The following is a 54271-nucleotide window of genomic DNA, read 5'->3' as shown; positions in this document are numbered from 1 at the left end:
GGCCAGCAGGTCACCGATCTGGCTTTCGTACTGGTTGTTCGCCACGGTGCCGATCCAGACGACGTCAACGGCGGCAAAGATCACGGCAGCGACGGCGTAGGACAGCAGCCATCTCTTGACCTGGACGTTCATGCTTGGCTCCTCGGGTCGGCGTAAAGGGTATCGACGATATGGCGGGTGCGTTCGGTGAAGGCGCCGCGTTTGAGCTTCATCGTGGGGGTCACGATGCCGTTGGCCTCGCTGAGATCAGTGAGCAGCAGCACAAAACGGCGCACCTGCTCGGACCGCGCGATCTTGGCGTTGGCGGCGCTGACGGCCTTGCCGATCGCTGTGAGAAGCCGCGCGTCGTCGATCTGGACGGCTCCGCCGTCGTCCGGGATGCGCAGGCCGGCCAGATCGGCGATGCCCTCGCGCTCTGCCCAGGCCGCGACGGATTCGGGGTCCAGCAGCACCAGCCCGCCCAGGAAGGGTTTGCCTTCTCCCACCATGACGGCATGCGCTACGAGGGGGTCGCCCTCGACGTAGCCTTCCCAGATGGCGGGGGACACGGTCTTGCCGCCGGCGGTGACAATGACGTCCTTGATCCGGCCCTTGAGGGTGAGCCGTCCCTGCTCATCGAGCTCGCCGAGGTCGCCGGTGCGGAAGAACCCGTCCACGAACGCGTCAGCGTTGTCGGCCGGTCTGCGGTAACCGGCAAAGACCCCAACGCCGCGGGCGAACACCTCGCCCCGCTCCGAGAGGCGCAGGGTTGTTCCCGGCATCGGGACGCCCACCGACCCGGCCCGGATCGACCCGGGCATATTCCCGGTCAGCGGGGCGGTCGTTTCGGTGAGGCCGTAGCCCTCGATGACCGGCAGGCCCAGACCGCGGAAGAAGAGGGAGAGCTCGGCGTCGAGCGCGGCCGCGCCGGACAGCAGGTAGTCGAGACGGCCGCCCATCAGCGTCCGGAGCCGGGCGTAGAAGAGGCGGTCGAACAGGGCGTGCCTCACCCGCAGGCCCGGCGCCGCTTTGGCCGCCGGGTCGGCGTCGCGGGTTTCGGCGAACCGGCCCCACGCAACGGCGGTGCTCTGCGCGGACGCCCAGACCGGGCCGAGGCGCTTCTTCGCCGCGGCGGCTGCGGCGGACGCCTGGATCTTCTGCAGCACGCGGGGGACCACCACGAGGAAGGTGGGCTTGAGCGCCCCGAGGGCGGGCACCACGTCCCGGGGGTCGGACAGGTGGGCGATGCGCATGCCGCTGGCCAGGCAGATCAGCTGCAGTCCGCGGGCCAGCACATGGGCCATCGGCAGGAAGATGATGGTGTTGCCGTCCTCGCGGACCACGCCGGTGTAGGCGGCGGCCACGTTGAGCACCTGGCCCACGAAGTTGCCGTGGGTGATGAGGGCGCCTTTGGGCGCGGCGGTGGTGCCGGAGGTGTAGACGATGGTTGCCACCGCGTCGAGGTCGGCGAGCAGGCGCCGCTCCTCGACGTCGCTGTCGGAGACCCCCGCGCCGCGGAGCACGAGGTCGGCCAGGTCAGCTCCCGGACCGGCATCCATGGTCCAGACCCCCAGGGCGCGGATCCCGGCCTGCTCGAAGCCGTGCTCCAGCAAGTGGGCATGCTCAGCGGTGCCGGCAATCGCCAGACGCACCTCAGCGTCGGCGAGGATGGCAGTCACCTGGGGTGCGGCCGACGTCTCGTAGATCGGCACGACGACGGCGCCGGCGAACCACGCGGCCATGTCCGCCAGCGCCCACTCGTACCGGGTGGGGGACATGATGGCGAGTGCTTCGCCGGGCTGGAGGCCGGCGGCGATGAAGCCCTTGGCCAGGGCCCTGACCTCGTCGACGAACTGCCCGGTGGTCACCTGCCGCCAGGGATCCTTGATCGCGGCATTCCCGGACCGGACCTCGAAGGCGATGTGTTCCGGAGAGGTCCGGTACCGGCGCATGAGCAGCCCGGTCGCGTTTCTGTAGCCGGACGCGTCAGCCAGTTGCGGGGTGGAAAATTCTTTCATCGGGGGTTCTTCTCCGAAAGTGTGTGCAGGTGGTCCCGCATGAGGTGCTGGGCGACGTCGAGGAAGTCCGCGACGACGGTCTGGTGTGCCACGGGCAGGGACTGGAGGTGCTCATTGGTTGCGGTCATCAGGGGCCGCATCAGGTTCATAATTTCATGGCTGGCTTCCTGGGTGACGCTCACCTGGACCTGGCGGCGGTCCTCGGTGTTCCGGTGGCGCGCCATGTAGCCGCGGGCCTCCATCCGGCTCACGATCGCGGTGGCGGTGGCCGGCGTGGCTCCCAGATCCTCGGCGAGCTTGCCGACCGTGACCGGTCCCGACTGTGCGAGGGTCGCCAGGGCGCGGTAATCGGTGAGGTTAAGCCCGAGTTTCCGGGCGACTTCATGCTCGGTCTCGTTGGCGAGTGAGAACAGTCCCTGCAGGGCCAGCGCGGCCGGGTGGTACGACGACGCGGTCATGGTTTCCTCCTCCGGTTCCGAGTTCCGATAAGGTTCAATCTTGTTAGATTATCTATTATTCAATCCTATTTGATCATCTACTAGGATTACTAAAAACTGCTGATGCCTTGGATCGTGACCGCCTCAGCAGGCTCCGTGTGTGAAAGGACTTCCTGATGAAGGAATCAGACCGTAAGGCGCTCATCGCCCTCCCCGTGGTGGTGCTGCTCGGAGCGCTCGTCGCCGTCGCCGGCAGCCAGGGCGGGGCCACCCTGGCCGGGATCCCCGTCTTTGCGATGGCTGTTGGTGCCGCGTTCCTGATTCAGTGGCTGGCCTTTGTCCCGTCGTTCATGGCCCAGACCGAGAAGTTCTATGACCTGACCGGCACCCTGACCTACACCGCCATCACACTGCTGCTGGTTTTGCTCACCCCGGGAATCGACGCCCGGGCGCTGCTGCTGGCAGCCATGGTGCTTGCCTGGACGCTGCGGCTTGGTACGTTCCTGTTCCGGCGCATCAGCAAGGCCGGGAAGGACGACCGCTTTGACGAGATCAAGCCCTCCTTCATCCGGTTCCTTAACGTGTGGACCATCCAGGGACTGTGGGTGGTCTTCACCGCAGCCGCAGCGTGGGTGGCGATTACTTCGGCTACAAGGGTGGCACTGGACTGGATCGCGCTGGTCGGCTTCCTGATGTGGGCCGTCGGCTTCGGTATCGAAGTTGTGGCCGACCAGCAGAAGGCCTCTTTCAACTCCGACCCCGCCAACAAGGGAAAATTCATCTCGACCGGGCTATGGTCCAAATCCCGCCACCCGAACTACTTCGGCGAGATCCTGCTCTGGATCGGCGTGGCAATCGTCGCCCTCCCTGCGCTGGAGGGGTGGCAGCGGGTGGCCCTGATCTCACCGGTGTTTGTCACCTTGCTGTTGACCAAGGTCAGCGGCGTGCCGCTCCTCGAGAAAAAGTCCGACAGCAAGTGGGGCGGCCAAGAGGACTATGAGGCCTACAAGAAGAACACGCCCGTTCTGGTCCCTAAGATCTAGCAGCAGTTCCTGGCCCCCGGGGCCGGGTATTCCGCGACGGTCAAGAAACTACTCACCAGTACCCGTGCCTGCGGCCCCTCACGCCCGCCGGAATGGGGTGTAATAGTGGGTCACGACACACAGAGTTAACAGTTTCTACTCGCGGAAACGCCTCCAACCTTGGCAAAATGCAGGTGGATCAATTGCTTCTAGAGGAGACCCATGGGCGCGAACACTGCCGAAAACACCACCCTTCGACTGAAGGCCGTACTGGACGTTCTGGCCGAGGGGGTGTGGACGGACCAGAAGCTGAACGCCGGAGCGGTGCTGGGCGAGGCCATTGCACGCGTTCCGCTCAATGAGTTTGAACGCGAGCTGCTGAGCGGCGGAATCCCGCGCGGCCACAAGACGCTGACCACCGCCACGGCGAAGCTGGTCAAGGCGGGCTGGCTGGTCAAGGGCCGTTCCGGCTGGACCATCACCGAGGACGGCCAGCGCGCCACCGTGGCGTTCGCTGACCCTGCCGCCTTCGCCGCAGCGCTCGACGCCGGAACTCCCGTTCCCGCCGACACACCGCTGCCGTCGGCGCCCGCCGTAAAGCCGGCCGCGAAGACCGCCAAGGTCGCCCCGAAGGCCGCCAAGGTTGCCGAAAAGGTCGCCGACAAGGCTGCCAAGCTGGTCGAAGAGGCGGTTGCTCCGGTCGCCAAGGTGGTCCGCAAACGCAAGTCAGCCGACAAGGCCCCCGCCGCTGAGGCACCAGCCGCCGCAACTCCTGACGCCACTGACGCGCCGGCCGTCAGCGTCGAGACCATCGAGCAGCCGGAAGCAGTTGCCGTGGCAGGCGACTTCAACATCCTGCTGGGCGCACCGGCCAACTGGGCCCCGCAGTACGACGAATCCCAGATGGAACTGGACCTCGTGGACCAGCTCTGGAAGCTCGCGGCGGATCTCCCGGCCGGCACCTACAGCTTCAAGATCGCGCTCAACCGCTCCTGGGACGAGAACTTCGGTGCCTTCGGTGCGTTCGACGGCGCCAACCACGAGGTGCACCACTCCGGCGGCCAGCTGGTCATCCACTACGACCACCGGACCCGCGACATCGTCCTGGCGTAGCCGCCGACCCCAACCCTCCCGAGCTCGCTCCGGCGACGCCCGTTCGCCCTGTCGACGCGCACAAGACCCTTCGACACCCAAATTCGGGTGTCGAGGGGTCTTGTGCGTAGCGCGGGCGGCTTAGGGAGTCGTGGAGCGTCTGCGCCTGCGCATAGCGCGTGGCTCCTTGAGGCCGGGCGACTTCGTCAGCGGCCAGAGCCTGCACGCCAGCGGGGGACCGGCCTAGCATTGGTTTATGGAAACCGTCGAGGTTGATGGGCTGCGGATTGCCTATGAGCGGGTTGGCCAAGGACCCCCGCTGGTCCTGTTCCACGGGGCCGGGGAGGACAGCCGGATCTGGCGTCTCCAACTGGAGGGGCTCTCGAACGACTTCACGGTGATCGCCTGGGACGCTCCGGGGTGCGGCCGGTCAGGCGATCCCGTATCCGAGATGTCCGCCGGAGACCTCGGCGCCATCGCCGCAGGGTTCCTGCGCGAGGCAGTGCCGGCGAAGCCGCACCTTCAAGGCCTGTCGTGGGGATCCATGGTGGCACTGGAGCTGTACCGCGGGTATCCCGGGATTCCGGCGTCCCTGGTGCTAGCCTCCGCATACGCCGGCTGGGCAGGTTCCCTGCCTCCCGAGGAGGTGGAACGGCGGTACGCCCAGGTGCTGGCCGAGATCGATCAGCCTCCGGAGAAGTTCGTCGCTGAGTGGCTGCCGACGCTGTTCACAGACAAAGCCGATCCCGCCGTGGTTGATGAAGTCGCCAGGATCATGGCAGACGTCCGCCCTGCCGGACTGCGGCTCCTGCTCTCCGCCAGCGGCCGGTCCGACTACCGCCCGGTGCTGCCCACCATCACTATTCCCACGCTCCTGCTGTACGGCGCGGACGACCAGCGATCCCCGCTGGGCGTCGCCCGCGAGCTGCACCGCCAGATTCCGGGGTCACGACTATCCGTGATTCCCGACGTCGGGCACGTGGCTCAGATGGAAGCGCCCGACGCCTTCAACACCGAAGTACGCAACTTCCTACACGGCATTGCGGCCTGAACCCGCCAGCCGGCCGAACCGGCCAGCCAACTGAGCCGGGACAGCCGTCTGAAGCACGCCCGCCGGTCGGAACGGCCACGGCCCCTGCTGACCGCCGCTAAAACCGCGTCGGGTCCGGTCCCGGTGGGACCGGGCCGGGGTCGGGGATCGGCAGCGGTCCGGGCGTGGGGAACGGGCCGGGCGTTGGCGCGGGGCCAGGCTCCGGAATCGGCGGCGGGGGAGTGACCGGACCCGGTTCCGGCGGGAACGGATCCCCGGGCTGCGGCTCGGGCGTGGTGGGCCCGGGTTCCGGAGGAAACGGCTCAGGTTCGTGCGGCGGCGGAATGGTCATGCCAGGCTCCCTCACTCGTGTGGATCGCAGGATTTTTCAGGTTGTTCGACCGGCGGGCTACTCGGCGGGCCGGATTGCTCCGGCGCGGAAGACCTTCAGCTCCCACGGACGGAGATGCAGGCGGGGCACCGCACCGTCGGCAGGATAGTTGCCCAGGAGCAGCTCCGCGCTGCCCCACGCGACCGGAACGTCGGCGTCGTCGAGCGTCACCTCCTGGTCCTGGCCGGAGAAGTTGCCCAGCACCAGCAGCTGGGTGCCCGGGACGGAGCGGAGGAAGGCGTAAACGTGCTCGTCCCGCGGCAGGAGCATAGTGAAGTCCCCGTGCGAGACCACTGGTTCGGTGTGCCGCAGCGCGATCACCTTCCGGTAGAAGCTGTACACGGAGTCCGGGTCGTCCACCTGCGCGGCGGCGTTGATGTGGTTGGCGTTCGGGTTGACCGCGATCCAGGGCGAGCCGGTGGTGAAGCCGGCGTGCCGCGAGGCGTCCCATTGGACCGGGGTGCGTGCGTTGTCGCGGTTCAGCGGCGCCAGCGCGGCGAGAACATCGGCGTCGGTGTGGCCCAAGTGGGTGGTGGCTTCGCGGTGGTGGTTGAGGACCTCGATGTCGCGGTAATCGCTGATCGCCCCGAAGGTCATGTTGGTCATGCCGAGTTCCTCGCCCTGGTAGACATAGGGCGTGCCGCGGTGCAGGTGCAGGATCCCGGCGAGCATTTTCGCGGAGAGTTCACGGCACCGGCCGTCGTCGCCAAAGCGGGACACGGCCCGGGCTTGATCGTGGTTGCCCCAGTAGAGGCTGTTCCAGCCGCGCTCCGCCAGCCCTGTCTGCCAGTGCCCCAGGGACTTTTTGAGATCGGTGAGTTTGAGTTTCTTGGGCCGCCACTTGTTGCCGTCCTCCTGGTCCAGGGCCACGTGCTCGAACTGGAAGACCATGTCCACCTCCGCCCGCGCGGGGTCGGTGAACAGGACGGCTTCGTCCACAGTGACGCCGGGCATTTCGCCGACGGTGAGCAGCGGTCCGGTGCGCCCGGCGAAGACCTCCCGGTGCATCTCCTGCAGGAACTCGTGGATCCGCGGGCCGCCGATGTAGAACGGGGTGCCGTCGCCGTAGAGCTTGCCGGCAGCGATGGGCCCGTCCGGCAGGGCAGTGTCCTTGGAGATGAAATTGATGACGTCCATCCGGAAGCCGTCCACGCCCCGGTCCAGCCACCAGTTCATCATCTCGTAGACCGCCGCCCGGACCAGGGGGTTTTCCCAGTTCAGGTCCGGCTGCTTCCTGGAAAAGATGTGGAGGTAGTACTCCCCGGTGGCCTGGTCGAACTCCCACGCCGGGCCGGAGAACGCCGAACCCCAGTTGTTCGGCGCCGCACCCGGGCCCCCGGCGGCGTCGCCGGCATCCTCGCGCGGCGGCCGCCACCAGTACCAGTCCCGCTTGGGGTTGTCCTTCGAGGACCGTGATTCGATGAACCAGGGATGCTCGTCCGATGTGTGGTTGATCACCAGGTCCATGACCAGCTTCATGCCCCGGGCGTGCAGCCCGTCCGTCAGTTCCCGCAGTTCCTCGAGGGTGCCGAAAATCGGGTCCACATTGCGGTAGTCGCTGATGTCGTAGCCGTTGTCGTCCTGCGGGGAGGTGTAGATCGGGGACAGCCACACGACGTCGACGCCCAGCCGGTGCAGGTAGTCGAGCTTGCTGATGATGCCGCGCAGGTCCCCGATGCCGTCCCCGTTGGAATCGGCAAAGCTGCGCGGATAGATCTGATAGACGACGGCGCTCTGGAACCAATCGCGGGCAGGAGCCTCAACGGATTCTTCAGTGGGCTGTTCTACCGTCATCGGGTCTCCTCAGCTGGTCCAGCAGGCTCGGCGGTCAGCACCGGCGCTGACTCACCAACGTCTGATTATTGACCAGTTCCCGCGGGCAGGGAAGACCCCTCCGGCGCCATGTGGACGACGCCGGTCAGCGCCGGGCAGCGCCGGATAGCACCGGACGACGGCGGCCTGCCGCCCCCAGCGCGTCAGTTCTGGGCGGCGATGCTCTTGTCCCGGTCCTCGAACACTTCCTCGCCCGGGCCGGTGAACGCCTTGGAGCGCTGGATCGCCTCGATGGAGCCCGTGAACAGCTGGGAGTCGTGCGGATCGGCCGGGTGCCGGCCGGGCTCGTCCGCGGCGGAGAGCTTGCCGGGCCGCTTCGCCGCGGAAGTGCCGGAAGTGCGGGCCGGACCAGCGGCGTCGGAGGCCCCGGGCGTCCCGGCCCCCGGCGCCGCGGCACCGAGCGATTCGAGCCGGACGTGGGGGAGCGCCGTCGGGTGTTCCTGCTGCAGGAACAGCACCAGTTCCTCGCGGATGAGGCAGCGCAGGTCAAAGAGCTGGGCACTGTCGGCGGCGCTGACCAGGATCCGTACCCGGACAAAGCCGGCGGTCGCGTCGGTGATCTGCAGGATGCCCACGCGCTCGTCCCAGAGTTCGGTGGTCGCCAGGACCCGCTTGAGCTCGACGCGCATGTCTTCGACCGGGGCACGCCAGTCGAGGTCGAACTCCACGGTGCCCATGACCTCGGACTGCCGCCGGGTCCAGTTCTCGAAGGGGGTGGTGGTGAAGTACGTGGAGGGCAGGATCATCCGCCGGTCGTCCCAGATGTGGACCACCACGTAGGTCAGGGTGATCTCCTCGATCCGGCCCCATTCCTTCTGCACCACCACCACGTCGTCCACGCGGATCGCGTCCGTGAAGGCGAGCTGGATGCCGGCGAAAACGTTCACCAGGGAGGTCTGCGCGGCCAGGCCCGCCACGATCGAGATGACGCCGGCGGAGGCCAGCAGCCCGGCGCCGAGGGCCTGGATCGCGGGGAACGTCAGCATCGCGATGCCGAGCGCCACGATGGCGATGAGGGCGACGCCGATTCGCCGGGCCAGGATCACCTGCGTGCGGAGCCTGCGGGCCCGGCGGTTGTCCGCCACGTCCACCCGGTAGCGGGTAAGCACCATGGTTTCGATGATGAGCAGCACGGCGATGGCCAGCCAGGCGAGCGAGCCGATGAGTGCGATCTGCAGCGCGTGGTCCACGTTGCGGCGCCATTCGGCGTCCTCGGTGGTCAGCCCGAGGGCGATCCGGATGCCGATCAGGCAGAGCGCCAGCCGGAGCGGCAGCCGGGCTATCCGGGATGTCTCGCGGAGGGCTTCCTGCTTGCGGTTGAGCCGGAGCACCACCCGGCGCACCAGCCAGGAGGCGAGGAGGCCGCCGGCCACGGCGAGCGCGACCGCGAGTATGGGAACCAGGAAGGGCATGGCGGGATCGAGGACGTCTTGCATTACTTAAGCTCTAGCAAGCTTCCGCGGCCAACTGAAATCGGGAGGCGGTCAACGTGGGAACCATCACGGCCGGAAGTATCGTGGCCGCGGAGCCTGCACAGGGGGACACCAAGGGTCCAAAGGCCCTAGTTTCCTCGCCGAAAGCCCCCAGAATGGTCCAATCACTGAATATTCCCAGGGGGAGGGTGTCATGCGCCCAGCCGCATCGTTGGCCACAGTCATTTCCGCTGTTTGCGCGGCGGCCGTCCTCGCGGGATGCGGGACACCGTCGGCGGCCCCGTCCACCAGCCCGCCGGCCACCAGCGCCACGGCGAGCGCCCCGCCATCGGCGGCCACCTCACCTCCCGTCACGGTCCCGGCGGGATGGAAGACCTTCACGACGTCGGACGGTACGCTCGCATTCGACTACCCGGAGGCGTGGACCATCGTGGACCCGGCCGGGCCGCCTGCCGAAGGTGGTGTGTTTGTGGCCTTGGTGAGTGACTACGGCAAGACGATGGCCACCCTGCGGACCGGCATGGTCTCGGGCGCCGAGTGCCCGGAGAAGTTCCCGTTCATGGTGTACGACACCGAGCCCGTCCCGGCGCTGGCACAGGACGGAACGACCCCCAGGTTCGTGTACGAGGGGCGGACTGACCCGACATCGAAGGATCCGTCGAAGTCCCTTACTCTGGCCTACGGGATCACCTCCGAGCCGGAACCCGCCGGGGACACGGCCTGCCCCATCTCCCACTACTTCACCTGGCCGCCCAACCGCGCCATGTTCAGCGGCATCTATGACCCGTTCGACACCACCCCGGGGGCTCCCAAGAATGTGGACACCCCCGAGGTATATATGGACACCACCGAGTACAAAGACGTCAAGCAGGCCGTCACTTCACTGCGGCCGGCCGGAAAGTAGGGACGTGCGGAAGCCGGCCGGATCGCCCGGCGCCACCCTGGGCGCCACTGTTGGCGCTGCCATCGGGGTGGTCCTGTTGCTGGCGTCCTGCGGCCTGGTGCCGGAGCCGGCTCCTCCCACGAGCCAGGCCCAGAGCAGCGCCGCAACACCGTCACCCACGACGCCGGCCGGGTCGCCGTCCGAGGAGGGGACGCCGTCGTCGGGCTGGAAGACGTTTACGACGACGGACGCGGGACTGTCGTTCGACTACCCCGCGGGCTGGACGGTCAAAGACCCCGGCGGGGCGCTCGGCGGCGAGTTCGTGGACGTGCTCAACGCTGAGGGGAAGACGATGGCCGGCCTGCGGACCAACATTGTCACCGGCGCGGAATGTGTCGGGAAGACCCCGTACGAGGTCTACGATTCGGAGCCGATGGTGGCCCTCGCCGAGGGCGGGGGCGCCGACGGCGGGGTGCCCCGCTACGTCTTCGAGTCCCGGGGCGACGACCCGGATCCTGTATCCACACAATCCACCATCGCGGCGTACGGCATCACCTTGGTCCCCGAGGAGCCCGGCGAGCTGGCGTGCCCCATGTTCCACCTGTTTCTGTGGCCGCCGAGCGGCGCGTTCTTCGGCGGGACGTACAACCCGGAGAACAACACAACGCCCGGCGACCCCAAGCGGCCGTATCTGGAGAAGGCCAAGCTGTACGCGTCGACGCCGGAGTACCAGGACATCCGGAAGATGATCACGTCCCTGCGGCCGGCCGATGCGCCGACCGGCAGCGCCACGCCGTCGGGGGACTCCCGGTAGAAGCCGCCGTAGAGGGCCGCCGTCTGGGGACTCGTCAGTCGTGGACGGGTTCGCCGGTGATCTTGTGGTCGGCGTGATTGATGGTTTCCTGGATGAGCCGGATGAGGTGGCCGTCATGCAGGGAGTAGATGACGCGCCGGCCGTCCTTGCGGGTGTCCACGATGCCGCTGAGCCTGAGCTTGGCCAGATGCTGGCTGACCACCGTGCGGGGCGCCTGGGCCGCCGTCGTCAGTTCGGTGACCGACTTTGGGCCCTGGGCGAGCTGCCAGAGCAGGTGCAGGCGGGTTGGTTCGGCCAGCATCCGCAGAGTTCCGGCGGCGGTCTCCAGCAGTTCCGCTCCGGGCGCTACCGCGTGGACGAGCGAGGGTTCCTCAGGAGCGCGCGGCGGTACGTTCGGCTGGCTGCTCAACGGTGTCCTCCTCGCGGGTTCCTGCTCCCCGGGTGCGTTGTCCGGGCCAGGACAGGAAAGCTCCTGCACTGCCCAGTATCGCAAGGATTGTCAGTAACAGTGCTGCCCAGCCCAGCCCTGCGGCGGCGCCCACCCACCCGGCCAGCGGGTAGGCGACGATGTAGCAGGCGTGGGAGAGGGAGAACTGGGCCGTGAATACGTACGGCCGGGTGGCCTCGGTTGACGCGTCGCGCAGCAGCCGGGCGGACGGCGTCAGGATGGTCGAGTTCCCCGCCCCCAGCACGAACCACAGCCCCAGGAGCAGCCACCACCCGGTGCCGGGCGGGGCCAGGAACATGGCCGCGGTGGCACCGCCGAGGGCCACGGGAATCACGACGGCGCCGGTCAGCATCACTGCCCGGTCCCCGAACCGCTCCAGGACCCGGGGCGCGAACACTGCCACGAGCATGGAGCCGATACCGAAGCAGGCCAGGGCGAGTGCCAGGTCCGTGTCCGGGCGGCCGAGCACATCACGGACATAGACCACGGTGTTGACCAGCACCAGGGCCGTTGGTGCCGCGACCACCAGGTTCAGCGCCAGCAGGGACCGCAGCCGCCGGTTGCTCCAGAAAATGCGGGCACCGAGGGTGGTCCGGTGCCATACGGACATCGCGGGCCCGTCCAGTGCCTCGACGCGGGGCAGCGCCGTTATCTCCACCATGAAGGCGGAGAACAGGAACCCGGCCACCGTGCCCAGGAACACGTTGTTGTAACTCAGGACGGTCAGCAGCAGAGCGGCCGCGGCCGGGCTGACCAGCGCTTCCATGTCATACGCCAGCCGGGACAGGGACAGCGCACGGGTGTAGTCCCGCTCGTCCTTCAGCACCGTCGGGATGAGTGACTGGAACGCCGGTGTGAACGTTGCCGAGGCCGACTGCAGCAGGAAAATGACCACGTAAATCTGCCAGGCCTCCGTGATGAACGGCAGGCACAGAGCCATCGCCGCGCGCACCAGATCCGCGCCGATCAGCACCGGCTTCTTCGGCAACCTTGCCACTAGGGCATTGACCACGGGGGCGAAGCCCACGTAGGCCAGCATCTTGATCAGCAGCGCCGTGCCCAGCACAGCCCCGGCGTCGCTTCCCGCCAGGTCGAACGCGAGCAGGCCCAGCGCCACGGTCAACAGGCCGGTGCCGATCAGTGCCACAACCTGCGCGGCGAACAACCGCCGGTAGGTACCGTTTTTGAGAACTGAGAGCATGTTCCGATCATAGATGCATATGTGCACTACTCTGCACGTATGCGACTGCCCGGAAGGTTGCTGCTTCGCCGTTTAGACGGCGGGGCCTCGCCGCTTAGACGGCGGGGATATGCCGGTGCCGGCGGTGCGCCGGTTTCGGCAGGCCTGCCCGGGTGGTGCCTGTGCCGCCCCAGGCGTTGGACCGGGCTTCCTTGATCAGGCCGGTGCCGGCGCACTCGCGGACTGCCGTGATGCCCTCCGCGGCGGCCCGCTTGTCCTCGAAGGCCTTGGAGATCGCCAAGACCGTTCCGTCGGCGCCGAGGAGCCGGAAACGGACGTTCGCCTCAGCGTCCGTGAAGATTTCGAATTGTCCTGCCATCGTCTTTGTCCTCTCGGGCAATGCAGCGCGGCGGGAGGTTAAGACACGTCCATGTGCCATGCCATTTTCTCGACACGTCCCCGCAGCACTTGACCATCATTCCTACTCTGCTCTGCGGAAGGTAAGGGGCGAAGGTCCCTATGTGGAAGGTGCGACAGTCCTCTGGCGGTGGTCTCCGTGCGGGGCGTTAGATTGGGGCATGGCTGAGTTTCCGAAGGGCGATTCCGGTGAGTGGGTCCGGCTGACGGCGCGGGTGGACGGTGTGGTGCAGGCAGTCGGCTTCCGCTACTGGACCGTGCGCAAGGCCGAGGAGCTGGGGCTGACCGGCACGGTCAGGAACAATGCCGACGGCACAGTGGGCATCGCGGCGGAGGGGCCCCAGTCAGTGGTGCTGGAATTCCGGCGCTGGCTGCGCTCGCCGGACGCGCCGGGACGGGTGGACAACGTGGATGAGTCGATCTCCCGGGCCACGGGAGCCTTCAGCAATTTCCGGGTGGTGTATTAGGGGTTGAGGCAGGGCGCGCCGCCGGCCGTTGATTTCAGGGTGGGCCGTGCCGGAGCGGCTACCAAGGTATGCCATCCGGCCCGGTCAGAACGGGGCAAAGGACCCTCGGCAGGGAGCCTGTTTCTGAGTAGGGTGTCCCCATGCAGAAGATATCGCTGGATGCCCTCGCGCGGCAGCAGATTGCGGCTGCGGTGGCGGCACCCAGCGGACGTGCTGCTGACACTGCGTTTGGCGGGCATGAGAAGACGCTCCGGCAAACGGTGATGGCGTTCCGGGCGGGGACGCAGCTGAGCGAGCACCAGAATCCGGGCGAAGCCACCGTGTTCGTCCTCCGCGGCTGCGTCCGGCTGCGTGCGGGCAAGGAATCCTGGCAGGGCAAGGCCGGGGACCTGCTGATCGTGCCGGACGGGCTGCACAGCCTGGAAGCGGAAGAGGACTCGGCGATCCTGATGACCGTCGCGAAAATCAAAACCTGACGGCACAGCCGCAGCCGGGACCGGGCGACGCGATCAGCCAGCGAGGCGCTCGGCCGGGGCCGGAAAACCGCAAGGAGCAGGATATGACTGTCATTCCTTTCGAAGACGTCCCGCAGACCCGGCGGTGGTGGGCGAGGGCCGCGTATGTCGCGCTGTTCTGCGCGGCGGTGGTTCCGCTGGTGGCGGCAGGCGTAGCGGGCACTGTTGCCCTGCTTCTGACCGGTGCCGGCGGCGTTGTGGTGACGGTGGCCGGCATCTATTGGTTCCTCATCAGCCGCGGTTTTCTGCGCTGGTGTGCCTTGGCGCTGGCGGTGCTGGCCCCGCTGGTGGTCGTGTTCCTGTACGTCCAGGCGGGCCTGCTGTTGGAGGTCTTGATCTCCGTCGGGCTGGTGTTCGTGGCGGTGGTGTGTGCCCGCGCTGCCCTTCGGGAGCGCCGGGAGGGGTCGAAAATGACCGAGTACCCCGCCCCCGCATGGCAGCATCCCTTTGTGGTGATGAACCCGCGGTCCGGCGGGGGCAAGGTGGTGAAGTTTGATCTGCAGCGCAAGGCAGAGGAGCTGGGTGCCGAGGTGGCGCTCCTCGAGGGACCGGGGCAGGTGGACGTCGCGGTGCTGGCCCGGGACGCGGTGGAACGGGGCGCCGATCTGCTCGGCGTCGCCGGTGGTGACGGAACCCAGGCCCTGGTGGCCGGCATCGCGGCCGAGCACAACCTCCCCTTCCTGGTGATCAGCGCTGGCACCCGCAACCATTTCGCGCTGGACCTCGGCTTGGACCGCGAAGACCCCACGGGCTGCCTGGATGCCCTCCGCGACGGCGTGGAGTTGCACGTCGACCTCGGCAAGATCAACGGGCGCACCTTCGTCAACAATTCCTCCTTCGGGGTCTACGCCGAGGTAGTGCAAAGCCCGGAGTACCGCGACGACAAGACCGGTACCGTGCTGCAGATGCTTCCGGACCTCATCAAGGGCGCCAAGGGCGCACGGCTGCACGCCAAAATCGACGGCACCACCGTGGACGGGCCCCAGGCGGTGCTGGTGAGCAACGGCCCCTACGGCAGCCACGACCTCGCGGGCCTGGGCCGCCGCACCCGGCTCGACCGCGGCGTGCTCGGTGCCGTGGCGCTCTCCGCCTCCAGCACCCGTGAAGCCGTCGGGCTGCTGCGCCGGGCGACCAAGCGCGGCCTGATCCAGCGCACCGCGGTGGAGGTGATGGTCGACGCCGATGTGCCCGAGATCCCGGTCGGCGTGGACGGGGAGGCGCTGATGCTTGCCACCCCGGTGCGGTGCACCATCGAACCCGCCGCACTGCGGGTCATCGTTCCGCGGAAGCGTCCGGGCGTCCCGCCAGCCCAGCCCGCGTTGGACCTGATCCGGCTCCGGGAACTGGCGTGGGGGCGCCGGACGGCGGCGCACGCCGCGGCTTAGTTGTACGCACCGTCGGGGCAACACGCAGTGACGAATTCTGAGCTTGCAGGCACGCAGTGCCCTCCTCCCGCAGACTTGCGGGAACCTAGTGATTCTCTGAACAACTAAGGAAACCATGCGCACCCGATACGTTCTCCCCGTCCTCACCATCGCTACAGCGCTCGCGCTCTCCGGCTGCGTCAACAACAGCGAACCGGCCGCCACCGGCGGGGCATCCGGAACCGCGGACGCCATCGAGGTGAAAAAGAATGACTCCATTGCCTCGATGCTCCCGGAGAAAATAAAGAGCGCCGGCGTACTGAACGTCGGCATGGCGAACAACTACCCGCCCAACGAGTTCAAGGACGACAACGGTGCGCCGGCCGGTTGGTCCGTGGATCTCACCAACGCCCTGGGCCAGGTCATGGGTTTGAAGGTCAACTTCGACATTGGCACGTTCGACAACATCCTTCCGGCGGTGAAGGCAGGAAAGGATGACATGGGCATGTCCTCCTTCACAGACACCCTGGAACGCGAAAAGCAGGTCGATTTCGTCAACTACTACTCCGCCGGGATCCAGTGGGCCGCCCCCAAGGGAAAAACGGTGGACCCCAACAACGCCTGCGGACTCAAGGTCGCCGTCCAGGCAACCACCTATGAGGACACCCACGAGGTACCCGCAAAGTCGAAGGCCTGCACCGACGCCGGCAAACCCGCCATCACCATCTTCAAGTACGACGCCCAGGACCAGGCCACCAACGCTTTGGTAGTCGGCCAGGTGGACGCGATGAGCGCCGATTCGCCCGTTACCCTCTACGCGATCTCCAAGACCAAGGAGAAGTTGCAGACCGCCGGCGACGCCTTCGAAGTGGCACCCTACGGCATCCCCGTGGCCAAGGGCAGCGAATTTACGCCCGTCCTCCAGAAGGCTCTCCAGTCGTTGATCGACGACGGCACCTACAACAAGATCCTGTCAAAGTGGGGCGTGGAAGCCGGCGGAGTTAAGACGGCCGACCTCAACGTGGCAGCCAAAGGGTGATAGCAGATGAGCGAGCCGGAATCGGACCGGATGATTGAGGCGGAACCCGGGGGCAACCGGGAGTCCGGCCGGAAACCGCGTGCTGGCAGGGGACGGGACGCGGACGACGCGCCGCCAGAGGCGATCGTCGCAATCCCGCTGAGGCACCCGTGGCGGAACGTGGTGGCGGTGCTCCTCGTCCTTGGGCTGGCGGTCTTTGTGCTGGATGCGGCCCAGCGCTCCGACTATGGCTGGTCGGACGTGGGCAAGTACATCTTTGATCGCCGGATCAGCCAGGCTGCGTGGGTGACGTTATGGCTGACGATCTACGCGATGATAGGCGCGATCGTCATCGGATTGCTGCTGGCCATCATGCGGCTTTCGCCGAACCCGGTTTTGAAGAGCATCGCCTGGCTGTACATCTGGATCTTCCGGGGAACCCCGGTCTACGTGCAGCTGGTTTTCTGGGGCATTGTGTCCTTGATTTATCCCGTGTTCACGCTGGGCATTCCGTTCATGGAGCCGTGGGTCACAGTCCCGAATGAAGTGTTCACCAACCTCTTCATTACCGCCGTGATCGGGCTGGCACTCAACGAGGCTGCCTACATGTCCGAGATCGTGCGGGCCGGCCTGCTCTCAGTCGATGAGGGTCAGGAAGAGGCCTCGACGGCGCTGGCGATGTCCTGGGGACAGACGATGCGGTACGTCGTGGTTCCGCAGGCGATGAAAATCATCATTCCGCCTACGGGCAACGAGGTGATCTCGATGCTCAAGACCACCTCGCTGGTGGCCGCGATCCCGTTGAGCATTGACCTTTACGGGGTGTCCCGCGGTATTTCCGCCGTGACGTTCACTCCGGTGCCACTGCTGATCGTGGCTTCGCTCTGGTACCTGCTTTTCACCTCCGTCCTGATGGTTGGGCAGCATTTCATTGAAAAGCGGTTCTCGCGAGGAACCGGGAGGCTCAAGACGGGCAAGGAGCCGGCGACGCCGGGACCGGCGCCGACGGCGGTCCCCGGTACGCCCGCCCCACCGCTCGGCACAGACTTTGGAGGAAAAGGATGACGGACACGGCGATGGTGCTTGCGGAACGGGTTTCCAAGAACTTCGGCACCAATAAGGTGCTGCGCGGGATCAGCCTCGAGGTCGACCCCGGGGAGGTGCTCTGCATTGTGGGGCCCAGCGGTTCCGGTAAATCGACGTTCCTGCGGTGCATCAACCACCTGGAACGGGTTGATGGCGGCCGGCTTTCGGTCGACGGACAGCTGGTTGGCTACCGTCAGAAGGGGGACAAGCTCTACGAGCTGAAGCTCAAGGAAGCAGCCTTCCAGCGCCAGGAGATCGGGATGGTCTTCCAGCGGTTCAACCTCTTTCCGCACCTGACCGCCGTGGAAAACATCATCCTGGCGCCCATGCGGGTAAAGGGTCTTTCCAAGGCCAAAGCCACGGCCCGGGCCATGGAGCTGCTGGAGCGTGTGGGCCTGGGGGACAAGGGGGACGCTTATCCGGCACACCTGTCGGGCGGTCAGCAGCAGCGCGTGGCTATCGCCCGTGCTCTGGCCATGGACCCGAAGCTCATGCTCTTTGATGAGCCGACCAGTGCCCTGGACCCCGAGCTGGTGGGCGAGGTGCTCGACGTCATGAAGGAATTGGCCAAGAGCGGCATGACCATGATCGTGGTGACCCACGAGATGGGGTTCGCCCGCGAAGTGGCGGACACACTGGTGTTCATGGACGAAGGCGTGGTGGTGGAGGCCGGCCCACCCCGGCAGATCCTGAGCGATCCGCAGCACGACCGGACCAAGGCCTTTCTTTCCAAGGTTCTCTGACATGGACATCTGACCGTGCGGGGTCGGGCTGGGGCCCAACCGGGACCTGTGGCTTCGCCGCCGCCCGAGTGGAAAAATGAACCTGTGGACAGCCTCGCGGGCACCAAGGTCTGGGCTGACTACAACGCGGCCCAGGCAACCCGTCCCGTGCGCTCCCTCTGCCTGGACGCCATGGCGCTCGCCGGTCCGGGCGGCGGCCGCCAGGCCATAGATCTGGGGTGCGGCGCGGGCAAGGAAACGCTGGCCCTGCTGCGGGACGGCTGGCGCGTTCACGCCGTCGACTCCCTTCCGGACACCCGGGACCGGCTGCTGGCGATCGTCCCGGCGGACGCGGACGGCCGGCTCAGTATCGACGTGCGGACCTTCCAGGAACTCCGCGCCCTTCCGCCGGCGGACCTCGTCTTCGCCGGCTACTCGCTGCCGTTCATCCACCCGGATCATTTCGGAAGGTTCTGGGCTGCGATGCTGGGCGCCCTCGGGCCCGGCGGCGTCGTGGCCGTCAACTTGTTCGGTGACCGGGACTCCTGGGCCGGCGTCCCGGAATGGAACTTCCACACGGAAGACGCGGCACGGCGGCTCTTTGATGGCCTGCAGATCCTGAAGTTCGAGGTGTACGACGCCGACGGCCAGTCCTTCCGAGGCCCGAAGCACTGGCACATTTACGACGTCGTCGCCCGCAGGCCGTGACGTAGCAGCCGGCCCGGCGCCGCGGACTGTGTCGGTGGGTTCGATTTTGGCAGGCACTGTGGGACAGACTGTTGCCGTGAGCAACTCTCCCCGGACGGGCCTGGCCGTCGCAGGACTCAGCCTGGGCACGGCACTGAACCCGCTGAATTCCTCGATGATTGCCGTCGCCCTGGTGGTGCTGCGCGCCGATTTCGGGCTCGACGTCGCCACCGTCACCTGGGTGATCACCTCCTTCTACCTCACCTCCGCGGCGGGACAGCCGCTCATGGGCCGGCTGGCGGACCGGTTCGGACCGCGGCGCCTGTTTGAGCTGGGCATGGTCCTGGTGGCCGTGACCTGTGCGGTGGCTCCGTTTGCGCCTAACTTTGCCGTGCTTTGTGTGGCCCGCGCCGTCATGGCCCTCGGCACGGCGGCCGCGTACCCGTGCGCCGTCGTGATGGTCGGGGCCCTGGCGAAGCAGGCAAACGTGAAATCCTCCCGGCCGCTGGGCCGGATCCAGATGGCCAACACGTCCGCGGCCGCCGTCGGGCCGGTGGTGGGCGGGCTACTGGTTGGCTTCGTCGGCTGGCAGGCGCTGTTCGTATTGAACGTTCCGCTGGCCCTGGCTGCTATCATCCTGGTCCGCCGTTTCGCCCCTGCGGACGGTGCCCGGGAACGCGGCTCGGCGTCGGAACTGCTGCGGGACTCGGACATTCCGGGCATCCTGGCCTTCATCGGCTCCATGGTCCTGGTGATGATGGCGCTGCTCAACGTCCTGCCGGACTACCGCTGGTGGCTGCTCGGCGGAGGCACACTGCTGGCAGCCCTCTTCGTGTGGCGCGAGCTGCGCTTCAGCCCGCCGTTCCTGGACCTGCGGCTGCTGGGCAGGAACCGGCCGCTGCTGCTGGTCTACCTCGGCTTCGCCCTCTTCAGCTGCGTCTACTACTTCGCGTTCTTCGGCCTGCCGCAGCTGCTGCAGGAAGCCGGCGGCTATGATCCCCGCGTGGTCGGACTCCTGGTGCTGCCGCTGGCGGCGGTCTCGGTGGTGTCGACGCCGGTGGCCGTCCGCGCGATGGACCGGTTCGGGGTCAAACGCGTGCTGGTCGCCGGCGTCGTGATGCTCATGGTGGCCTCCGCCGCGATGTGGCTGCTGACCGCCTCGTTCGCCATCCCGCTGGTCATTGCGCTCACCGCACTGCTGGGTGTCCCGTACGGGGTGGCCAGCATCGCCTACAACCAGGGCATGTACCTTTCCACGCGGCCGGAGGAGCGCGGTGTGGCCGCCGGTATATTCCAGACTTGCCGGTACCTCGGGGCGATCATGGCGACGGTCCTGATCGGGATCTTCTACGGCACGGGCGTGAACCAGGCCAACTGGGGGCTTGTGGTCACGGTGATGCTGGGGCTCGGCGGCGTGGTGTTGGCGGTGTCGCTCCTGTGGCGGGAACGGCGCTAGTCACGGCGTCTTGGGGCGCCTGATGCCCCGGTGTGGCTGCCGCCGTCGTCCCCTTGTCGCCGTCTTTCGCCAGCGTTTCTGATCCTCTATTTCCGCGGGCCCAAGTCGGTCCATAATGTCCACATAAGCTTCGGGGACCCTCGTGCCGATGATGGCTGGGGCGGCACCATAGAGTCCCAGGTGGCTGCCCCGGAACTCGGCGCGACGGGCGGTCACGGGTCCGGGCAGGGACGTTCGGGGACCGAAAGCGGGGGGAGAGCATCGCCATCGCCGCGACACATCAATGCACAAGGAGATCATCATGCTGAAGGATTCAAACATCATGGCTGTCCTCCCCGCGAAGGACATCAACCGGGCCAAGGATTTCTACCGGGACAAGCTGGGCATCGAACCCTCCGAGTCCATGGAAGAGGGCAGCGTGATGTACCGCTGCGGCAACGGAACGGGCTTCCTCATCTACCAGACAGAAAATGCTGGTTCAGCCAAAAACACCCAGATGGGTTGGGAAACGGACAACCTCGACCGCGAGATGGAGGAACTGCGGGGCCGTGGCGTCGTCTTTGAAGACTACGATTTTCCCGGTCTGAAGACGGAGAACGGCGTTGCCACCGCTGACTGGGGCAGGTCCGCCTGGTTCCTGGACAGCGAGGGCAACATTCTCAACATCGCTCAGCGCACGTAGGCCGGAGGCTGGCGTCGATCCGCCACGCGAAGCCTTGCTGCGGGCAGCAACGAAACCGGCCCCCACCTTCAAGGAGGGAGCCGGTTTCAGCATGGACACCAGCGTCAAGGACGCGGCGCCGGGAGGCAGGAATCAGCCCTTGAGCTCGTAGGCTTTCGGAAGCTTCAGTCCGCGCTCTTCCATAACGGTGCGCAGGCGGGTGGGGTAATCGGTGATGATGCCGTCCACACCGAGGTCCATCAGCCGTGTCATGTCCGCTGTGGTGTTGACGGTCCAGGGGACCACCGGCAGGCCGAGCTCGTGCGCCTCAGCGATCATCCCGGGGGTGACGGAGCGGAAGGCGGGGGAGACGGCGTCGTAGCCCTGGGCGGCCGCGGCTTTGGCAAGGGATCCGCCGTAGGTATCGATGTCGATGCCGCCGAGGTTGGCGCTGGCGCCGGGCTGCCCGACCTCGAGCCAGGCGTCGCCGCTGGACAGGGCCACGAGCGGCAGCTCCGGGGCGATCTTTTGGGTCAGGTTCAGCGATGACCAGTCGAACGACTGCACGGTGGTGCGATCCGCCATGCCGGACGCCCGGATCTCCGCGACCACGGCCGTGGTCAGGGCCACCATGCCCTCGCCGCCGGACATCCCGTCCTCGACCTTCGTCTCGATGTTGAAGCGGACCTTCTTGGCGCCGGCGTCGCGCACCAGCTGGAACACGTCCTGGAGCTCGGCGATCCGGTTGCCCTCGATCACGTCCTGCTCCGGGTAGCCCTTGAGCTGGGTGAAGCCGCAGTCCAGCGTCTTGATCTGGGCAAGCGACAGCTCGGCAACCCGGTCACCGACATACGGGAAAGCGGCGTCGCCCGGAGTGACCGGCGCGGTGTCCTGGCACTTGTCGGCCTGGATCGTGTCGTCGTGCCAGACGATGACCTTCCCGTCGGCGGTCAGGTGGGTGTCGAGCTCCAGCGTGGTCACGCCGAGTTCCAGCGAGCTGGCGAAGGCTGCCAGGGATTCCTCGGTCCATTCGCCGCGGCCTCCCCGGTGCGACTGCAGGTCAAAGGCCCCGTTGCTCTGGTTGGTTTTGATGCCGGCTGGTGCCCCTGCGGCAGCGGTTCCGGCAGCGTTCGACGACGGCGCGGAGCCAGCTTCGGGGTGTGAAGCGGCGACGGCGGGGCTCGCCAGAGAGGCGATGAGCGCGGCGGCGGCCGCGGCAGTCAGGACTGTGCGCATGGTGATGGTTCCTCCTGGGTGACGGTTGCCGGCGCTCCGCCGGCGACCCGACCACCCTAGGGAGGCGAGGTGGACGGCGTCGTTCGGAGAACTGGATCCCGGGTGAACATTTCGTCGCCGGGGGTAGGCCGGGACCGCTGCAAACGCGGTAGCCACGGCACCTTGACACACCCAAACCGCCGGAATAAGTTCGGCCTTAACGGAGCGTTTCGCCCGTTTCACATCACTTTTACAGTCTCTCTCGGCGCTCCACGCGGGCGCCCACTGCCCGGAATGGCGGCCTGCGGCGTGGGGTCGTGTGGCGTGCCCGGACAAGGCGCTGGGGATCCAATTCGGTCTCTCGCCTATAAGGAGTCGAAAATGTCGGAAGGTATTGGACTGATAGAGCGGTTTTACAAGGATGTAATGGAGAGCGGAAACGTCGCCCTGGTCGATGAGCTGGCGACGGACAGCTACGTCGATCACGAAGAGGGCCTCCCGGGGCAACCAGCCGGCAGGGACGGCGTGAAGTTCTTCGTGAACACGATGCGGTCGGCTTTCCCTGACATCAAGGTCAAGGAGATCGCGCCCTCGCTGAGCGCCGGAAACATGGAGGCGTGCCACGTGATCCTAACGGGCACCCACCGTGGCGAGCTGGCCGGCATCCCGGCCACCGGCAAGAGCGTGGAGTTCGACTGCACGGATATCATCCGTGTCGAGGACGGGAAAGTGGCCGAGCACTGGGGCACCACGGACAACATGAAGCTCATGCAGCAGATCGGCGCCATGGCTATGGCCTGAGTAAATCCGAAGCACGACGGCGGCCGGAACCGCCGCCGTCGGGCTTCACGCCTTAACCGTCGAGTCCCGCCTCGATCGCGTCCAGGTCACGGACGGCGTACCGGTGGTGTTCCCATTCCTCATCAAGAATGGTGTGCAGGCACGACAGGATGGTCACCGCATGGTCGGGGCCCCAGGGATTCTTGCGCACGCTGGCCAGGTCAGACGCGGTGACCGCGGCGAGAAAATCGCGCACCATGGCTACCCGGCCGGCCCGGACTTCAAGCACTTCGGCGTACGTCGGTGCCGGCGTCGAGAAGACTGACATGTCATAACCGTCGGGCTCGTACTCAAAGTTTGGCTGACCCACGGGGTGATACGGCTGCTCGATCTCCAGAATGGCCCGGCCCAGCCACGTGTCGGTGGCCATGACCAGGTGACGCAGCGTCTGGGCGAAGGACCACTCGCCATCCACGGAGATATCGACAGTGCCTGCCGGCATCGCCGCCGCCCGATCGAGCGTCGCCTGCCACGTCCGCTCCAGCACGGCCCAGGCTTCACGAAGACCGTCGGGATCGCCGGCGCGTCGTTCGGCGCGGCCGGGAAAGCGGCGGTTCAGTTCGGCCTCGACGAAAGGGGCCACATCGACGCCGTTGACGCGCAGGACGTTCCCGCCGTCGAACAGCCACGGTGCATCGATGTCAGCCCCGCCGACTTCTACCCCGCGCATCACCGCGCCGGAAAGGTCAGACCGGACGAACCGGGCCCCGTGCAAGTTCACGTCGACGAATGTTGCTCCAAGGAGGTCATCGGACTGATTGAAGTTTGCCATGGCGAAAACTGTCCCACGAGTTTCCCCCGGACGCACGAGAAATACGGAAGTGGTCAGCCGACGGGGGCGGTCAGCCGCTCGCCGTTGAAGTATTCGAGGTTCCAGCCCTCCGCGGGGTGGTGGTGGGCCAGGTTGAGCACGGCGTTGTCGACGCTCGGCAGGGTGCGGCCGACCGCGCGGCTGAGGCTCACCCTGAGGAGCGAGCCGTGCGTGACCACCAGGACGCGGCCGCCGCGGAACTCCTCGGCCAGACCTTCCAGTGCGGCGAGACCGCGGCCCGCAGCTTCGTCCTCGCCTTCGGCGCCGTGGAAACCGCCGGGGGTGCGCAGGGCGTCGAGCTCGGGACCGTCCTGCATGCCCTCGGCGGGGCCGAAGCTGCGCTCGGTGAGCTCCGGGACGCGCCGGGCCACGGTGAGCCCGAGCCCGGCGGCGATCAGGTCGGCGGTTTCCGCGGCGCGGCTCAGCGGTGACGACACGACGGCGTCCCACCCGTGTCCGGCCAGGGCTTCGACTGCGTCCCGCGCCTGGTCACGGCCGATGTCGTTCAGCGGGATGTCGGTGGATCCCTGCAGCCGGCGCTGCGCATTCCAGTCGGTCTGGCCGTGGCGGATGAGCGCGAAGGTTGTAACGGTCATGGTTCCAGTCTGCCTTGGCGGGCGTTGGAACCGGACATCGCAGGAATGCGGCGCGGGACCGTCTCAGGTGCGGCTGTTCAGTACCGCCTGCAATTTCTCGAACGACTCGGTCCATCCGTTGCGGTGCAGGTCCACCCGCTCTTCCGTCAGGAACGGTCCCTGCGAGAGCGCCAGGCGCGTGGCTTCGCCGGTAGTCCCGAGGGAGAGGTCGACGACGGTTTCCCGGTCGTCCGGCGTCGGTTCCTCCCAGAGGAAGGTGTACACCAGGTGCCAGGGCGGATCGATCTCCAGGAACTCGCCGGAGAGATGGAACGGTTCGCCGTCCGGCGGCGCCATGCGGAACCGGTAGCGGCCGCCTTCTGTGAGGCTCAGTTCGGCTGCCGGGATGGTGAAGCCCTGCGGACCCCACCACTTCGCCAGTTCGGTCGATTCCGTCAGCATCCTGAAGACTTCTTCCGGGGGAGCATCGAGGGTGCATTCGAGGTTCAGGACCAGTCCGCCAGTTTCCTCATTCATCATTCAACTCTGGCACCCTGCGGACGCGAACGGAAGCGGATCGGGCGGTCAGCCGACTGGCCGAATTACTGCGTTATGCCGCCAGCCCGCTCTGCGCCTTCGCTGCGTGCTGCGGAGCCCTGGTGGCGGCGAGCTGCTTCGCCAGGTATTTGGCGTCCCGGCCCACGCCCGGGAGGGTTTCCGAGGCTTCTGCGAAGATGAGCTCCTTCCCCAGCAGGTACAGGCCCGGCAAGGCGTCCACGATCCCGCGGTGCTGCTGCTCCCGCCAGTTCACGGGCAGCGCCGGGATGTCCAGCCAGGGGTAGGCCTCGGTGAAGCCGGTGCACCAGATGACGTTTGCCACCGGGAGGCGCCGGCCGTCGTCGAGCATGACGTCGCCGTCCTCAACTCCGGTGACCCGCGGCACCAGGCGGACCCCGGCGGCGCGCAGGTCCGCGAGCTTGGTGCGGATCAGCGGCCTGGCCATGGCAGCAATCTTGGGCAGCGCCCTGCGCCCGACCGGCGTGGTGGTGGTCAGCACATGCAGCCCGGCGAAGCGGACCACCGGGAACACAAAGCGCGCCGCGGCCCGGCCGTGCCGGAACGGGAGCTGGGCACTCGGCTTGCCGGCCAGCCAGGTGTCATGCGTGCGGCTGGTCTCCAGAGCGATCTCCGCACCGGAGTTGCCCACGCCCACCACCAGGACGTGGCCGGGCTTGAGCTGGGCCGGGTTCTTGTAGTCGCGGGAGTGGAGCTGCACGACGTCGGACGGCAGGTCCGCCGCAAAGCCCGGCGTCCTGGGCAGCTGGCAGGCGCCGGTGGCGAGGACGACGTTCGCCGCCGTCCAGCGCTGCGTCCCGGCCGTGACCTGGAACCGCTGCCCGTCGTGGCTAAGCCGGGTGACCGCCGTGTTGGGCCGGACCGGCAGGTGGAACCGGGAAGCGTAGTCCTCCAGATAGTCCGCCTGCTCGTCCTTGGTGGGGAAGGCCAGGGGGTCGCCCGGGAAGGGCCGGCCGGGCAGGCCGTTGTACTTGGCGGGGGTAAACAGCCGCAGCGAGTCCCAGCGGCTCCGCCACGCCTCGCCAACCCGTGTGCCGGCGTCGAGAATGACAAAGTCCCGGTGCTGCTGCGCCAGGTAGTAGCCCAGCGCCAGGCCGGACTGACCGGCGCCGATGATGACGGTGTCGACGTCGGCGATGCCGCCTTTGCCAGTGCCGACTACGCCGCCGGTGTCAGCTGCTGGGGTGGTGTTCATAGTGGTGCCTCCTTGGTGTTGCAGGTGCAGTGGGGTGGTTATGAACGCTGTGCCTGCTGCGGCGCCGGGTGGCGCGCGGGTCCGGACCGGAACCGCAGGTACCAGATGAGCAGCAGCGCGGAGGCGACGACGTAGAAGAAGTGCAGCAGCCAGATCGGCCCCAGCGGGAGGCTGAAGACGTACACGGAGTGCACTGCGTTGGCGACGTTGCTCAGCGCTAGGTAGCCGAGGCTGTAGGAGTCAAGGTTCCTCGTGTGGAGGGCCTTGAGCAGCATGGGCAGGTAGCTCACCGCGAAGAGGCCGGTGGAAACCATTCCTGCGAGCACTGAAACGTTCATGCCTTAACGCTATTTTTCGTCGCGTTGCGGCGAATCGGGCGAATCACCCAATTCTTATGGGCAGGGGAGAACTCGGGAATGGGTAATTTTATGCAGGGCGGGAGGTCAGGGCGAGTCCGTGCTGGTAGGCGTAGGCCGTGACCGCGGCCCGGGAGGTTAGGCCCAGTTTGGTGAAGATATTGCTCAGATGGCGGGCCACCGTTTTTTCGCTGATGAACAGCTCGGCGGCGATGTTGCGGTTGCTCAGTCCGGCGGCGACGAGCTGGACCACCTCGGTTTCGCGGGCGGTGAGCGGCCCGGCGTCGGCGGCGTGATGGGCGCCGTTCCCGGTGCTGGGCGCCGGGGCTGTCCGGGCGTCCGCCGCTACGGGCGCCGGTTGCTTAAGCCCCGCCAGCTCAAGTTCCGCCAGCGCCGGGGCGGCGCCCAGCTCGGAAAAGACGGCCCGGGCCGCCTCACGCTCCGTCCGGGCGGATTCCTCATCTCCGAGCGCGGCGCACACCCTGGCCAGGAGGGCGCGGCAGCGGGCAGCCTCGAACGGTGCGTCGAGGCTCAGCCAGCGGGACCACGCGTGGCGCAGCGGGACCAGGGCGGCCCTGGGGTCGCCGTCGTGGAACAGGACAGCGGCTTGGGATTGCTCGGCGAGGGCGTGCAGCAGGGGCATGTCGATCGAGGCGCACAGCGAGTCCAGCTCCTCCACGGCGGCCCGAGCTGCCGGTGCGTCGCCTGCTGCCAGCTCGATCTCCACCCGGGCGGCGAGCATCAGGCGCCGGTAGGCGGGGTCGATGCCGTCCATGGCCTGCCGGAGCAGGGACTGGGCCTGGTCAGGCCTGCCTTGGGCCAGGCGCAGGAGGGCCAGCCCGGGCTGCGCCGGGAAGCCGGTGTCCTGGGCGTGCAGGTAGGCGGCCTCGGCGGCGTCGAAGTCGCCCCGGAGCCGGTGGATTTCGGCCTGTTGGTAGAAGCCGCCGTAGGTGGCCATCCGGTCGCCGCGGAAGGCGAGGTCCTGCGCCGTTTTGGCGGCGTCGATCGCCTCGGTCCAGGCGCCGTGCAGCCGGTAGAGCTCGGCCCGGTGCATCTGGCATTGGCCGCTGAACGCCACCAGCTTCTGCTGCGAGTCGCACCACCGTTCCAGAGCCCGCGTCCACTCGTGGGCGCGGCGCAGGTCGAAGGCCAGATGGCAGGTCTCGATCACCGCGCAGTAGATGATTCCGGCGGGGACGGGGGAGAGTTCCCCGACGGTGACGGCCACCATGGCTTCGTCGAGCAGGGCCAGGCCGTCGTCCACCTCGCCCAGCATGATCTTTGCCTGCCCAAGGCCCAGAGTTCCGAGGGCCGCCGAGTCAGCGTCGCCGCGCGCCCGACCCAGCTCGGCAGTCCGGGTGAAGGCTTCCGCGGCGGAGGCGCCGTCGCCCTGGTAGAGGGCGCCCAGCCCGACAGGGACGGACAGCAGGCCCTCGAAGGGGCAGGGCTCGGGCAGGTCCTCGACGATCCGGCGGGCGCGGGCCAGCCAGCCGGCGCTGCGGGCCGGTTCGCCCAGCAGGATGAGGTTCATTCCGGTCCAGACGGCGCAGCGGGCGGCCGCGGGGTAGTCGCCGTCGGCGAGGTACTTCAGGTGCGCCCGGGCCAGGATGTCCACCCCCTCGGAGCCCCGGCCGGTGAGGATGACGGAGATGGCCAGCTGTTCCAGATCGCCGGCGGGAAGTTCCTCGTCCTGGTCGGCGGCGGTGTACTGCCCGACGGCGTCCGGCCAGCGCCGTGCGGCGTAGGCTTCCCGGCCGTCTGCGAGTGTAGACATCGCGCCTCCCCGTTCCCGGTGGCGGGTCTGAGCCTGTGGGCACAGCCCGCCCGGCCCTCCCGGAACCGGTGGTGGGCGGCGTGGCCCGTCATCTGCTTTTCAGGCTACAGCCGGGGTTTAGGGGCGGCAAGGTGCGGGCCGAAACGCCAACAGGGCGTGCATTTCAACCACGACGGCGGCGTCCGGCCGGCGCTCGCCGGCCCGCCTCAGGTGTACATGAGGGAGCCGGGGGTGGTGAGGAGTTCGCCGGTTTCCAGCCAGGTCTTCAGGCCGGAGATGATCATCGGCCAGCCGCCGTAGAGCTGGTCGTTGGCGCCTTCGCGGAGCTGGTCGTGGGTGACGGTCAGGCGGCAGGAATCGCCCACTGGTTCGATTTCCCAGGTCACCCGGGACGTGCCTTCGGCCTTGACGTCCTCGCCCCAGAGCGCGCGCATGCTCTGCACGAGCCGGCGGGGCGGGTCAACCTCCAGGTTTTCGCCCTCGCCCAGGGGTTCCCCGCCCTTGGGTGCCATCTCGAACCGGGATCCCGGCGTCCAGTCCGAGGTGATGACGGACCCGAACTGGTATTTGCTGCGGATCTCGCCGTCCGTGATGGCCTCCCAGAGCCGCTCCGGGGTCGTCTTGATATAGATTTCGAAGATCTTTTCCATGGGACTTTCCAATCTGGTTTTGAGGTCGCTGAGGCCAGCGGCCCATGGTTCGGCATATTTGCTCACCCAGCGGTCGTGGACCAGCCGGATGGGCACCGGATTCAGGAAGTGGAGTTTCTCGCGACCCCGACGGCGGGTCACCACGAGGCCGGCGTCCTCCAGAACCTTGAGGTGCTTCATCACGCCGTAGCGGGTCATCTCGAAGCGGGCCTCAAGAGCGTGGAGGGTCTGCCCGTCGTTCCTGAAGAGCTCATCCAGGAGATCGCGGCGGGTGGCGTCGGCCAGGGCCTTGAATACGGCGTCCACAGGTTCAGGATAGGTGACTGATTGGTCACATGTCTAGGGTCTAGTTCGTGTCCGGATTCCCACGCCGGAGGTGTCGGTGGTGCCGCTCGTAACTGTCGAACACATCGGACGACGTGGCTCCTGAATGGCCGAATTTGCCGCGAAGGACCTCCGCGAGAGCGTCCAGTGACGCGTGGAGCATCCGTCCGGCGAACTGGAGTTCAAGGCTGTCGCTGCGCTGGGCCTGGGATGCCAGCTCCTGGGCGTAGGCCACTGTGGCGGGCAAGGAGCCGCGCTGCTCAATCTCACGGAAGTAGTAGGTTTCATGGAACGCCAGCAGATCTATGCTTACCGATGCCACGTTTCCGGCCATTGATTCCAGCAGCCCGGCAGCATGCCCGGGATCCAGCGACAAAACACCCGACGGGCCCGCAGCTTCCCTGAACAGGTTCAGCTGGTGGGCAAGGATCCGGCGGCGGTTCAGGGCCGGGTACATCTGCAGGATCCAGGTGACCGTCGCCGTTAACAACCCGAACCCGGTGACGGCCTGGAGGGCCACCACCAACCTGAGGAGCGGATCCGCCGGCACGATGTCGCCGAACCCCAACGTGGAAAGCGTGACAAGGGAGATGTAGAGCGCTTCCGCAAAGTCGCCCCGCTGTGGAACTCCGGGTCCGTGAACAAAGCCGGCCGGCAGATGGGGCAGATAGAGCAGGGCCCAGCCGATGGCCGCCAGGCTTGCCCAGGCTCCAATCACAGCGGCCATGGCCAAAGGTGCTGCGATGAAGGAGCCCCGGCCCCGCAGTTTTCTGGACACCAGCCAGAATCCGCGCATGATCGCCCGGCCCAGAGGACCGGACCCATGCGGGTAGAGGAGCGTACGAAAGACATCAACGAGCATCAGGAGAACCAGCCCGGCCCCCAAAACCGTCCAGAGCGTGCCTTCGAAGTCCATTGCCTCATCCTATGGGCGGCGCCCTGAGCGCAGTCATAGACAGAGGAACCCCGCAGTGCCCGGCACTGCGGGGTTCCTCTGTGGCTGGATGCCGGTTACTCGGAACCGGGTTTCTGTTCCCGGTCCCGGAGGTTCTTCTTGATCTCGTCGAACTTCTCCTTGATGACCCGCTCCGCCTCCGACAGGGTTTTGCTGGCGCTGCTCAGGGGATCCATCTGAACGTAGACGTTGTGGCCGACAGGCAAGTCGTACTCGTCCTTCAAGTGGGTGCCGCCGCCCACGCCCTGAAGGGACAGGTAGACCATGGCGTCCGTCCGGGCGATGCCGGAGAGTGTTCCGAAGACAACTGTGAAGTCGTTAGGTTCAAAGCTCACAGTCTGACCGATATGGCTGCGGTCCAGGTCACCGGCTGCGACCGGCTTCTCGGACGGACTTCCGCTGTAGCTCATGAACTTCTCCTAATAAGTCGAGGGACACGTACCACAGCAGTCTATCTATGCGGCCCGTGAAGGTCCGGCGGTTCCGCTGCCGGCGAGGAAGCCGGGTAGGGCCCCCGGATCGATTGACTTTCGATGGGTAATAGCTGAAACTCGATGCATGCAATTTACTCGATTGGCTGTCATCGCCCTTCGGATCGTCCTAGTTGTGGCGTTCCTCCTGCTGGTCCTGTTCCAGGTCATGTCCCTGCCCGGGCAGTTCGCCCACATGGCGCAGGAGAATCCGGACCGCGCCTCCCTGCAGTGGCCGCTCACCATCTTCTCGATCCTGGAGGTCGCCTGCGTCCAGGTGGTGATTGTGAGCACGTGGAAGTTGCTCACGATGGTCAAGCTGGGCAGCATCTTCAGCAACGGCGCACTGCGGTGGGTCGACGCGATTGTCTGGTCCATTGCCGCCGGTTGGACGATGCTGGCGGTACTGTCCGCTTCCGTCGTGCTCAGCGCGGATGACCCTGGCCTGCCGCTCCTGCTGTTCCTGCTGCTGGTGGCTGGCGCGGCCCTGGGCCTTGTGGTCGTGGTGTTGCGCGCGCTACTCCGGCAGGCCACGGACCTTCGCACCGACATGGAAGCGGTCATCTGATGCCCATCGTGGTGCGCATCGACGTCGAACTGGCCAAACAAAAAATGAGCGTGGGCGAGTTCGCCGACCTTGTGGGACTCACCCCGGCGAACGTGGGCGTGCTCAAAAACGGCCGGGCAAAGGCTGTCCGCTTCAGCACCCTGGAGGCGATGTGCCGGGTCCTCAAGTGCCAGCCGGGTGACCTACTGGAGTTCGTCGAGGAATGATGGGAGTCTGGCGGGGAGTAGCCCAATAGGAATGCTCGTTACCGCAGCGGGGCCTCAGCACCTGTGCACTGAACGGCAGGCGCAGACGGCTGATTATGTCCGTCTGCACCCGCCGCCGCGCTACTTGGTCACGTGAACGACAACGGCTTTGCTAACGGGCTGCTTAGCGCCCGGGTTATCGATTCCGGTGACTGTCCAGTTGCTTAGCAAGAGGACTGTTTTGCCTGTATCGGCGTTGTAAATGATGTTCTCGAATCCCAAGGCCGCCAAGTCGTCGTCGAGGGCCTGAGCATTCATGCCTGCAACTGCGGCCGGAATTACGGCTGTCTCGGCCGGAGCGGGAGCGGCAGGTACGGCAGCTGCGGCGGCTGGAGCCGCCGCGGCTGCTGTCACAGTCGCCGTTACGGTCGCCGTGGCGGTTTCCGTTACAGTCACGGTCTCGGTGACGGTCGGAGCAGCTTTAGGCGTATTTGCTCCCGCGCATCCTGATAGTGCAAGACACAGCAAGCCCGTCAGGGCCAGTTCTTTCTTCATTATTCCCATTTTCATTTGTTCTGGATTTAGCAGCCCACCGGCTGGGCTTGATCGATTCAGGCCCCTAGAGACCGGTCTTGCTTACTCCGTACTCGGCCTGCGCCGGGCTGAAGCCTTCATAGAGCAGTTGATCGATCAGTCCGGAGCGCGAGAAGGACGAGTATTCAAGGTAATCCTTGGCTTTCTTGGCTGCCTGCTCGTTCCAGTTAACTTTCGCGCGGTCCACGGCCCAGGTCGCGTCCCCGGTCGAATACTTTTCGTAGACAAGCTGCTTGATCAGACCTGTGCGGGAGAAGGCGGAGTAATCGAGGTAATCAGCAGCTTTCCCCAGAGCGTTTTGCTGACTGATCGTCCCAGCTTCCGCAGCAGCCTTGGCCGCAGCGTCAGCGTCAGCCTTAGCCTTGGCAGCTGCGTCAGCCTTGGCCTTGGCGTCAGCGTCCGCTTTAGCCTTGGCTGCAGCGTCTGCCTCAGCTTTGGCGGCCTTAGCGGCAGCGTCTGCTTCAGCTTTGGCAGCCTTTTCAGCCGCGTCCGCCTCAGCCTTGGCGGCGGCGGGATCCTTCGTTGCCGTCTCTGACGGGACAGCAGCTGCGGTGACTGCGTCGTCCACGGCGGACGCGGGCGAGGCGGACGTTGTCGCGGCTCCCGCACGGCTGGCATTGATAATGATGCTCAGGAGGAGGAAGGCGGCTGTGACGATCAAGGCCACTTTCTTGTGCTTGTCGTAGCCCTCCAAAGGACGGCCCTGCTTGTCGCTGGTCTTGTTCATCAGGACAAAGATGAGATCGATCAGGGCCCAGATGCCCAGACCACCGAGGGTGACCAGCTTCAGGATACCGGTTCCGATTTTGCCCAGATAGAAACGGTCCACGCCGAGAACGCCGAGGAGGAGGGACAGCAGCCATGTCACGAGGAATGACTTGTTGCTCTGTTGCGCCTGTCCATAGCCGTGGGACGGCGGATAGGGGGCGAGGTTCGGGTATTGGCTCATGAGAGTCCTTTCATAGGACACCTGACCGACGTGCGATGCGAAGCGTGCGGAGTGGGTGCGGTGATGGACGCGCATTGAGGGAGCCCGGCCTGGAATACGGGCCGCAGACGCGCTACATCGCGCCAGCCAAAAGTCACAAGCATTTTCGCTTCCCCCAATAGCGTCGCGGGCGTCTATGCCCGCAAAACGGATGCTACACCTCGACACCGACATCGAATGCAATCGCATTGGAAAATGTCGTCTCGGTCGTTTTTCAGAAAAGTGCCGGCGTTCAAAAGAAGCGTGCTAGTTGGCATTCCGAGGCGGAGAGTCCTCCTGAATCAGACTTGTCGACACGTCATGAAGAAGCAAAGGAAAGCTGCGCAACGGATGACGATTGAAGAGCCAACATGCCCGTCTGGGGAAGACTCGACGAGGGTGCCGTGTCGTCAATCTTGCGTTTACGCTCCGCCGGCGAGAGATCGTTGTTAGAGTCCCTGCATGAATACACTCGGAGCACTTGATCCCCACCTCCAAGCGGTTGTCCAGGCGGCGGAGAACGGCGCCATCTTGCAGCGCATCGTTGTTGTATGCGGGTCCACCGTGTATATAGGCATCCCTACGAGCACGTCCAATTTTATTGGCACGAACGTGAGCGCGTTTGCAGCAGAGATTGTGAAGGACGTTGGGGGTTGGAAGATGCCCCGGCACGAAAAGGAAGCCATCGCCGCGCAACAGGCGAGTGATTTGATGGAGGTGCTGTCCCCGGGGGACAGCCTCCCCACACTGGAATTCCTCACGCTATGTCCTGCCCAAGTGATCCCCTCAGGAATGACCAGCTACGAAGTCCCGGCTGTTCGTGTGAACCTTTACCAAGTTGATGCCTGGTGGGTTGCGCCGTTCTTGGAACACCAAGCGAAGTTCCGGGGCGGTGGTGTCGGAGTTAGCTTCTAGCTCCCTCGTGGACCCCACGCGAGACAGCCACGTCTCCGTCCTTCTCTTACGACAAAGGCCGTCCGCGTTCCTGATGGAACGTGGACGGCCCTCTGAGACCGGTCGAGTCAGTCCCGCAGAACCCACACCGCGTTGTTCGGCTGCAGCCAGCCGTCCTCCGCCAGGGGCGCGGCGCTGAGCAGCACCGATCCGGTGGGGAGTTGCACGGGTTCGGTGCCCGTTGCGACGGCGACGAAGAAGTCCGCGCGGCGTTCGCAGATGAGCAGGTTCCCCGGTTCGACGCGCCAGGTGCCGCCGTCGTGCGGGCCGAAGAACGTTCAATCTAGGGTGCGCAACTCACGGGACTGCCACGATCATGTCAGCCGGGTCCGGCCCCGGCTCCTGGCCACCGGGAGAACTGCTCCGTGCACCGCTGGGTCTACCCGCACCAACGTTTGGGACCCCCAACCGCGGCTCCTCGCCGATGTGATTTTTCGGATTCCGGGGGAGAAAGACGTCATGCCTGCCAAAGAAGTCCGGCGGCCGCAACCAGAGACTCCATGGAAACTGATCGGGGCAGGTGGCGGCCTGCTCGCACTCCTCGTCGTCGGGGCGCTCATCATCAGTGCGGTCGGGGGAGGGGGTAGTTCAAACAACAGTGCCGAGGCGCTCCCGTCGCCGACTCCATCCCAGATTGTCGAAACTGAAGCACGGACCGCACCTGCTGAGGCAACGGCGCCCTCGATCGAGTCCCCGCCAGCTACCGCTGTGGTCACAGCTATCACCGTCGATGAACTGCTAGACAAGCTCAACTCCGCTCAGATGGGGGGAATCAGAAACGGTGACCGGTTTGGGCTGACTGGCGAGCTGTTCATGTCCGAGCTGTGGATGACCGGGGCGGCCGGTGAGTTTACCGTCTTGCTAAAAGCTCAAGGGGGAGCCCAAGACCTGCTCGTGTTCGTGGACGAGTCAGATGCTGCCGGGTGGCGGGACGGTACAAAGGTCCAGATGGTTGTGGAATCGGGTGAGGCAACGATTAACGGTGAGACCACAGAGGGTTGGTTGAGGGCTGTGTCCGTGGACACGATCCCCTAGCCAATAGCACTCCCCGGCCTGATCGTTGATGGTCTTCTCCATAGAGAGTCACTGAATGCAGCGCATAACCGAATGTCGGCGAACTGCAACACTTTTTGTTAGGAGTTCCTGACAGAGAATGAATTCGTCCACAAAACGGCAGTGCTGCTGCAGTTCGCCGTGGTCGGTCACCCGGAGTCTGAGAAGCCAAATTGGATTCGTATCGATGCCGCTATGAATGCAGTGCCTCGCAACATGTGTGGGGCGAACGCACTCGAGGGCGGCGGCGAGGTCAAGCCTCGTCTTGTGCAGGTCCAAATTTTCGCCCCTGTCTGGGGTCGCAAGGGGCTTCTGATCCCATCCGTCATCGAAACCCTCAGCGCGCCGAGGTAAGGGGCACTCACCTCCTTGTTGCTGGCTTCTTCCACGTGCTGCTCGACTTCACCGAGGCCTTGCACCACGACTTCACCGAGTACAGCGTCCGGTACCCCTGGCGCCTCCACGCCATCGCCGAGTGCGACGAGCAGGCGCTGGAGGCTGAAATTCCCGAGGGGGCAGGCTTCATATCACGATCGCTTCGATGCGCGCCGTAAGAGTCCGCTGGTTGTCTTCTTGATTCCAAGAAGGAACTGCTGTGAACGCCCTATGAAGCCCATTAACGGGATCACGACGAAGTTCACTGCTTCGTCCGAAGAGACAATGTAAACGACCGCAAAGTTGCCATGCTGGGCAGCACCCAGACCAATGACTACATATCGTGCAGCGAAATCAGTTCCAGCACCTTGGCCCCCAGGTCCCTTCACCATGAAGGCCTCTGATTTCGGTGGGTCGATTTTGAGTGCATTCGGACTCGTGAAGCGACCTCCGCTAATTTTTTTGACCCGTCGACCCAGGGATCGTAGACCAGCGTCCGCTTGTGAATAAAGACCTGCTTCTCGCTGATTTCCTGTTCAGGGTTTGGGTAGCTGGTGGCGGCGTGTCTCATGGCGTAGAAAAATTCCAAGTCAATCATTCGATGGCCAGATGTCTCCGGGGTTGCTGAGGGTAGGAGACTGTTTGGTCGCCAGGGGTTCAGGAAAATCGCCGACTCCTGTATCGGGCATTGGGTCTGGTTCCTTGGGGAGGTTTTCGAACGGGTCCGGGTCAGGTTCCGGTTTCGACGGGCTTGGGGTTGGGCTGCTGCCCTGGTTGTTCCCGCTTGACGCGCCGCCGCGTCAGCCAGGATGACAAGCACGGATTACAGGGGTCCGGACCTAGGGAGCCATACGGCGGCGAAGGTGCCGACGTCCCATGCCGGGGCCTCCCCGAACGGCTTACCGGTGACGGGCAGCTCGACGTCCGCCGGAAGGACGGCGCTCATATTCCCCCGATATGTGGTGCCCCGTTTCGGCGCAGTCATAGCGAGTATACGCAGTCAGACCCGGTCCCACATGAGGGCCGGGCCTCCGTGCTAGCGGCCGAGTGAAGCGGGCCGTACGACATCCATCCAGTCCAGGAACTCGGCAACAGTACCGATCCGGGCGATGCGCTCGTGGATGGCCTTCTGGTCGTGGCCGGGGACGAAGTCGCCTCCGGTCGTCATCTCGCCGCAGCCGCACCGGCAAGGCTGGCCGGCTTCGCCGTCGAAGTCAGCGTCCTCGAAGTACCGAACCGGGTTCCGGGCTGCGCCGACGGGGCTCGGGTGGCCGACGTATTTGTCGAAGACCGGGTGTCCCTTGCTGAGGATCTTGCCGTGGATCGTGTAGCGGTCATCGCGCTTCTCATCGGGGTTCCGCCCGTACAGGGTGGTGCGCTCCAAGGAGTCGATTTCGACGGCCTGGATGACGGTCCGCCCGAAGGAGAACAGCGCGTACCGCTCCTTCTGGCCGCGGGCACCGATTGCCCATTCGCCGTGGTTGGCCTCGTACATTTCATCCTGGGTCATGCCGGCTTCATAGCCGACGTACGGGCGGCCGAGACCGTCCTGCTCAGGATTGACAGGCTTCTTGGCGGTGACGGTGATGTGCAGCATTGGTGCTCCTTGGATGGGAATCTATAGATAGGACTCCCGGGTAACCCAACTATGCTCGGAGGTGTGATACTTGTCAAGGTCGGGAGTCTCATCTATATGAGTCGGGAAGGCAGGGCTCCTTCTCCGTACCCCTTTGGCCGTGACTCATTGCGCGCGTGGACGTAGAACCTGCTCTCAGCGAGCGGTCGAGTTGGGTGCCGGGTTGGCGTCGTTTCCTGCGTTGAGCAGCATGTCGAAGCTGGCCGTGCCGTAGTCCGGGGGCGTAGCTGTGATTACCACGTACGTCCGCTCGGTGGCTTGCTGCGAGCCGGGGCGAGTTTGCTGTTGCTCGTGGCTGAGAATGTGTCTAGGAGCGGCATTGCTGATGAGGAGAGAGAGTCGCGCGCCAAGCTCTACGATTCGAAGACGCTTGTCGCTCCTTGGTGAGGTGGGCAACGGCGCCTGTCCCATACGCTCGGGCGTTCCGGGGCTTTTCCAGTCCTGCCCGGCCGTAGTCTTTCGCAGCGTTGCGCGCAATGCCAGTCCGGGAACACCATTAACGAGCAGCGGCAGTACGTCGTCGGTGTTGATCAAGGCTTTGAGTTGATCGACGGAGAGTGCATCGCTTCTGTTGCCGGTCAGCTCGAGGATGGTCCTGTTGACGCTGGAGGTGAAACGGTGGAGAAAGCCGTCTTCAGCTGCGAGTTGGGCGGCTATGAGGATCGGAGTAGCAATGGTCGCACACGTGGAGGCGAATAGCAGGGACGCTTCGACGCTGCGCATGCCTGGTATGAGCACGGCTAGTATCAGGCTCGCGATGAACCCGATAAGACCGGTGCCGAAGAACACTTTGAAGATGCGTGGCTTTTCGTTCCATTGCTCTGAACTGAAGCTATCTACAACCCACAGTTCTGGTTTGGGGGTCTCCACGTCTAGTGCCCCTTCACTTCTATAAGCGCCTCAGCGAGAATGACGGCCTGCCGCGCGTCCTTGAGGTCGTCACGCAGGCCCATATCCTGAATTGCCGACGGAGCCCCGCTCCGTGAGCCGGCAAGTTGGGCCACAGCCTTATTGAGGTTTTCGCGCTCTTGGGAAAGCATCCGTGATGAATGGAGTTTTACACTACTTTTCTCGAGCTCCAAGAGTGAGTCATCGATTTCCTCGAAGTGGCCACGGATCGCAAGTCTCTTTGCTTCGATTCGTTGCGTCCGCTCCCGGAACATAGACTCCATTTTTGCAGCAACTTCCTGGAGCTCGACCTGGGTTCCATGATCCTTAGCGTCTTCGCGTCGATGAGCCAGGATTCCCGCCACTATAGTGCTCCTTTGGGCCCAGAGTTGGAGGCCGGTTGCGTTGTGTTCATAAAGTCTTTCGACGACTTCTATCGTCGCATCTAAGGCTTCACGTCTGCTAACGAGGCTGGCCCTGGCAAGGTCTAATCTCATCAGGAATTCGGCGTAGTGCCCTTCGGGATCTACGACATTGGTACTCCGTTTACTCATGTTTTTGAATTCCTAACGTTGCAGATCGCATCCGGGAATCTGGACTCAGGACGTTCAGCCATTGTCCAGCTTGCCGTAGACAGTTATAGCTGAAATGAACATCACAACCGCACCGATTGCAATTGCACCGCCCATTTTGCGACCTCCCCTTATGAGGGCCCATGATTGCCGTCCCGTAACGGAAATGTACAGGCCGGTCAAGAGAGCGCAAAGGGCCAAACCTACGAGAGCGCCGCTAAGACCGCCCACCACCGCGCTTCGGGCCATGAAGAGGGTAGTGATGACGCTCACGATCAAAGTCGAGGGACGGAGGACGCGGCGCTGGCGCAGAACCTCCGTGTTGGTCACGGGACGTGCGATTTTTCTGTTCACCAAAGTACCTACAGTTTTCCATTCAGCAACTGCTAAAACGAGCGGTTCCAAAGACTATTGGTCTCGCAGAGTTTACAGCCAGCGGTGGACATAGCTGTTGACAACTCGTCAAGAGTCGATATTTCCGGGCCGGATGTGTACACCGCCCCGATCGAGACGTTCGATAAGGTGATGCGGCTGTGCACCAAGCTCGAGCCCGATTACGCCGACGAGGTCGTGGCCCGGATGGATTGGCCGCTCTGGCGCTCTGCCCGAACGCTCCACACGCGGCCGTTCTTAAAGACGTGCTGACTTCCGTGAAGATCGATGACGGGGTCGACACCGTCGGGAAGGACATGGAGCAGGGGACGTACCGGACCAAGCCGAGCGCCAGGGACTGCTACTGGTCCCGGACCACCGGCGGCGGCAACATCATCGCCAACGACATGGTCGGGTTCGCGCCGGCCGGCGTCACCGTGTACCCGGGCGAAGGCTTCGAGTCCAGCCGCTGCGGCGTCTGGACGAAGATCGGCTGACCAGCATCCACCCCAAGGCCCCGGCCCGTCACTTACGACGGGCCGGGGCCTCTTTGCTGCCCTCCTCGCGGTCTGGCTGCTAGCCGAAGCGCCGGCAAGGTGCACCCCGACGCGGCGAGGACGAGCGCCTTGAGCAGCAGCCCTGGCAGCGACCGGTTTCATGACTTCAGTGGAAAGCTGCCGGTACCAAGACTGCGCTGCACAGCCACAGGACACGGATCGGGTGCGATTCCGCGGCCGTAGGCGGACGGGTCCTTGTCCTGTGTATGGGGGGCTAGTCTGACCTCGATCGTCGGCGTTGCCGCGGGCGCGTCACCGATGATCAGGAGGATGCCTCGGAGTTCGATCCGAACACCACCGCCGTTGTACTCATGGAACACCGGACGACTTCACGTCCGCGGGCGGCGGCTGTTGTCGCGGGCGGAGGCGGCGACCATTGCGTGCCCTGCGTGACGTCGATATTCGTTGCCGGGCGCCGGTTGTTGCCCTGTCGTATGTGGCCAGGGGGTCGTCAAGACAGCTCGCCCATCCTAGGCGGACAAAGAAACGCTTACTGCAGATGTTGCGGCCGGCGGCGCGTTAGGGGACCTTGTCCAGGTGCTGGGGGCAGAAGGTGCTGACGCCAAGCTTACGGATCGACTTCAGCTCTTCGTGGGTGAACTTGATTCCGGCAGGAGCGGTAACTAGTGCATCGGAAGCGGCGGCCGCCTCCGCTACCTTGCCGTTTTCCACTCCCTTGTCGTAGACGTCGCAGAAGGTCTTTGCGATCTCGAGCTGGTTCGCAGTGTCCGGCGACTTCATGGCGGGGTGGGCTGATCGCAGAGCCTTCAGGAACTTCTCATCGTCTGTTGCTGCTGGAGCTGTGCCTGATACCGCCTTATCGGCGGCGTCCAGCTCTGGCATGCAGATGTCAACGACGGTGTCCTTGGCTGCAGCGTAGGAGTCACCCACTGACCACGAGCCGGAGTCTTCCCACGCCTGGACGAAATCCTCGAACAGGACCTGCATCTCGTGAAGAGGCTCGGCAAGCTCAGGTTTTGCGGTTTCTGCTACCTCAGCGAAGCGAGTGGCGAATGAGTCAGCTTTCTGAGCAGTGTCCGCGTCGACGGACTTTACCTCCGTCAGGAAGCCTATGGAGTTGTTGGCCAGGGAACTGGAGCCCTCGCCAAAGAGGGACATGCAGGTGGTCAACAGGGGCACCGTGTTCTTCTTCAGAGTGGCGGCGGACGCGGACGGCGACGGCGATGGTGACATTGCCATCTTGGTTGTTTCGGCCGGCGCTCCACATCCGGTCAGTATCAGTGCGGCTGCGGTCAGCAGCGAGAAAGGCAGTGCTTTCAAAGGGTCCCCCAATAGAAATTCCTGTGCCTGATGACTACAGGCGTCCTAATGATACTTGTCCTGATGTTCCCATGGTCCGGAGTGCTCAGGGCTCGCTGCCCTGCTTGTTCAGTGTCTGGTCTATGATGTCCCGCAATCTCCAACAGCGTCTGTGTTGACAGGTCCTTGCTCAGGGAACGGGCAGCGAAGGTCTTTACCTCTGCTTCCTTTGTCGATATGAGAAGGTCCAGCTGGGCCTGCACCTCTGAGTCCTCCTCTGTGAGGTAGCTGACCACGACACCGGAGAAGTCGGCCAAGGCTTCAAGCAGAGGCGTGTCCGTAGTCATGGGTCCAGTGCCTGGCGCGCATGTACGCCCACCGCGCCAGGGATATGAGTACCCCGCACTCGGCGATGGCTGCACTGATCTGGGGATAGGCGTAACGAGGTCGCGGAATGCAAGCTCGAGGACGAGGGGAAGCAGAGCTGCTGGATGAAGCGACGCAGCCGGCCGGGATCAGCGGCACGCTGTGGCGAATGGATCGTCCCCCGTGGCCGACGGCTCGCCCCTCAGGGGAGAACCCGGGAACGGTCCTCCGAATCATGCCCGCGACGTCAGCTACGGACACCGGTGCTCCCACCTAGGGGCTCGCCTGACTTTGGAAGTAGCTAAGTCACGCGCGGCGCAGCAGCTCTTGCCGCTTCCATTCGAACTCTTCGGGGGATACGAGGCCTTTGTCCAGGAGCCGGGCCAGCTCCTCGATCTGCAAGGCGGCCGTCGGCACGACAACAGGGGCACGGTTTGCGTGGCCCGAACGGATCACGGCCTGGATCAGGAAGCTGGCGAGCATGACGATGACTCCGAGGACGATGAGCGTCCAAGTCAGGGCTGTCGCGCCAGCGATGCTGTCACGGCACTGGGCGACATAATTTGTGACGCCAAGACCGTACTCGGGGGCGATCGCGTCCATGTATGCGGCCACGCTGTCTGGTTTGAACGGGGCGCCGCAATTCGCGCCAGCCGCAGAGAAACCGCGAAGCAGGCCCGCGACGATCAGGGCGGCGCCGGCGCCGATGCCCCAAAACCAACCTGATCCTGGCTTCTGCAGTCGGGGAGCGGCAATCGCCATGGTCTCGAACGGGGCCGCTGGTCCAGGGTGGCCTGGCTGCAAGGGCGTGACGGTTTTCTGCACATCCGGGCTCAGAGCAAAGCCGTCCCGGACGGAACCCCACGCGGTGCCGTCAAAGTAGGCAACAGCTGCCGGATTCTGAATGTGCGCGTACCAGCCAGGCTGCACAGTGCCTCCCCATTTTCGAGCGGAAGCACAAATCCAGCGTGGTGCTGATTGGCCGGACCCGCTGGACCTCCAACAGAATACAGCGGCAGCCGGCGTGCAGTCGGCCGTCAAGACCCATGGCCAAATGTCCGGCCGACTCCACGACGGCGTGATCCAGGTCGAGCAGGCGCACAGGTGGTACCGCACCGGGCGCCGGAACGGCCTCCCGGACCAGGCACGACAGGTGGCGTGTTGCGCACCCTCGTGCGCCTGGAGAAATGTGAACCCGGGCTAACACCACAACTTAGGCGTCGACGATGCGGTCACGAAGATCTGCACCCTGCCGTTGCTCGCCAGCGCCAACATACTTAGTGGAACGATTTCTGAACGTCGTGGCAAGGCGTGCTGAGGAACGTCAGCGCTCCATACAGCGGCGCTCTCACCCGAACAGTCAACTCCCGTTATGGGACACCAACTCCTCGATACCACGCAGCGGCGCCGGACCTTTAGCCCCGCAGTACCCACGCCGCGTTGTTCGGCTGCAGCCACCCATCCTCGGCCAGCGGTTCGGCGCTGAGCAGCACCGATCCGGTGGGGAGTTGCACGGGTTCGGTGCCCATTGCGACGGCGACGAAGAAGTCCGCGCGGCGTTCGCAGATCAGCAGGTTCCCGACCTCGACGCGCCAGGCGCCGCCGTCGTTCGGTCCGAAGACCTCGTTCTTCCACAGCAGCCGGCGCAGCTCCAATGCCTCGGTGACCAATGCCAGCGAGCACTCCGGGTCCTGCTGCTGCTGCAGTTCGATCGCGTGCGTGCCCCAGCCCTCGGGCTGCGGCAGCCACGGCTCTGATGCCTGAACCGCGGCGGCACCTTCAGCCAGCGAAAACCCGTGGCTCAGCGCGTCGTCCGGCGTCCAGGGCAGCGGGACACGGGCGCCGTCGCGGCAGACGCCCCCGGGCCCACATCGGATCCACCCGGGACTCCAACGGGACGTCGACCTCGGGCAGCCCGAGCTCCTGGCCCTGGTACAGGTACGCCGGACCCGGCAGGCCCAACAGCGCAACCAGCGCGGCGCGGGCCCGCAGGGCGCCGACCTCTCCGCCGCCGAAGCGGGTCACGGAACGGACGATGTCGTGGTTCTCCAGTGCCCAGGTTGGCGTGGCGCCGTGCAGCTGCCGTGCGGCTTCGAGCTCATTCCCGGCGGCGGCCCACGCCGCCGGGTCCCAGCCCAGCATCACAAACGCGAAGGCGAAGGCCTGCTGCATCTCATCTGCGCGGGTGTAGCGGGCGGCGGGGGCCGGTTCCAGGTTGACCTCGCCCACCAGCAGGCGGTGCGGCTGGTAATTTTAGGCTAGAGTGCACCGGCAGCGGCAGGACTCCGCCAGAGTAGGGCGAGTCGGGCAGGCCTCGGCCTTGAACAGGGCATGCGCGACGCCTGTGCGTAGGCCGTCCACAACCTTGTCGAACCAGACCGCAGCCCTCCTCCGAGTAGTCGCCGACGGCCGGGTTGCCCCAGTTTCACTCGGGCTGCCAACGGAAGAAGAGGTGAATGGGGCCAGAATAGTTCTGCCGGTGAACGCCACATACTGTAATTTCCCAGCCAATGCTCAGCTTGGGGATCTGTATAGCTATAGTTTGTTCGGGGGGACGAATCTGTCATCTGGTCTGACACAGGCACCTGGTCTGATACAGGGCTACATCTCAGTGACACCGCGCGGCGGAGAAGCCACCCAGAGAAATTAGCCAAACCAGTTAGACAGGATCTGCAATGACAGAGAAGACAACTTTGCCGGACGCTGCCCGTGACGGCAAAGCCCAGGCAGCAGCGGACAAGGCATACCGCAAGGCATCGCGGCCTTGGTTCAAGAAGAAGCGTTTCCTTCTCCCTCTGATCATTGTCGCGATAATGATCATTTCGGGTATTTCAACCGCGGGCAAGGGCGATTCTTCAGCTACTGTCGCTCCGTCCTCGGAGACAACGGCAGCGGCGCCTGCTGCTGCGGCCCCCGCAGCAGCGGCAGCCCCCGCAGCCCCTGCTGTCCCCACCGAGTACAAGTCCGCGCTGAAGAAGGCGGAGTCCTACTCCGAGACTATGCACATGAGCAAGGCTGGCATCTACCAGCAGCTCACGTCGGAATATGGCGAGAAGTTCTCGCCTAAAGCAGCGCAATACGCGGTTGATAACCTCAAGGCAGACTACAAAGCAAATGCCCTGGCGAAGGCCAAGAGCTATCAGGAGACTATGTCCATGTCTCCGGAGGGCATCCGCCAGCAGCTGACATCGGAGCACGGCGAGAAGTTCACGCCGGCGGAAGCCGATTACGCGGTTAAGAACCTGGGCTAGAAGACACCAAACTGAAGGGGCTCCCATTTGGGGGCCCCTTTGTTGTGTGACGTCCTAAGCGTGGGACTTCAGGCGTTACGACGTGGGCCCAACGTTCTGACTGGGAAACTTGGACTGTGCATCAGAAAATTTCGGGCTGCCCGGAATGTGCACTGAGTATGCCGAGCCCCGATCGAGCTGAGCGGTGTCGGGACATTTGTGATCGGCCGGACGGAAATGGTGCCGCCCACAGGATCAGGGGCACAGAGTCAAATTCTTCTCCAGGATCAGCCTCGCAACGGGTGAATCCCGCCTTTTCCGTCGTTCGCCTTTATCAGCGGGCGACTATTCGACCAGAATACCCACGGGCGCCAGAAACACGCAGCGGCGAAAGGGATGGATGGCTGCCATGTCAGAATTGTCGCTGTATTCTGTTGGATGTCCAGCGGGCCCGGCGAGTCAGCACTGTGCTGGATATGCTTCCCGCGCGTAGGAATGGGGAAGCAAGAATGCAGCCAGGTTGGTACTCGCACGTTCAGAATCCGGGCTCGGTCGCCTACTTTGATGGCAAGGGTTGGGGGACAGTGCGGGATGGCTTTGCGCTGAGTCCCAAGGTCCAAAAGACCATCCTCCCTTTGCGTCCCGGCCACCCTGGACCGCCGGCGCCATTTGAACATCTGGCAATGAGCAGCCCCCGCGCGCGCAAGCCCGGGTCTGGATGGTGGTGGGGAATCGGCGCTGGCGCGTTCCTGATTCTCTGCGGAATCGTGAGCGGCTTCAACCCTGCAGGAGCCAACTGCGGCGCGCCGTTCAAGAAGAGCAGTGTTGCCGAGCTGATGGATGCGATGGCACAGGACAGCGGCCTTGGCTACACGGGTTACGCTGCCGAATGTCGTTCAAGTATTGCGGCTGCAACCGTGTGGGTTTGGGTCCTCATCCTTATCGGCGTCCTTGTGTTGCTGGCCAGCGCGATCATCATGGCGGTACTAAGCTCCGGCCAGGCCAACCGGCCGCTGGCCCCGGCACCGACGACCGCGAGCCAGATCGAGGACTTGGCTCGACTCCGGGGCAAAGGCCTGGTGACAGCCGAAGAGTTCGAGTGGAAGAGGCAAGAACTGCTGCGCCGCTCCTGAAGTCGCTGAAGGGCAAGCGTGGGCATTTGGGCAACACTGATCGGGACTAAGGGCGCTGGGGCGGCCGCGGTCGCTGGACGGATGACACCGCCGGTCTGCCTCCACGGTCTCATCGTCGGATGCGCCGTGCAGGCAGGCACGACCTTGGTCCAGGGCGCAGTAGGCGGTGAAGATCCCGCTGCCGTTGACTTTCTCTCCGCTGCAGTCGCCTACAGCGGTCTCGTCCAGCGGGAACGGCTCACCCACCGCGATCGGGTCGCCCGGACCCCCGCGGGGTTTCAGGGGCTGGCCGGGAAAGACCAACGGCCGGGCCGCCTTCGGGTCCTGACAACCGAGGGTGCATCCTTCAATCGCCATGGAAAGTTCGAAATCGTCAATGTCCTTGTGCTGGCCGGGGGAGCGGGCCGCCCAAAAAGTCCCAAGTGATCTTCATGTCTGGATCCTTTCTTTCTTCGGTGACGCACCCGACACATATGGTTGGGGTATCCGCACCCCGGCCACCACCGGGAACGTCATCATCGCATCCAGAACCATTGAAATAGGGGACATGAAACGCTACATCTCTGCCGTCCTGGCAGCCGTACTCATCTCCGGGCTCAGCGCCTGCGGGGGAGGGGGACAACAAGCCTCCTCAACCTCCGAATCGGCCACCCCGTCGCCCACCAAAACGGCCCGCCCGGTGCCGGACGTGATCGGAGTCAACTTCCAGGACGCCCGAAGGACGCTCATCGACGAGGACTTCGTCTCCGTGCAGATCCTCGCCAAAGACGGCAAGGAATGGACCGGCACCTTCCCGGACAAGACCGTACTGGTGACATCCACGGACCCGGCCGCCGGAGTCATCACAGACACGGCCCTCATTAAGGTCACCGTTGGCGTCACCGAAGCGGAAGTGGCGGATGCAGCCAAGAAAGCCGCAGCCCAGGCCGCGGAAGCGGCCGCCACGGCGAAGCTTGCCGCCCGGTACACCTTCGACTGCAGCGGCTCCTATGGGTTCACCGAAGGTGCACCAGGCGTCTACAAGTCCCTCAAGGAGGTCTGGGCCAGCCCGGAGTACAAAGACAAAAACTCCGGGACCTGCCATATCGAAGTCGACGGCGGGGATGCCTACGACGCCACGCCGCTGCTGCCCAGCGAGCAGTCCGTGGCAAAGGTCGTCGCCCAGCACGGCGGGGGCACCTACGGCAGCCCGGCAGGGGACTTTGGAACAGCACTGGAACTGTGCGCCAAACCGGCATCCGACTACGCCGACCAAGTGAGCGGAGTTCCGGGAGCGACGCGCGCCGACGCGTACGGTGCCCTCGCCCTGTGCCCGGATGCGCCCCACGCAGGGCTCCTGCGACAAGTGGCAACGACTGTGAAGATTCAAGACGGCACCTACACCGTTGGCAAAGACCTGGCGGCAGGGACCTACAGGACCAAACCCGGTGCCAAGGACTGCTACTGGGCCCGAAGCAACGGCGGCGGCGACATCATCGACAACGGCTTCGTCGGGTTCGCCCCGAATGGCGTCACTGTCACCGTATACCCCGGTGAAGGCTTTGAGTCTAACAACTGCCCCGTCTGGACGAAGATCGGATAGTCACCACGCCGAGTAAGGACCCGGCCACACCTCGATGGTGTGGCCGGGTCTTCTGCGGAGTGGACTGATTAGGGCGCGAAATCTTTGAGCCCGTGGCTGCCCCCCCTTCTCAAGGTCATACCGACGGATTCTGTTGCTCATAGAAAAGACCCATCGTTGGAGCCGGTCTCGTTGACCCAGTCAAGGATGGACGCGGTGGGCCAAACCTTCGGATGTCGGCAACGAGTGCTCCGGCAACATCGTGGCAAGACGTACTCACGAACGTCAGCGCTCCAGACACGGACGCCCGCACCCGGACAGTCAACTCCTGTTATGGGGACCACCAACGCCTCGATGCCACGCAGTGGCGCAGCTCTCTCAGTCCCGCAACACCCACGCGGCGTTGTTCGGCTGCAGCCAGCCGTCCTCCGCCAGCGCTGCCGCGCTGAGCAGGACCGATCCCGCGGGCAGTTGCACCGGTTCGGTGCCCATCGCGACCGCGACGAAGAAGTCGGTGCTCCGTTCGCAGATCAGCAGACTCCCCTCTTCGACGCGCCAGGTGCCGCCGTCGTTCGGTCCGAAGACCTCGTTCTTCCACAGCAGCCGGCGCAGCCCCAGTGCTCTGGTCACCAGTGCCAGCGAGGACTTCGGGTCCTGCTGCTGGAGTTCGATCGCGTGCGTGCCCCAGCCCGCCGGGATGGGCAGCCACGGCTGCGCCCCCGTTTCAGCCAGCGAGAACCCGTGGCTAAGCGCATCGTCGCCGGTCCACGGCAGCGGGACCCGGGCGCCGTCGCGGCAGACACCGCCGCGGGCCCACATCGGATCCACCCGGGACTCCAGCGGGACGTCGACCTCGGGCAGCCCAAGCTCCTGGCCCTGGTAGAGGTACGCCGGACCGGGCAGACCCAGCAACGCGACCAGCGCGGCGCGGGCCCGCAGCGCGCCGACCTCGCCGCCGCCGAAGCGGGTCACCGAACGGACGATGTCGTGGTTCTCCAGCGCCCACGTCGGCGTGGCGCCGTGCAGCTGGCGCGCGGCCTCAAGCTCGTTCCCGACGGCGGCCCACGCAGCCGGGTCCCAGCCGAGCTTCACGAACGCAAAGGCGAAGGCCTGCTGCATCTCGTCCGCGCGGGTGTAGCGGGCGGCGCGGGCCGGTTCCAGGTTGACCTCGCCCACCAGCAGGCGGTGCGGTTCATACTTCTCCGCCAGGGTGCGCCAGCGGCGGTAGACCTCGTGGACTTCCTCCTGGTCCGAGACCTGCGGGTTGGACCGCAGCCCGTCCACCACCCCGCCCGCGGAGGGCGAGTCCGGCAGGCCGTCGGCCTTAAACAGGGCATGCGCGACGTCGATCCGGAGGCCGTCCACACCCTTGTCGAACCAGAAGCGCAGCACACCGTCGAAGTAATCGCCGACGGCGGGATTGCGCCAGTTCCAGTCCGGCTGCTCGGGGGAGAAGAGGTGCAGATACCAGTCCGTGTCCGTTTCGGAACCCGGGTTGGCGCGGCTCCAGGCGCGTCCGCCGAAGACGCTCTGCCAGTTGTTCGGCGGAACGTCGCCGGCACCGGAACCCGCGCCGCCGCCGTCGGACATGTCCACCGGACCCGGCACAAAGTGGAACATGTCCCGCTCCGGCGAGCCCGGGCCGGCCGCCAAAGCCGCCTGGAACAGCGGGTGCTCCGAGGAGCAGTGGTTGGGCACGACGTCGAGCAGCACCCGCAGGCCCAGCGCGTGCGCCTTAGCCAGCAAAGTAACGAACTGCTCCATGGTGCCGAACAGCGGGTCCACGCCGCAGTAGTCGGACACGTCGTAGCCCTGGTCCACCTGCGGGGAGGGCTGGAACGGGGTCATCCAGATCCCGTCCACCCCCAGCGCGGCGATGTACGGCAGCCGCGCGGTGAGCCCGGCGAGGTCGCCCACGCCGTCGCCGTCGCCGTCGGCGAAGCTGCGCGGATAGACCTGGTAGATGACGGCGGACTGCCACCACTCCGCGGCGGGCGTGAAACTGGTTTCCTCAACAGGGCTCATTTGCTCGCGCCCGCGGTGAGGCCTTCGACGATCCGACGCTGAAAGACCAGCACCATGATCACCAGCGGGACGGTGACGATCACGCCGGCGGCCATCTGCTCGCCGAAGGGCGCCTGGAATTCGGTGGCGCCGGTGAACTTGGAGATCGCCACGGTGGCGGTCTGGATCTTCGGATCGTTGATCATGGACAGCGCGATGATGAACTCGTTCCAGCTGTGGATGAATGTCAGGATCGCGGTGGTGAAGACGCCCGGCGCGGCGAGCGGCAGCAGCACGCGGCGGAACGCCTGCCACTTGGTGCAGCCGTCGATCATGGCGGCCTCTTCGAGGTCGAACGGCAGGGCCTTCATAACGGTCGTCTGCCGGGTCTTCAGGCCGCGGGCGAGGTAGCCCGTCTCGTAGCGGAGGCTCTTGACCGCAGTCTCAACGCGTTCGCGGGTCTCGTCCAAGTAGCCCACCAGCCCGTTGACCACCCGGGAAACAGCGGCGGGGGAGACGCCGGCGTGCTTGGCGACATCGCGGATGGTGACCACTGTTCCTCCTCCCTGAGGGTGCTTGCGGGTGCTGCGTAAACGGACTACGGAAGCCTAACGCAAACGGTTTACGTAAACGGTTTCGTTGGGCGCTGCACCAACGCTAAGGGGAGAGCCGGATAAGGCGTGACTGTTTAGCAAACAACGCCCTTAGGAGGGGTTGCGGCGCCCGGCCCGTCGAACAGTGCGCTGGTGCTGCTCTGGGGCACCACCACGTGGACGGCGTTGCGCTGGACGGTGAAGTCGGTGGGAGTGGTGGTCGCGATCTCGCCGTCGAGGTTCACCGGCAGCGGCTGGTCGGTGACCAGCCGGACACGCCTGGTGGTCAGGTGGTACACGCGGTCATGTTTGATGAAGCTTCCGTCTTTGAGCAGCCGCGCGATACTCACGTGCTCCCGGACGGGCCCGGCCAGGATGGCGTAGATGTCAAGGATGTGGTCATCGATCCCTGCGGTGGGGGAAACCGTGTTGCCGCCGCCGTAATGTCGGCCGTTGCCGACCGCCAGCTGAAGCAGATCCTCGAGCTCCAGCGGCTCATGGTCGCCCTCCGGGAACTCGAGGCGGGCCCGAAACGACTTGTGTCGGGCATAAGCCCGAAGCGTGGCGATGCTGTAGGCCAATGGCCCGATGTACCGCTTCAAGCGGGGGCTGAGCGCTTCGGTAACCGCCACCGAGAGGCCCACGGATGCGACGTTGAGGAACGGCTCACCGTTGGCCCGGCCGAGGTCGATGTCCACCACCTTGCCTTCGGCGACGGTGGCGCACGCCTCGGCCAGATTGTTCGGTATCTCCAGCGTGCGGGCGAAGTCGTTGGCGGTGCCCAGTGGAAGAACGCCGAGCGCAACGTTGGTGCCGGCGACCCGGCCGGCGGCGTAGGACACCGTCCCGTCGCCGCCGCCGACAATGACCAAATCGTGTCCGTCCGCAAGCACCCGGTCAAGCGTCCCGGCCAGGTCTGCCCCGGACAGCACATGGTGCACGGCGGAGATGGGCACGCCTGCCTTGCGCATCGTGTCCATTGCTAATTCGTGGGCCGCCCCTCGGCGTGATCCGGCGTTAATCACCACGGCGGCAGAGCGTGCGTCCCGGGCAGCCTTCATGCGGAACATGGTAGGCCGCGGACCTGTGAATTCCGTTAGCCGGCCACCGCCGCCTTCGCGGCCTGCGAGGCCGCCATCCACTCGCTCAGCCACGGGGCCCGGACGCTCGACGTGATCCGGCAGTCGGCCACAAAGGTTCCCTTCGCGCCGGCGTCGATCCAGTCCTGGAGCGCGGAAAGGTCCGCCAGCGAGCGGACGATCGCCGACTCAGCACCGAGCGCCCGGGCGACGCCGCTGAAGTCCACCTCGGGGATCAGCATGGGCTTCTCGGTCAAGCCCTGAGATCCGTACTGGTGGATTTCGGCTCCGTAGGCGGCATCGTTGTAGATCACGACGACGGCGCTGCCCGCCGCCCCAATCAGCGATTCGAGGTCGGACAGGCCCATCAGGAAACCGCCGTCGCCGGTGGCCAGCACCAGGGTGCGGCCGTCCTCCACTGCGCGGGCTGCCCCGACGGCGCTGGCAAGGCCCAGTCCGATGGTCTGGAAGGCCGTGCCCACCATGACCAGGTCCTGCGGCCGCGGGATGTGCCAGTACATGGGTGCCCAGCCAACGAAGTGCCCGCCGTCCTGGACCACCGTGCGGCGCTCCGGCAGCACCGCGTCCAGTGCCTTGGCGAGGGAGCGCGGGTCCAGCCGGCCGTCCGGCGTCTCCGCAGAGCCGGGGTGGTGGGCCGGTCCCTCGGCCAGGCGTTTGCGGGCTTCCGCGCGCCAGGCTTCCGCGGGGCTGGCGGCCGGTGCGGCCGGGTTATCCAGCAGCGCAAGGATGCGTTCCGCGGCGGACTTCACGTCCCCGCTGACGAACGTGTCCACCCGGGGGTGCGTCGGCTGCAGGGCGGCGTCGATCTGGATGACCGTGCTGTCGGGGCCGAGCAGGTGCCCGAACCGCATGGTGAAGGGACTCAGGCTCGCCCCCGCCACGAGGATGACATCGGCCTCACCCATGAGCCCGGCCGCGGTGTCAGTACCGAAGCCGCCCGCGACGCCGAGGTAGCCGTCGCCCTCGAGGAGGTTGAGCGCCAGCGCGGTTCCGGCGGTCAGCGCGCCCAGGCGGTCGGCGAGCTTCCGGAGCTCCGGACCGGCGCCGGCGAGATGCGCGCCGCGGCCGGCGAGGATCAGCGGCCGCTTCGCCCCGGCGAGCAGGCGGGCCACCTGCCCCAGGCCGCCGTCGACGTCGTCACTCACTGCCGATGCCAACGGCGCCGGAAGCTCTCCATCTGCCGCCTCAAGTGCCGCGAGGTCGTAGGGGATGGCAATCACGACGGCGGTGCGCTTGGTGAGTGCGTACTCCACCGCCTGCCGCGTGATGGAGCCCGCGGCGTCGCGGGTGACGGTGAAGGTGGCCGCGCCGAGGCCTGCGGCGATGGCCGCCTGGTTCACGTCCTGAGGGCGGGCGCCGCTGGTGGGGGCATCCCCGGTGACCAGCACGACGGGAATCTGCGCCTGGACCGCCTCGGCCAGGGCAGTGAGCGCGTTGGTGTAGCCGGGGCCGTAGGTAGTGGTGCCCGCCGCGAGACGTCCTGACGCCCGGTAGTAGGCGTCGGCTGCGGCGATGGCGGCGCCTTCATGGCGGACGGCGGAGAAGCGAAGGCCCAGCTTCTCAGCGGCGTCCAGGAAGTAGACGTTTCCGTTCCCCATGACACCGAAGAGATCGGTGAGATAGCTGCTGAGAACCTGTGCCACGCGGCCGGAGACGGTGAGTGAAGTCATGCAGAAATCTTGTGGGCTGCGTCACGAATCGGCAAGTGCGTGATTTTTGGTTGGGATTTTTGGCAGTCGATAGTGATTCAAAGTGAAAATCTGCACGCTGGTGGCGGGGGACATGCGCGCTTAGTTGGATGGGCGGGATTCCTGCTCCGAGAGCCGGGCCAGGAGGCCGTCGTAGCGCGGGGGCATGAGTTCCAGCACGGAGATGGCGGTGCTGGTCCGCTGGATGCCGTCGATTTCCAGGATCTGGTTGGTGATGCGGTAGAGGTCGGCCGTGCCGCGGGCCACCACCTTGGCCATGAGGTCCGCGTCCCCGGTAGTGGCGTGCACCTCGATGATCTCCGGGATCGCGGCGAGCCCGTCTTCCACCGCCCCGGTGCGCGTCTGGCTGATGGACAACGACAGGAAGGCCATCAGTTCATAGCCCAGCGCGGCGGGGTCCAGCCTGCGGCTGAAGGACCGGAGGGCGCCGCTGCGCTCGAGCCGGGCCAGCCGGGCATGGACAGTGTTCCGGGCGACGCCGAGCGTCCGCGAGAGTGCCAGGGCGCTGGCTTCGGGGTCCTTGTCCATGGCCAGGATGATCCGGCCGTCGAGGGAATCCAGGGTGCGAGGGTTCGGGTTGGTCATATTTTCACCGCAAACTGTAGGAGTTGAGCAGAAGTCCCAATGGGATGAGGGTAGCTTGCATTGTGTGGCGGGTCACAATCATGATCAGACCTCATGACCCATGATCAGCTCCTCACCGCCCCGGACACAGCACTTCCCGCCCTGCGTGGAGCTGTGGCCGGACTTCCGTCCTACGTCCCCGGACGGCGGAGTGCCGGCCTGGACATTGCGGCCCTCGCCAGCAACGAGAGCCACTACCAGCCGCTGCCCGCGGCCGCCGCTGCGGTGACCGAGGCGGCCGGCACCATGAACCGCTACCCGGACAGCGCCGCCGTCGAACTCCGCGAACGGCTGGCACGGCACCTGGGCGTCACCGCCGGGGAGATCGCGGTGGGACCCGGCAGCGTGGGCGTCCTCCAGCAGATCATCACCGGACTGTGCGACGCCGGCGATGAAGTGATCTTCGCCTGGCGCTCCTTCGAGGCGTACCCCATCCTGGTGGAGCTGGCCGGCGCCCGGCCGGTCCGCATCCCGCTGGATGACGCCGAGGGCCAAGACCTGGAGGCCATGGCCGCAGCCGTCACGGACCGCACCAAGGTGATCCTGCTCTGCACCCCCAACAACCCCACCGGCGTGCCCATCGGCCACGAGCGCATCGAAGCGTTCCTGCAGTCCGTCCGCTCCGACATCCTGGTGGTGGTGGACGAGGCGTACGTGGAGTACGCCGAGGCGGGCAGCGGCCCCGATTCCCTGTCGCTCTACCGCCAGTACCCGAACGTCTGCATCCTGCGCACCTTCTCGAAGGCCTACGGACTGGCCGGCCTGCGCGTGGGCTACGCCGTGGCCGCGCCGGCCATCGCCGAGGGGCTGCGCCGCACCGCCCTGCCCTTTTCGGTGAGCGCGCTGGCCCAGAAGGCTGCGATCGCGTCGCTGGATGCCGGGGACGAAATGGAAGCGCGGGTGGCCGCCGTCAAGCAGGAGCGCGCACGGATGGCCGCGGAGCTGGAAGTGCAGGGCTGGAAGCTGCAGCCAAGCCAGGGCAATTTCCTGTGGATCCGGGCGGATGACACCCTCCGGGCAACACTGATGGACGCGTTCGACCGCGCAGACATCCTGGTGCGGGGCTACCAGGGCGACGGCGTGCGGATCACCGTTGCCGATGCCGCATCCAACGACCGCGTGCTCCGGCTCTTGGAAGCCCACGCCGCCTGACCACTCACTGACCTTTTACCTACCCGTTCCACCTACAACCAGAGGAATCCTCAATGGAACAACAGACAAAGACGTCTGGCCGCGCCCTCGGCGCGGCACTCAAACCCCGCCAGCTCACGATGAT

Annotated in this window: 58 protein-coding genes and 2 pseudogenes (2 of these 60 cut by a window edge); 25 read left to right on the top strand and 35 right to left on the bottom strand. The window is 65.6% G+C overall.

The window, feature by feature from the left end; genetic code table 11:
• The 3 genes in view from AC6EUH_RS14455 to AC6EUH_RS14445 are tightly spaced (each overlapping or abutting the next) and all read right to left on the bottom strand, a layout consistent with a single transcriptional unit that may run on beyond the window.
• Window positions 1–132, bottom strand: the 5' end (the start) of a protein-coding gene (locus AC6EUH_RS14455) for a DUF2177 family protein (protein WP_499739085.1). The gene continues 303 nt to the left of window position 1, outside the view; the window shows 132 of its 435 coding nt (coding positions 1–132); its start codon is at window positions 130–132; the stop codon falls past the left edge of the window.
• Entirely contained in the window at window positions 129–1997 is a 1869-nt protein-coding gene (locus tag AC6EUH_RS14450) for an AMP-dependent synthetase/ligase (RefSeq protein WP_499739084.1), read from the bottom strand. Before AC6EUH_RS14450 ends, AC6EUH_RS14455 begins: the two co-directional genes overlap by 4 nt.
• Window positions 1994–2455, bottom strand: a complete 462-nt coding sequence (locus tag AC6EUH_RS14445) for a MarR family winged helix-turn-helix transcriptional regulator (RefSeq protein ID WP_499739083.1) — start codon at window positions 2453–2455, stop codon at window positions 1994–1996. The genes AC6EUH_RS14450 and AC6EUH_RS14445 overlap by 4 nt, the downstream gene beginning before the upstream one ends.
• 155 nt (window positions 2456–2610) lie before the next feature.
• Between AC6EUH_RS14445 and AC6EUH_RS14440 the strand changes: the two genes are divergently transcribed.
• The 3 genes from AC6EUH_RS14440 (at window position 2611) to AC6EUH_RS14430 (ending at window position 5599) form a co-directional block, all read left to right on the top strand.
• Window positions 2611–3477, top strand: a complete 867-nt coding sequence (locus AC6EUH_RS14440) for a DUF1295 domain-containing protein (protein ID WP_499739082.1) — start codon at window positions 2611–2613, stop codon at window positions 3475–3477.
• A gap of 201 nt (window positions 3478–3678) precedes the next feature.
• The gene (locus AC6EUH_RS14435) at window positions 3679–4569 is read left to right on the top strand and encodes a pullulanase X25 domain-containing protein (protein WP_499739081.1); all 891 of its coding nucleotides are present in this window, start codon (window positions 3679–3681) and stop codon (window positions 4567–4569) included.
• A 235-nt stretch (window positions 4570–4804) separates the two neighbouring features.
• Window positions 4805–5599, top strand: a complete 795-nt coding sequence (locus tag AC6EUH_RS14430) for an alpha/beta fold hydrolase (RefSeq protein WP_499739080.1) — start codon at window positions 4805–4807, stop codon at window positions 5597–5599.
• A gap of 388 nt (window positions 5600–5987) precedes the next feature.
• On the opposite strand, the gene AC6EUH_RS14425 is transcribed toward AC6EUH_RS14430, so the two are convergent.
• Both AC6EUH_RS14425 and AC6EUH_RS14420 read right to left on the bottom strand, forming a co-directional pair.
• The gene (locus tag AC6EUH_RS14425; RefSeq protein WP_499739079.1) at window positions 5988–7763 is read right to left on the bottom strand and encodes a glycoside hydrolase family 13 protein; all 1776 of its coding nucleotides are present in this window, start codon (window positions 7761–7763) and stop codon (window positions 5988–5990) included.
• A gap of 182 nt (window positions 7764–7945) precedes the next feature.
• Window positions 7946–9238, bottom strand: coding sequence for a mechanosensitive ion channel family protein (locus AC6EUH_RS14420; RefSeq protein WP_499739078.1), 1293 nt, complete (start codon window positions 9236–9238; stop codon window positions 7946–7948).
• Between the two features lie 190 nt (window positions 9239–9428).
• Here AC6EUH_RS14420 and AC6EUH_RS14415 point away from each other — a divergent pair, with 190 nt between their 5' ends.
• Together AC6EUH_RS14415 and AC6EUH_RS14410 are read left to right on the top strand one after the other, a co-directional pair.
• A complete protein-coding gene (locus tag AC6EUH_RS14415; RefSeq protein ID WP_499739077.1) occupies window positions 9429–10139 on the top strand; it encodes a hypothetical protein in 711 nt (236 codons plus the stop codon).
• Between the two features lie 4 nt (window positions 10140–10143).
• Entirely contained in the window at window positions 10144–10932 is a 789-nt protein-coding gene (locus tag AC6EUH_RS14410; RefSeq protein WP_499739076.1) for a hypothetical protein, read from the top strand.
• Between the two features lie 34 nt (window positions 10933–10966).
• Here the strand turns inward: AC6EUH_RS14410 and AC6EUH_RS14405 are convergent, their stop codons facing one another.
• From AC6EUH_RS14405 to AC6EUH_RS14395, 3 genes are all read right to left on the bottom strand, one after another.
• Window positions 10967–11341, bottom strand: a complete 375-nt coding sequence (locus tag AC6EUH_RS14405) for an ArsR/SmtB family transcription factor (RefSeq protein ID WP_056433477.1) — start codon at window positions 11339–11341, stop codon at window positions 10967–10969.
• On the bottom strand, window positions 11304–12581 hold the full coding sequence (locus AC6EUH_RS14400) for an MFS transporter (RefSeq protein WP_499739075.1): 1278 nt from the start codon (window positions 12579–12581) through the stop codon (window positions 11304–11306). The genes AC6EUH_RS14405 and AC6EUH_RS14400 overlap by 38 nt, the downstream gene beginning before the upstream one ends.
• Window positions 12582–12675: 94 nt before the next feature.
• Entirely contained in the window at window positions 12676–12939 is a 264-nt protein-coding gene (locus AC6EUH_RS14395; protein WP_056433471.1) for a YegP family protein, read from the bottom strand.
• Between the two features lie 199 nt (window positions 12940–13138).
• Between AC6EUH_RS14395 and AC6EUH_RS14390 the strand changes: the two genes are divergently transcribed.
• From AC6EUH_RS14390 to AC6EUH_RS14350, 9 genes are all read left to right on the top strand, one after another.
• Window positions 13139–13444: an acylphosphatase gene (locus tag AC6EUH_RS14390; RefSeq protein ID WP_056433468.1), complete on the top strand. Its 306-nt coding sequence runs from the start codon at window positions 13139–13141 to the stop codon at window positions 13442–13444.
• A 140-nt stretch (window positions 13445–13584) separates the two neighbouring features.
• Entirely contained in the window at window positions 13585–13920 is a 336-nt protein-coding gene (locus AC6EUH_RS14385; RefSeq protein ID WP_056433466.1) for a cupin domain-containing protein, read from the top strand.
• Window positions 13921–14003: 83 nt separating this feature from the next.
• Window positions 14004–15344 (top strand): diacylglycerol/lipid kinase family protein, encoded by a 1341-nt coding sequence (locus tag AC6EUH_RS14380; RefSeq protein WP_499739074.1) that lies wholly within the window; start codon window positions 14004–14006, stop codon window positions 15342–15344.
• 115 nt (window positions 15345–15459) lie between these two features.
• Entirely contained in the window at window positions 15460–16362 is a 903-nt protein-coding gene (locus AC6EUH_RS14375) for an ABC transporter substrate-binding protein (protein WP_056433460.1), read from the top strand.
• Window positions 16363–16368: 6 nt separating this feature from the next.
• A complete protein-coding gene (locus AC6EUH_RS14370) occupies window positions 16369–17406 on the top strand; it encodes an amino acid ABC transporter permease (protein ID WP_499739073.1) in 1038 nt (345 codons plus the stop codon).
• The gene (locus AC6EUH_RS14365) at window positions 17403–18170 is read left to right on the top strand and encodes an amino acid ABC transporter ATP-binding protein (RefSeq protein WP_499739072.1); all 768 of its coding nucleotides are present in this window, start codon (window positions 17403–17405) and stop codon (window positions 18168–18170) included. Before AC6EUH_RS14370 ends, AC6EUH_RS14365 begins: the two co-directional genes overlap by 4 nt.
• Window positions 18171–18254: 84 nt before the next feature.
• Window positions 18255–18857, top strand: coding sequence for a class I SAM-dependent methyltransferase (locus AC6EUH_RS14360; RefSeq protein WP_499739071.1), 603 nt, complete (start codon window positions 18255–18257; stop codon window positions 18855–18857).
• 76 nt (window positions 18858–18933) lie between these two features.
• Window positions 18934–20292, top strand: a complete 1359-nt coding sequence (locus tag AC6EUH_RS14355) for an MFS transporter (RefSeq protein ID WP_499739070.1) — start codon at window positions 18934–18936, stop codon at window positions 20290–20292.
• Between the two features lie 301 nt (window positions 20293–20593).
• Window positions 20594–20974, top strand: a complete 381-nt coding sequence (locus AC6EUH_RS14350; protein ID WP_499739069.1) for a VOC family protein — start codon at window positions 20594–20596, stop codon at window positions 20972–20974.
• Window positions 20975–21106: 132 nt separating this feature from the next.
• Here the strand turns inward: AC6EUH_RS14350 and AC6EUH_RS14345 are convergent, their stop codons facing one another.
• Entirely contained in the window at window positions 21107–22189 is a 1083-nt protein-coding gene (locus AC6EUH_RS14345; protein ID WP_499739068.1) for a glycerophosphodiester phosphodiesterase family protein, read from the bottom strand.
• 360 nt (window positions 22190–22549) lie between these two features.
• On the opposite strand from AC6EUH_RS14345, the gene AC6EUH_RS14340 reads away from it, so the two are divergent.
• Window positions 22550–22969: an ester cyclase gene (locus AC6EUH_RS14340; protein WP_499739067.1), complete on the top strand. Its 420-nt coding sequence runs from the start codon at window positions 22550–22552 to the stop codon at window positions 22967–22969.
• Window positions 22970–23021: 52 nt separating this feature from the next.
• Here the strand turns inward: AC6EUH_RS14340 and AC6EUH_RS14335 are convergent, their stop codons facing one another.
• The 9 genes from AC6EUH_RS14335 to AC6EUH_RS14295 all read right to left on the bottom strand — a co-directional run bounded on the left by AC6EUH_RS14335 (window position 23022) and on the right by AC6EUH_RS14295 (window position 30634).
• Complete coding sequence (locus AC6EUH_RS14335) at window positions 23022–23780, bottom strand: DinB family protein (protein ID WP_499739066.1); 759 nt, start codon at window positions 23778–23780, stop codon at window positions 23022–23024.
• Between the two features lie 53 nt (window positions 23781–23833).
• Window positions 23834–24415, bottom strand: coding sequence for a histidine phosphatase family protein (locus tag AC6EUH_RS14330; protein ID WP_499739065.1), 582 nt, complete (start codon window positions 24413–24415; stop codon window positions 23834–23836).
• Between the two features lie 63 nt (window positions 24416–24478).
• Entirely contained in the window at window positions 24479–24931 is a 453-nt protein-coding gene (locus AC6EUH_RS14325) for an SRPBCC family protein (protein ID WP_499739064.1), read from the bottom strand.
• A gap of 73 nt (window positions 24932–25004) precedes the next feature.
• The gene (locus tag AC6EUH_RS14320; RefSeq protein ID WP_499739063.1) at window positions 25005–26165 is read right to left on the bottom strand and encodes a flavin-containing monooxygenase; all 1161 of its coding nucleotides are present in this window, start codon (window positions 26163–26165) and stop codon (window positions 25005–25007) included.
• 38 nt (window positions 26166–26203) lie between these two features.
• On the bottom strand, window positions 26204–26503 hold the full coding sequence (locus AC6EUH_RS14315; protein ID WP_499739062.1) for a hypothetical protein: 300 nt from the start codon (window positions 26501–26503) through the stop codon (window positions 26204–26206).
• Between the two features lie 88 nt (window positions 26504–26591).
• On the bottom strand, window positions 26592–28295 hold the full coding sequence (locus AC6EUH_RS14310) for a helix-turn-helix transcriptional regulator (RefSeq protein WP_499739061.1): 1704 nt from the start codon (window positions 28293–28295) through the stop codon (window positions 26592–26594).
• A 206-nt stretch (window positions 28296–28501) separates the two neighbouring features.
• On the bottom strand, window positions 28502–29251 hold the full coding sequence (locus AC6EUH_RS14305; RefSeq protein WP_499739060.1) for an ArsR/SmtB family transcription factor: 750 nt from the start codon (window positions 29249–29251) through the stop codon (window positions 28502–28504).
• Between the two features lie 40 nt (window positions 29252–29291).
• Window positions 29292–30185: a potassium channel family protein gene (locus tag AC6EUH_RS14300; protein ID WP_499739059.1), complete on the bottom strand. Its 894-nt coding sequence runs from the start codon at window positions 30183–30185 to the stop codon at window positions 29292–29294.
• Window positions 30186–30280: 95 nt separating this feature from the next.
• A complete protein-coding gene (locus tag AC6EUH_RS14295; RefSeq protein WP_160667415.1) occupies window positions 30281–30634 on the bottom strand; it encodes a hypothetical protein in 354 nt (117 codons plus the stop codon).
• Between the two features lie 148 nt (window positions 30635–30782).
• Between AC6EUH_RS14295 and AC6EUH_RS14290 the strand changes: the two genes are divergently transcribed.
• Both AC6EUH_RS14290 and AC6EUH_RS14285 read left to right on the top strand, forming a co-directional pair.
• Window positions 30783–31262, top strand: a complete 480-nt coding sequence (locus AC6EUH_RS14290) for a DUF2975 domain-containing protein (RefSeq protein WP_499739058.1) — start codon at window positions 30783–30785, stop codon at window positions 31260–31262.
• Complete coding sequence (locus AC6EUH_RS14285) at window positions 31262–31468, top strand: helix-turn-helix domain-containing protein (RefSeq protein WP_499739057.1); 207 nt, start codon at window positions 31262–31264, stop codon at window positions 31466–31468. The genes AC6EUH_RS14290 and AC6EUH_RS14285 overlap by 1 nt, the downstream gene beginning before the upstream one ends.
• A 120-nt stretch (window positions 31469–31588) precedes the next feature.
• Here AC6EUH_RS14285 and AC6EUH_RS14280 read toward each other — a convergent pair whose 3' ends face one another.
• A complete protein-coding gene (locus AC6EUH_RS14280) occupies window positions 31589–32002 on the bottom strand; it encodes a hypothetical protein (RefSeq protein ID WP_499739056.1) in 414 nt (137 codons plus the stop codon).
• Between the two features lie 64 nt (window positions 32003–32066).
• Window positions 32067–32990, bottom strand: coding sequence for an Ltp family lipoprotein (locus tag AC6EUH_RS14275; RefSeq protein WP_499739055.1), 924 nt, complete (start codon window positions 32988–32990; stop codon window positions 32067–32069).
• 480 nt (window positions 32991–33470) lie between these two features.
• Between AC6EUH_RS14275 and AC6EUH_RS14270 the strand changes: the two genes are divergently transcribed.
• Entirely contained in the window at window positions 33471–33923 is a 453-nt protein-coding gene (locus AC6EUH_RS14270) for a hypothetical protein (RefSeq protein ID WP_499739054.1), read from the top strand.
• A gap of 498 nt (window positions 33924–34421) precedes the next feature.
• The gene (locus tag AC6EUH_RS14265; RefSeq protein ID WP_499739053.1) at window positions 34422–34997 is read left to right on the top strand and encodes a hypothetical protein; all 576 of its coding nucleotides are present in this window, start codon (window positions 34422–34424) and stop codon (window positions 34995–34997) included.
• Window positions 34998–36213: 1216 nt separating this feature from the next.
• Here the strand turns inward: AC6EUH_RS14265 and AC6EUH_RS14260 are convergent.
• The 4 genes from AC6EUH_RS14260 to AC6EUH_RS14245 form a co-directional block, all read right to left on the bottom strand.
• A complete protein-coding gene (locus AC6EUH_RS14260) occupies window positions 36214–36336 on the bottom strand; it encodes a hypothetical protein (protein ID WP_499739052.1) in 123 nt (40 codons plus the stop codon).
• A 90-nt stretch (window positions 36337–36426) separates the two neighbouring features.
• Entirely contained in the window at window positions 36427–36987 is a 561-nt protein-coding gene (locus tag AC6EUH_RS14255) for a hypothetical protein (RefSeq protein WP_499739051.1), read from the bottom strand.
• A 174-nt stretch (window positions 36988–37161) separates the two neighbouring features.
• Complete coding sequence (locus AC6EUH_RS14250) at window positions 37162–37896, bottom strand: hypothetical protein (RefSeq protein WP_499739050.1); 735 nt, start codon at window positions 37894–37896, stop codon at window positions 37162–37164.
• A 2-nt stretch (window positions 37897–37898) separates the two neighbouring features.
• Entirely contained in the window at window positions 37899–38468 is a 570-nt protein-coding gene (locus tag AC6EUH_RS14245) for a hypothetical protein (RefSeq protein WP_499739049.1), read from the bottom strand.
• A gap of 668 nt (window positions 38469–39136) precedes the next feature.
• Between AC6EUH_RS14245 and AC6EUH_RS14240 the strand changes: the two genes are divergently transcribed.
• A complete protein-coding gene (locus AC6EUH_RS14240) occupies window positions 39137–39355 on the top strand; it encodes an Rv1352/Rv1906c domain-containing protein (protein WP_499739048.1) in 219 nt (72 codons plus the stop codon).
• Window positions 39356–39934: 579 nt separating this feature from the next.
• Here the strand turns inward: AC6EUH_RS14240 and AC6EUH_RS14235 are convergent.
• The 5 genes from AC6EUH_RS14235 to AC6EUH_RS14215 form a co-directional block, all read right to left on the bottom strand.
• On the bottom strand, window positions 39935–40696 hold the full coding sequence (locus AC6EUH_RS14235; RefSeq protein ID WP_499739047.1) for a DUF732 domain-containing protein: 762 nt from the start codon (window positions 40694–40696) through the stop codon (window positions 39935–39937).
• Window positions 40693–41022: a hypothetical protein gene (locus AC6EUH_RS14230; protein WP_499739046.1), complete on the bottom strand. Its 330-nt coding sequence runs from the start codon at window positions 41020–41022 to the stop codon at window positions 40693–40695. The genes AC6EUH_RS14235 and AC6EUH_RS14230 overlap by 4 nt, the downstream gene beginning before the upstream one ends.
• Window positions 41023–41347: 325 nt before the next feature.
• Window positions 41348–41971, bottom strand: coding sequence for an SHOCT domain-containing protein (locus AC6EUH_RS14225; protein ID WP_499739045.1), 624 nt, complete (start codon window positions 41969–41971; stop codon window positions 41348–41350).
• 485 nt (window positions 41972–42456) lie between these two features.
• Window positions 42457–42711 (bottom strand): hypothetical protein, encoded by a 255-nt coding sequence (locus AC6EUH_RS14220; protein WP_499739044.1) that lies wholly within the window; start codon window positions 42709–42711, stop codon window positions 42457–42459.
• Between the two features lie 109 nt (window positions 42712–42820).
• The gene (locus AC6EUH_RS14215; RefSeq protein WP_499739043.1) at window positions 42821–43270 is read right to left on the bottom strand and encodes an alpha-amylase family glycosyl hydrolase; all 450 of its coding nucleotides are present in this window, start codon (window positions 43268–43270) and stop codon (window positions 42821–42823) included.
• Window positions 43271–43716: 446 nt separating this feature from the next.
• Here AC6EUH_RS14215 and AC6EUH_RS14210 point away from each other — a divergent pair, with 446 nt between their 5' ends.
• From AC6EUH_RS14210 to AC6EUH_RS14200, 3 genes are all read left to right on the top strand, one after another.
• Complete coding sequence (locus AC6EUH_RS14210; RefSeq protein ID WP_499739042.1) at window positions 43717–44292, top strand: Ltp family lipoprotein; 576 nt, start codon at window positions 43717–43719, stop codon at window positions 44290–44292.
• 662 nt (window positions 44293–44954) lie between these two features.
• Window positions 44955–45404: an SHOCT domain-containing protein gene (locus AC6EUH_RS14205; RefSeq protein ID WP_499739041.1), complete on the top strand. Its 450-nt coding sequence runs from the start codon at window positions 44955–44957 to the stop codon at window positions 45402–45404.
• Window positions 45405–45951: 547 nt separating this feature from the next.
• Window positions 45952–46986, top strand: a complete 1035-nt coding sequence (locus AC6EUH_RS14200) for an Rv1352/Rv1906c domain-containing protein (RefSeq protein WP_499739040.1) — start codon at window positions 45952–45954, stop codon at window positions 46984–46986.
• Between the two features lie 357 nt (window positions 46987–47343).
• Here the strand turns inward: AC6EUH_RS14200 and AC6EUH_RS14195 are convergent, their stop codons facing one another.
• From AC6EUH_RS14195 to AC6EUH_RS14170, 6 genes and pseudogenes are all read right to left on the bottom strand, one after another.
• Window positions 47344–48990 (bottom strand): alpha-amylase family glycosyl hydrolase, encoded by a 1647-nt coding sequence (locus tag AC6EUH_RS14195; protein WP_499739039.1) that lies wholly within the window; start codon window positions 48988–48990, stop codon window positions 47344–47346.
• A pseudogene (locus AC6EUH_RS14190) lies at window positions 48987–49337 on the bottom strand (carbohydrate ABC transporter permease); the annotation flags it as partial. The pseudogene AC6EUH_RS14190 and the gene AC6EUH_RS14195, both read right to left, overlap by 4 nt.
• A 60-nt stretch (window positions 49338–49397) precedes the next feature.
• Window positions 49398–49523, bottom strand: a pseudogene (locus AC6EUH_RS14185) (LacI family DNA-binding transcriptional regulator); the annotation flags it as partial.
• 134 nt (window positions 49524–49657) lie between these two features.
• Window positions 49658–50623: a lipid kinase gene (locus AC6EUH_RS14180; protein WP_499739038.1), complete on the bottom strand. Its 966-nt coding sequence runs from the start codon at window positions 50621–50623 to the stop codon at window positions 49658–49660.
• A gap of 35 nt (window positions 50624–50658) precedes the next feature.
• Window positions 50659–52332, bottom strand: a complete 1674-nt coding sequence (locus AC6EUH_RS14175; protein ID WP_499739037.1) for a thiamine pyrophosphate-binding protein — start codon at window positions 52330–52332, stop codon at window positions 50659–50661.
• 120 nt (window positions 52333–52452) lie between these two features.
• The gene (locus AC6EUH_RS14170; RefSeq protein ID WP_499739036.1) at window positions 52453–52956 is read right to left on the bottom strand and encodes an Lrp/AsnC family transcriptional regulator; all 504 of its coding nucleotides are present in this window, start codon (window positions 52954–52956) and stop codon (window positions 52453–52455) included.
• Window positions 52957–53049: 93 nt separating this feature from the next.
• Here AC6EUH_RS14170 and hisC point away from each other — a divergent pair, with 93 nt between their 5' ends.
• A complete protein-coding gene (gene hisC, locus AC6EUH_RS14165) occupies window positions 53050–54147 on the top strand; it encodes a histidinol-phosphate transaminase (RefSeq protein ID WP_499739035.1) in 1098 nt (365 codons plus the stop codon).
• 53 nt (window positions 54148–54200) lie between these two features.
• Window positions 54201–54271, top strand: partial view of an amino acid permease gene (locus AC6EUH_RS14160; RefSeq protein WP_499739034.1) — the beginning only. It continues 1342 nt past the right edge of the window; only the first 71 of its 1413 coding nucleotides appear in the window; the start codon lies at window positions 54201–54203; the stop codon falls past the right edge of the window.

The sequence above is a fragment of the Arthrobacter sp. 001422645 genome, assembly GCF_059816125.1.
Note: the sequence above shows the minus strand (reverse complement) of the source record. Positions and strands in the feature narration are given on the sequence as shown.

Excerpts from the sequence above, each read along its gene's own strand:
- AC6EUH_RS14205 (WP_499739041.1), top strand. The coding sequence starts at position 44,955 with ATGAGCAGCCCCCGCGCGCGCAAGCCCGGGTCTGGATGGTGGTGGGGA.
- AC6EUH_RS14295 (WP_160667415.1), bottom strand. The coding sequence starts at position 30,634 with ATGAGCTACAGCGGAAGTCCGTCCGAGAAGCCGGTCGCAGCCGGTGAC.
- AC6EUH_RS14320 (WP_499739063.1), bottom strand. The coding sequence starts at position 26,165 with ATGAACACCACCCCAGCAGCTGACACCGGCGGCGTAGTCGGCACTGGC.
- AC6EUH_RS14290 (WP_499739058.1), top strand. The coding sequence starts at position 30,783 with ATGCAATTTACTCGATTGGCTGTCATCGCCCTTCGGATCGTCCTAGTT.
- AC6EUH_RS14275 (WP_499739055.1), bottom strand. The coding sequence starts at position 32,990 with ATGAGCCAATACCCGAACCTCGCCCCCTATCCGCCGTCCCACGGCTAT.
- AC6EUH_RS14390 (WP_056433468.1), top strand. The coding sequence starts at position 13,139 with ATGGCTGAGTTTCCGAAGGGCGATTCCGGTGAGTGGGTCCGGCTGACG.
- AC6EUH_RS14450 (WP_499739084.1), bottom strand. The coding sequence starts at position 1,997 with ATGAAAGAATTTTCCACCCCGCAACTGGCTGACGCGTCCGGCTACAGA.
- AC6EUH_RS14420 (WP_499739078.1), bottom strand. The coding sequence starts at position 9,238 with ATGCAAGACGTCCTCGATCCCGCCATGCCCTTCCTGGTTCCCATACTC.
- AC6EUH_RS14310 (WP_499739061.1), bottom strand. The coding sequence starts at position 28,295 with ATGTCTACACTCGCAGACGGCCGGGAAGCCTACGCCGCACGGCGCTGG.
- AC6EUH_RS14370 (WP_499739073.1), top strand. The coding sequence starts at position 16,369 with ATGAGCGAGCCGGAATCGGACCGGATGATTGAGGCGGAACCCGGGGGC.
- AC6EUH_RS14345 (WP_499739068.1), bottom strand. The coding sequence starts at position 22,189 with ATGCGCACAGTCCTGACTGCCGCGGCCGCCGCCGCGCTCATCGCCTCT.
- AC6EUH_RS14180 (WP_499739038.1), bottom strand. The coding sequence starts at position 50,623 with ATGAAGGCTGCCCGGGACGCACGCTCTGCCGCCGTGGTGATTAACGCC.
- AC6EUH_RS14415 (WP_499739077.1), top strand. The coding sequence starts at position 9,429 with ATGCGCCCAGCCGCATCGTTGGCCACAGTCATTTCCGCTGTTTGCGCG.
- AC6EUH_RS14300 (WP_499739059.1), bottom strand. The coding sequence starts at position 30,185 with ATGGACTTCGAAGGCACGCTCTGGACGGTTTTGGGGGCCGGGCTGGTT.
- AC6EUH_RS14340 (WP_499739067.1), top strand. The coding sequence starts at position 22,550 with ATGTCGGAAGGTATTGGACTGATAGAGCGGTTTTACAAGGATGTAATG.
- AC6EUH_RS14350 (WP_499739069.1), top strand. The coding sequence starts at position 20,594 with ATGCTGAAGGATTCAAACATCATGGCTGTCCTCCCCGCGAAGGACATC.
- AC6EUH_RS14425 (WP_499739079.1), bottom strand. The coding sequence starts at position 7,763 with ATGACGGTAGAACAGCCCACTGAAGAATCCGTTGAGGCTCCTGCCCGC.
- hisC (WP_499739035.1), top strand. The coding sequence starts at position 53,050 with ATGACCCATGATCAGCTCCTCACCGCCCCGGACACAGCACTTCCCGCC.
- AC6EUH_RS14330 (WP_499739065.1), bottom strand. The coding sequence starts at position 24,415 with ATGACCGTTACAACCTTCGCGCTCATCCGCCACGGCCAGACCGACTGG.
- AC6EUH_RS14255 (WP_499739051.1), bottom strand. The coding sequence starts at position 36,987 with ATGCTGCACATCACCGTCACCGCCAAGAAGCCTGTCAATCCTGAGCAG.
- AC6EUH_RS14385 (WP_056433466.1), top strand. The coding sequence starts at position 13,585 with ATGCAGAAGATATCGCTGGATGCCCTCGCGCGGCAGCAGATTGCGGCT.
- AC6EUH_RS14325 (WP_499739064.1), bottom strand. The coding sequence starts at position 24,931 with ATGAATGAGGAAACTGGCGGACTGGTCCTGAACCTCGAATGCACCCTC.
- AC6EUH_RS14365 (WP_499739072.1), top strand. The coding sequence starts at position 17,403 with ATGACGGACACGGCGATGGTGCTTGCGGAACGGGTTTCCAAGAACTTC.
- AC6EUH_RS14175 (WP_499739037.1), bottom strand. The coding sequence starts at position 52,332 with ATGACTTCACTCACCGTCTCCGGCCGCGTGGCACAGGTTCTCAGCAGC.
- AC6EUH_RS14265 (WP_499739053.1), top strand. The coding sequence starts at position 34,422 with ATGCCTGCCAAAGAAGTCCGGCGGCCGCAACCAGAGACTCCATGGAAA.
- AC6EUH_RS14440 (WP_499739082.1), top strand. The coding sequence starts at position 2,611 with ATGAAGGAATCAGACCGTAAGGCGCTCATCGCCCTCCCCGTGGTGGTG.
- AC6EUH_RS14400 (WP_499739075.1), bottom strand. The coding sequence starts at position 12,581 with ATGCTCTCAGTTCTCAAAAACGGTACCTACCGGCGGTTGTTCGCCGCG.
- AC6EUH_RS14375 (WP_056433460.1), top strand. The coding sequence starts at position 15,460 with ATGCGCACCCGATACGTTCTCCCCGTCCTCACCATCGCTACAGCGCTC.
- AC6EUH_RS14285 (WP_499739057.1), top strand. The coding sequence starts at position 31,262 with ATGCCCATCGTGGTGCGCATCGACGTCGAACTGGCCAAACAAAAAATG.
- AC6EUH_RS14335 (WP_499739066.1), bottom strand. The coding sequence starts at position 23,780 with ATGGCAAACTTCAATCAGTCCGATGACCTCCTTGGAGCAACATTCGTC.
- AC6EUH_RS14195 (WP_499739039.1), bottom strand. The coding sequence starts at position 48,990 with ATGAGCCCTGTTGAGGAAACCAGTTTCACGCCCGCCGCGGAGTGGTGG.
- AC6EUH_RS14445 (WP_499739083.1), bottom strand. The coding sequence starts at position 2,455 with ATGACCGCGTCGTCGTACCACCCGGCCGCGCTGGCCCTGCAGGGACTG.
- AC6EUH_RS14280 (WP_499739056.1), bottom strand. The coding sequence starts at position 32,002 with ATGAAGAAAGAACTGGCCCTGACGGGCTTGCTGTGTCTTGCACTATCA.
- AC6EUH_RS14270 (WP_499739054.1), top strand. The coding sequence starts at position 33,471 with ATGAATACACTCGGAGCACTTGATCCCCACCTCCAAGCGGTTGTCCAG.
- AC6EUH_RS14430 (WP_499739080.1), top strand. The coding sequence starts at position 4,805 with ATGGAAACCGTCGAGGTTGATGGGCTGCGGATTGCCTATGAGCGGGTT.
- AC6EUH_RS14200 (WP_499739040.1), top strand. The coding sequence starts at position 45,952 with ATGAAACGCTACATCTCTGCCGTCCTGGCAGCCGTACTCATCTCCGGG.
- AC6EUH_RS14380 (WP_499739074.1), top strand. The coding sequence starts at position 14,004 with ATGACTGTCATTCCTTTCGAAGACGTCCCGCAGACCCGGCGGTGGTGG.
- AC6EUH_RS14245 (WP_499739049.1), bottom strand. The coding sequence starts at position 38,468 with ATGAGTAAACGGAGTACCAATGTCGTAGATCCCGAAGGGCACTACGCC.
- AC6EUH_RS14230 (WP_499739046.1), bottom strand. The coding sequence starts at position 41,022 with ATGACTACGGACACGCCTCTGCTTGAAGCCTTGGCCGACTTCTCCGGT.
- AC6EUH_RS14210 (WP_499739042.1), top strand. The coding sequence starts at position 43,717 with ATGACAGAGAAGACAACTTTGCCGGACGCTGCCCGTGACGGCAAAGCC.
- AC6EUH_RS14260 (WP_499739052.1), bottom strand. The coding sequence starts at position 36,336 with ATGAGCGCCGTCCTTCCGGCGGACGTCGAGCTGCCCGTCACCGGTAAG.
- AC6EUH_RS14170 (WP_499739036.1), bottom strand. The coding sequence starts at position 52,956 with ATGACCAACCCGAACCCTCGCACCCTGGATTCCCTCGACGGCCGGATC.
- AC6EUH_RS14395 (WP_056433471.1), bottom strand. The coding sequence starts at position 12,939 with ATGGCAGGACAATTCGAAATCTTCACGGACGCTGAGGCGAACGTCCGT.
- AC6EUH_RS14315 (WP_499739062.1), bottom strand. The coding sequence starts at position 26,503 with ATGAACGTTTCAGTGCTCGCAGGAATGGTTTCCACCGGCCTCTTCGCG.
- AC6EUH_RS14435 (WP_499739081.1), top strand. The coding sequence starts at position 3,679 with ATGGGCGCGAACACTGCCGAAAACACCACCCTTCGACTGAAGGCCGTA.